At 67.8% G+C, this 55514-nt stretch carries 59 protein-coding genes and 3 pseudogenes (2 of these 62 cut by a window edge); 31 read left to right on the forward strand and 31 right to left on the reverse strand.

Annotation, left to right across the window (positions count from 1 at the left end):
• On the forward strand, positions 1-130 hold the final stretch of the coding sequence (locus QE410_RS02515; protein WP_307327428.1) for a hypothetical protein. The gene continues 515 nt to the left of window position 1, outside the view; the window shows 130 of its 645 coding nt (coding positions 516-645); its start codon lies off the left edge, out of view; it ends in the stop codon at positions 128-130.
• Between the two features lie 55 nt (positions 131-185).
• On the opposite strand, the gene QE410_RS02520 is transcribed toward QE410_RS02515, so the two are convergent.
• From QE410_RS02520 to QE410_RS02530, 3 genes are all read right to left on the reverse strand, one after another.
• The gene (locus QE410_RS02520) at positions 186-743 is read right to left on the reverse strand and encodes an AAA family ATPase (RefSeq protein ID WP_307327431.1); all 558 of its coding nucleotides are present in this window, start codon (positions 741-743) and stop codon (positions 186-188) included.
• Between the two features lie 17 nt (positions 744-760).
• Positions 761-2302, reverse strand: a complete 1542-nt coding sequence (locus QE410_RS02525; RefSeq protein WP_307327433.1) for a deoxyguanosinetriphosphate triphosphohydrolase family protein — start codon at positions 2300-2302, stop codon at positions 761-763.
• A 189-nt stretch (positions 2303-2491) separates the two neighbouring features.
• Positions 2492-2896: a helix-turn-helix domain-containing protein gene (locus QE410_RS02530; protein ID WP_307327435.1), complete on the reverse strand. Its 405-nt coding sequence runs from the start codon at positions 2894-2896 to the stop codon at positions 2492-2494.
• Positions 2897-3029: 133 nt separating this feature from the next.
• On the opposite strand from QE410_RS02530, the gene QE410_RS02535 reads away from it, so the two are divergent.
• Positions 3030-4055 (forward strand): zinc-binding alcohol dehydrogenase family protein, encoded by a 1026-nt coding sequence (locus tag QE410_RS02535; RefSeq protein WP_307327436.1) that lies wholly within the window; start codon positions 3030-3032, stop codon positions 4053-4055.
• A 366-nt stretch (positions 4056-4421) separates the two neighbouring features.
• Positions 4422-4982 carry a dihydrofolate reductase family protein gene (locus QE410_RS02540; RefSeq protein ID WP_307327438.1) on the forward strand — a complete coding sequence of 187 codons (561 nt, stop codon included), beginning with the start codon at positions 4422-4424 and terminating at the stop codon, positions 4980-4982.
• 34 nt (positions 4983-5016) lie between these two features.
• Here QE410_RS02540 and QE410_RS02545 read toward each other — a convergent pair whose 3' ends face one another.
• Positions 5017-6168, reverse strand: coding sequence for an MFS transporter (locus QE410_RS02545; RefSeq protein ID WP_307327440.1), 1152 nt, complete (start codon positions 6166-6168; stop codon positions 5017-5019).
• Here QE410_RS02545 and QE410_RS02550 point away from each other — a divergent pair.
• Entirely contained in the window at positions 6132-6572 is a 441-nt protein-coding gene (locus QE410_RS02550; protein ID WP_307327442.1) for a MerR family DNA-binding transcriptional regulator, read from the forward strand. The two genes, QE410_RS02545 and QE410_RS02550, sit on opposite strands and share 37 nt — an antisense overlap.
• A gap of 212 nt (positions 6573-6784) precedes the next feature.
• Here the strand turns inward: QE410_RS02550 and QE410_RS02555 are convergent, their stop codons facing one another.
• From QE410_RS02555 to QE410_RS02565, 3 genes are all read right to left on the reverse strand, one after another.
• The gene (locus tag QE410_RS02555; protein ID WP_307327444.1) at positions 6785-7099 is read right to left on the reverse strand and encodes an NIPSNAP family protein; all 315 of its coding nucleotides are present in this window, start codon (positions 7097-7099) and stop codon (positions 6785-6787) included.
• Between the two features lie 422 nt (positions 7100-7521).
• Complete coding sequence (locus tag QE410_RS02560; RefSeq protein WP_307327446.1) at positions 7522-7944, reverse strand: helix-turn-helix domain-containing protein; 423 nt, start codon at positions 7942-7944, stop codon at positions 7522-7524.
• Positions 7945-7955: 11 nt separating this feature from the next.
• Positions 7956-8850 (reverse strand): IS5 family transposase gene (locus QE410_RS02565; protein WP_307327282.1). Its coding sequence is split into 2 segments (ribosomal slippage): positions 7956-8498 and positions 8500-8850, totalling 894 coding nucleotides; the frame shifts between segments, so codons are not numbered across the junction.
• A 204-nt stretch (positions 8851-9054) separates the two neighbouring features.
• On the opposite strand from QE410_RS02565, the pseudogene QE410_RS02570 reads away from it, so the two are divergent.
• From QE410_RS02570 to QE410_RS02580, 3 genes and pseudogenes are all read left to right on the forward strand, one after another.
• Positions 9055-9237: pseudogene (locus QE410_RS02570) on the forward strand (hypothetical protein); the annotation flags it as partial.
• A gap of 6 nt (positions 9238-9243) precedes the next feature.
• On the forward strand, positions 9244-9942 hold the full coding sequence (locus QE410_RS02575; protein ID WP_307334314.1) for a nuclear transport factor 2 family protein: 699 nt from the start codon (positions 9244-9246) through the stop codon (positions 9940-9942).
• 320 nt (positions 9943-10262) lie between these two features.
• Positions 10263-10436 (forward strand): hypothetical protein, encoded by a 174-nt coding sequence (locus QE410_RS02580; protein WP_307327448.1) that lies wholly within the window; start codon positions 10263-10265, stop codon positions 10434-10436.
• Positions 10437-10656: 220 nt separating this feature from the next.
• On the opposite strand, the gene QE410_RS02585 is transcribed toward QE410_RS02580, so the two are convergent.
• Positions 10657-11538 (reverse strand): LysR family transcriptional regulator, encoded by an 882-nt coding sequence (locus tag QE410_RS02585; protein WP_307327450.1) that lies wholly within the window; start codon positions 11536-11538, stop codon positions 10657-10659.
• A 113-nt stretch (positions 11539-11651) separates the two neighbouring features.
• Between QE410_RS02585 and QE410_RS02590 the strand changes: the two genes are divergently transcribed.
• A complete protein-coding gene (locus QE410_RS02590; RefSeq protein WP_307327452.1) occupies positions 11652-12821 on the forward strand; it encodes an MFS transporter in 1170 nt (389 codons plus the stop codon).
• A 400-nt stretch (positions 12822-13221) separates the two neighbouring features.
• Here the strand turns inward: QE410_RS02590 and QE410_RS02595 are convergent, their stop codons facing one another.
• Complete coding sequence (locus QE410_RS02595) at positions 13222-14340, reverse strand: MFS transporter (protein WP_307327454.1); 1119 nt, start codon at positions 14338-14340, stop codon at positions 13222-13224.
• A gap of 323 nt (positions 14341-14663) precedes the next feature.
• Here QE410_RS02595 and QE410_RS02600 point away from each other — a divergent pair, with 323 nt between their 5' ends.
• A complete protein-coding gene (locus tag QE410_RS02600) occupies positions 14664-14855 on the forward strand; it encodes an HAD hydrolase-like protein (RefSeq protein ID WP_307334316.1) in 192 nt (63 codons plus the stop codon).
• 57 nt (positions 14856-14912) lie between these two features.
• Positions 14913-15167 carry a type II toxin-antitoxin system Phd/YefM family antitoxin gene (locus tag QE410_RS02605; RefSeq protein ID WP_307327455.1) on the forward strand — a complete coding sequence of 85 codons (255 nt, stop codon included), beginning with the start codon at positions 14913-14915 and terminating at the stop codon, positions 15165-15167.
• A gap of 259 nt (positions 15168-15426) precedes the next feature.
• Here the strand turns inward: QE410_RS02605 and QE410_RS02610 are convergent, their stop codons facing one another.
• Together QE410_RS02610 and QE410_RS02615 are read right to left on the reverse strand one after the other, a co-directional pair.
• The gene (locus tag QE410_RS02610) at positions 15427-15867 is read right to left on the reverse strand and encodes a nucleoside deaminase (RefSeq protein WP_307327456.1); all 441 of its coding nucleotides are present in this window, start codon (positions 15865-15867) and stop codon (positions 15427-15429) included.
• On the reverse strand, positions 15864-16769 hold the full coding sequence (locus QE410_RS02615; RefSeq protein ID WP_307327457.1) for a PhzF family phenazine biosynthesis protein: 906 nt from the start codon (positions 16767-16769) through the stop codon (positions 15864-15866). Before QE410_RS02615 ends, QE410_RS02610 begins: the two co-directional genes overlap by 4 nt.
• Positions 16770-16861: 92 nt before the next feature.
• Here QE410_RS02615 and QE410_RS02620 point away from each other — a divergent pair, with 92 nt between their 5' ends.
• Complete coding sequence (locus QE410_RS02620) at positions 16862-17323, forward strand: Lrp/AsnC family transcriptional regulator (protein ID WP_307327459.1); 462 nt, start codon at positions 16862-16864, stop codon at positions 17321-17323.
• Positions 17324-17423: 100 nt separating this feature from the next.
• Positions 17424-17783 (forward strand): chorismate mutase, encoded by a 360-nt coding sequence (locus QE410_RS02625; RefSeq protein ID WP_307327460.1) that lies wholly within the window; start codon positions 17424-17426, stop codon positions 17781-17783.
• 356 nt (positions 17784-18139) lie between these two features.
• Here QE410_RS02625 and QE410_RS02630 read toward each other — a convergent pair whose 3' ends face one another.
• Both QE410_RS02630 and QE410_RS02635 read right to left on the reverse strand, forming a co-directional pair.
• Positions 18140-19531: an amino acid permease gene (locus tag QE410_RS02630; RefSeq protein WP_307327462.1), complete on the reverse strand. Its 1392-nt coding sequence runs from the start codon at positions 19529-19531 to the stop codon at positions 18140-18142.
• Positions 19532-19563: 32 nt separating this feature from the next.
• Complete coding sequence (locus tag QE410_RS02635; protein ID WP_307327464.1) at positions 19564-19980, reverse strand: nuclear transport factor 2 family protein; 417 nt, start codon at positions 19978-19980, stop codon at positions 19564-19566.
• Positions 19981-20385: 405 nt separating this feature from the next.
• On the opposite strand from QE410_RS02635, the gene QE410_RS02640 reads away from it, so the two are divergent.
• The 7 genes and pseudogenes from QE410_RS02640 to QE410_RS02670 all read left to right on the forward strand — a co-directional run bounded on the left by QE410_RS02640 (position 20386) and on the right by QE410_RS02670 (position 26503).
• Positions 20386-21291: a transporter substrate-binding domain-containing protein gene (locus QE410_RS02640; RefSeq protein ID WP_307327466.1), complete on the forward strand. Its 906-nt coding sequence runs from the start codon at positions 20386-20388 to the stop codon at positions 21289-21291.
• A gap of 150 nt (positions 21292-21441) precedes the next feature.
• Entirely contained in the window at positions 21442-22236 is a 795-nt protein-coding gene (locus QE410_RS02645) for an amino acid ABC transporter permease (protein WP_307327468.1), read from the forward strand.
• A pseudogene (locus tag QE410_RS02650) lies at positions 22233-23013 on the forward strand (amino acid ABC transporter ATP-binding protein). The gene QE410_RS02645 and the pseudogene QE410_RS02650 overlap by 4 nt, the downstream one beginning before the upstream one ends.
• A 2-nt stretch (positions 23014-23015) precedes the next feature.
• Entirely contained in the window at positions 23016-24353 is a 1338-nt protein-coding gene (locus QE410_RS02655; protein WP_307327470.1) for an aspartate aminotransferase family protein, read from the forward strand.
• The gene (locus tag QE410_RS02660; protein ID WP_373459314.1) at positions 24350-25333 is read left to right on the forward strand and encodes a phosphotriesterase; all 984 of its coding nucleotides are present in this window, start codon (positions 24350-24352) and stop codon (positions 25331-25333) included. Before QE410_RS02655 ends, QE410_RS02660 begins: the two co-directional genes overlap by 4 nt.
• 25 nt (positions 25334-25358) lie before the next feature.
• Entirely contained in the window at positions 25359-26048 is a 690-nt protein-coding gene (locus tag QE410_RS02665) for a TetR/AcrR family transcriptional regulator C-terminal domain-containing protein (RefSeq protein ID WP_307327474.1), read from the forward strand.
• A gap of 56 nt (positions 26049-26104) precedes the next feature.
• Positions 26105-26503 (forward strand): VOC family protein, encoded by a 399-nt coding sequence (locus QE410_RS02670; protein WP_307327476.1) that lies wholly within the window; start codon positions 26105-26107, stop codon positions 26501-26503.
• On the opposite strand, the gene QE410_RS02675 is transcribed toward QE410_RS02670, so the two are convergent.
• Positions 26479-27162 (reverse strand): helix-turn-helix domain-containing protein, encoded by a 684-nt coding sequence (locus QE410_RS02675; RefSeq protein WP_307327478.1) that lies wholly within the window; start codon positions 27160-27162, stop codon positions 26479-26481. The genes QE410_RS02670 and QE410_RS02675 overlap by 25 nt on opposite strands.
• Before the next feature lie 111 nt (positions 27163-27273).
• Here QE410_RS02675 and QE410_RS02680 point away from each other — a divergent pair, with 111 nt between their 5' ends.
• The gene (locus QE410_RS02680; RefSeq protein WP_307327480.1) at positions 27274-28167 is read left to right on the forward strand and encodes an IS5 family transposase; all 894 of its coding nucleotides are present in this window, start codon (positions 27274-27276) and stop codon (positions 28165-28167) included.
• Positions 28168-28274: 107 nt separating this feature from the next.
• Here the strand turns inward: QE410_RS02680 and QE410_RS02685 are convergent, their stop codons facing one another.
• From QE410_RS02685 to QE410_RS02705, 5 genes are all read right to left on the reverse strand, one after another.
• Complete coding sequence (locus QE410_RS02685; protein WP_307327482.1) at positions 28275-28982, reverse strand: TetR/AcrR family transcriptional regulator; 708 nt, start codon at positions 28980-28982, stop codon at positions 28275-28277.
• Between the two features lie 263 nt (positions 28983-29245).
• Positions 29246-31651, reverse strand: a complete 2406-nt coding sequence (locus tag QE410_RS02690) for a glycoside hydrolase family 3 N-terminal domain-containing protein (protein ID WP_307327484.1) — start codon at positions 31649-31651, stop codon at positions 29246-29248.
• Positions 31652-31657: 6 nt separating this feature from the next.
• Positions 31658-32542: a carbohydrate ABC transporter permease gene (locus QE410_RS02695; protein WP_307327486.1), complete on the reverse strand. Its 885-nt coding sequence runs from the start codon at positions 32540-32542 to the stop codon at positions 31658-31660.
• On the reverse strand, positions 32539-33552 hold the full coding sequence (locus tag QE410_RS02700) for a carbohydrate ABC transporter permease (protein WP_307327488.1): 1014 nt from the start codon (positions 33550-33552) through the stop codon (positions 32539-32541). Before QE410_RS02700 ends, QE410_RS02695 begins: the two co-directional genes overlap by 4 nt.
• 11 nt (positions 33553-33563) lie before the next feature.
• Positions 33564-34853, reverse strand: coding sequence for an extracellular solute-binding protein (locus QE410_RS02705; protein ID WP_307327490.1), 1290 nt, complete (start codon positions 34851-34853; stop codon positions 33564-33566).
• Positions 34854-35023: 170 nt separating this feature from the next.
• On the opposite strand from QE410_RS02705, the gene QE410_RS02710 reads away from it, so the two are divergent.
• The 3 genes from QE410_RS02710 to mmuM all read left to right on the forward strand — a co-directional run bounded on the left by QE410_RS02710 (position 35024) and on the right by mmuM (position 37569).
• The gene (locus tag QE410_RS02710) at positions 35024-36025 is read left to right on the forward strand and encodes a LacI family DNA-binding transcriptional regulator (RefSeq protein ID WP_307327492.1); all 1002 of its coding nucleotides are present in this window, start codon (positions 35024-35026) and stop codon (positions 36023-36025) included.
• A gap of 186 nt (positions 36026-36211) precedes the next feature.
• Positions 36212-36718: a MarR family winged helix-turn-helix transcriptional regulator gene (locus tag QE410_RS02715; RefSeq protein WP_307327494.1), complete on the forward strand. Its 507-nt coding sequence runs from the start codon at positions 36212-36214 to the stop codon at positions 36716-36718.
• Complete coding sequence (gene mmuM, locus QE410_RS02720; RefSeq protein WP_307327496.1) at positions 36715-37569, forward strand: homocysteine S-methyltransferase; 855 nt, start codon at positions 36715-36717, stop codon at positions 37567-37569. Before QE410_RS02715 ends, mmuM begins: the two co-directional genes overlap by 4 nt.
• Before the next feature lie 52 nt (positions 37570-37621).
• Here the strand turns inward: mmuM and QE410_RS02725 are convergent, their stop codons facing one another.
• Positions 37622-38197 carry a hypothetical protein gene (locus QE410_RS02725; protein WP_307327499.1) on the reverse strand — a complete coding sequence of 192 codons (576 nt, stop codon included), beginning with the start codon at positions 38195-38197 and terminating at the stop codon, positions 37622-37624.
• Positions 38194-38856, reverse strand: coding sequence for an RNA polymerase sigma factor (locus QE410_RS02730; RefSeq protein WP_307327501.1), 663 nt, complete (start codon positions 38854-38856; stop codon positions 38194-38196). The genes QE410_RS02725 and QE410_RS02730 overlap by 4 nt, the downstream gene beginning before the upstream one ends.
• A gap of 41 nt (positions 38857-38897) precedes the next feature.
• Here QE410_RS02730 and QE410_RS02735 point away from each other — a divergent pair, with 41 nt between their 5' ends.
• The 4 genes from QE410_RS02735 to QE410_RS02750 all read left to right on the forward strand — a co-directional run bounded on the left by QE410_RS02735 (position 38898) and on the right by QE410_RS02750 (position 43444).
• Positions 38898-39374 (forward strand): hypothetical protein, encoded by a 477-nt coding sequence (locus QE410_RS02735; protein ID WP_307327502.1) that lies wholly within the window; start codon positions 38898-38900, stop codon positions 39372-39374.
• A 2-nt stretch (positions 39375-39376) separates the two neighbouring features.
• Positions 39377-41914 carry a bifunctional lysylphosphatidylglycerol flippase/synthetase MprF gene (locus QE410_RS02740; protein ID WP_307327504.1) on the forward strand — a complete coding sequence of 846 codons (2538 nt, stop codon included), beginning with the start codon at positions 39377-39379 and terminating at the stop codon, positions 41912-41914.
• An 80-nt stretch (positions 41915-41994) separates the two neighbouring features.
• On the forward strand, positions 41995-42486 hold the full coding sequence (locus QE410_RS02745) for a hypothetical protein (protein WP_307327506.1): 492 nt from the start codon (positions 41995-41997) through the stop codon (positions 42484-42486).
• A 436-nt stretch (positions 42487-42922) separates the two neighbouring features.
• Positions 42923-43444, forward strand: coding sequence for a hypothetical protein (locus tag QE410_RS02750; protein ID WP_307327508.1), 522 nt, complete (start codon positions 42923-42925; stop codon positions 43442-43444).
• A gap of 52 nt (positions 43445-43496) precedes the next feature.
• Here the strand turns inward: QE410_RS02750 and QE410_RS02755 are convergent, their stop codons facing one another.
• Complete coding sequence (locus QE410_RS02755) at positions 43497-43970, reverse strand: Lrp/AsnC family transcriptional regulator (RefSeq protein ID WP_307327509.1); 474 nt, start codon at positions 43968-43970, stop codon at positions 43497-43499.
• Between the two features lie 155 nt (positions 43971-44125).
• Here QE410_RS02755 and ald point away from each other — a divergent pair, with 155 nt between their 5' ends.
• Positions 44126-45211, forward strand: a complete 1086-nt coding sequence (gene ald / locus QE410_RS02760; RefSeq protein WP_307327511.1) for an alanine dehydrogenase — start codon at positions 44126-44128, stop codon at positions 45209-45211.
• Positions 45212-45450: 239 nt separating this feature from the next.
• On the opposite strand, the pseudogene QE410_RS02765 reads toward ald, so the two are convergent.
• From QE410_RS02765 to QE410_RS02775, 3 genes and pseudogenes are all read right to left on the reverse strand, one after another.
• A pseudogene (locus QE410_RS02765) lies at positions 45451-45705 on the reverse strand (GIY-YIG nuclease family protein); the annotation flags it as partial.
• A gap of 344 nt (positions 45706-46049) precedes the next feature.
• Positions 46050-46733, reverse strand: coding sequence for a response regulator (locus QE410_RS02770; RefSeq protein ID WP_307327512.1), 684 nt, complete (start codon positions 46731-46733; stop codon positions 46050-46052).
• Complete coding sequence (locus QE410_RS02775; RefSeq protein ID WP_307327513.1) at positions 46730-48346, reverse strand: ATP-binding protein; 1617 nt, start codon at positions 48344-48346, stop codon at positions 46730-46732. Before QE410_RS02775 ends, QE410_RS02770 begins: the two co-directional genes overlap by 4 nt.
• Before the next feature lie 229 nt (positions 48347-48575).
• Here QE410_RS02775 and QE410_RS02780 point away from each other — a divergent pair, with 229 nt between their 5' ends.
• On the forward strand, positions 48576-50027 hold the full coding sequence (locus QE410_RS02780; RefSeq protein WP_307327515.1) for a cation:dicarboxylate symporter family transporter: 1452 nt from the start codon (positions 48576-48578) through the stop codon (positions 50025-50027).
• The gene (locus QE410_RS02785) at positions 50024-50854 is read left to right on the forward strand and encodes an aldolase/citrate lyase family protein (protein WP_307327517.1); all 831 of its coding nucleotides are present in this window, start codon (positions 50024-50026) and stop codon (positions 50852-50854) included. The genes QE410_RS02780 and QE410_RS02785 overlap by 4 nt, the downstream gene beginning before the upstream one ends.
• Positions 50855-50924: 70 nt before the next feature.
• On the opposite strand, the gene QE410_RS02790 is transcribed toward QE410_RS02785, so the two are convergent.
• The gene (locus QE410_RS02790) at positions 50925-51137 is read right to left on the reverse strand and encodes a hypothetical protein (protein WP_307327518.1); all 213 of its coding nucleotides are present in this window, start codon (positions 51135-51137) and stop codon (positions 50925-50927) included.
• 311 nt (positions 51138-51448) lie between these two features.
• On the opposite strand from QE410_RS02790, the gene QE410_RS02795 reads away from it, so the two are divergent.
• Positions 51449-51712: a hypothetical protein gene (locus QE410_RS02795; RefSeq protein WP_307327519.1), complete on the forward strand. Its 264-nt coding sequence runs from the start codon at positions 51449-51451 to the stop codon at positions 51710-51712.
• On the opposite strand, the gene QE410_RS02800 is transcribed toward QE410_RS02795, so the two are convergent.
• The 5 genes from QE410_RS02800 to QE410_RS02820 all read right to left on the reverse strand — a co-directional run.
• Positions 51700-52014, reverse strand: a complete 315-nt coding sequence (locus tag QE410_RS02800) for a helix-turn-helix domain-containing protein (RefSeq protein ID WP_307327522.1) — start codon at positions 52012-52014, stop codon at positions 51700-51702. The genes QE410_RS02795 and QE410_RS02800 overlap by 13 nt on opposite strands.
• Before the next feature lie 891 nt (positions 52015-52905).
• Positions 52906-53391: a hypothetical protein gene (locus QE410_RS02805; RefSeq protein WP_307327525.1), complete on the reverse strand. Its 486-nt coding sequence runs from the start codon at positions 53389-53391 to the stop codon at positions 52906-52908.
• 128 nt (positions 53392-53519) lie between these two features.
• Positions 53520-54173, reverse strand: a complete 654-nt coding sequence (locus tag QE410_RS02810; RefSeq protein WP_307327527.1) for a DUF1992 domain-containing protein — start codon at positions 54171-54173, stop codon at positions 53520-53522.
• Positions 54170-55093: an oxygenase MpaB family protein gene (locus tag QE410_RS02815; RefSeq protein ID WP_307327530.1), complete on the reverse strand. Its 924-nt coding sequence runs from the start codon at positions 55091-55093 to the stop codon at positions 54170-54172. The genes QE410_RS02810 and QE410_RS02815 overlap by 4 nt, the downstream gene beginning before the upstream one ends.
• Before the next feature lie 71 nt (positions 55094-55164).
• Positions 55165-55514, reverse strand: the 3' portion of a protein-coding gene (locus QE410_RS02820; protein WP_307327533.1) for a hypothetical protein. The gene runs 181 nt beyond the window's last position; only the last 350 of its 531 coding nucleotides appear in the window; its start codon lies beyond the right edge, outside the window; it ends in the stop codon at positions 55165-55167.

Genomic DNA, 55514 nt, shown 5'->3' on the forward strand with positions numbered 1-55514 from the left:
CCTCGTCGACGCCGGCGGTACGTCGTGGACCGCGAACGCGTCGCTGTTCCTCAAGACGGGCGTCGACGTGGCTCCCGGGTCGTACTCGTCGACGCTCACCCTCTCGCTCTTCGAGGATGCCATCGGCTGACCGCGTCGCTCGTCGACAAGGGCGGGTCCCTTCGGGGACCCGCCCTCCCGCGCCGTCAGCGCACGGCATCCCGCAGAGGCCCGGTGACCCACCGCTCGACTTCTCGCGGGCGGTCGAGGCGCACCACCGGCAGGTCAGGGCGCAGAGCCGCGATCCGGTCGCGGTAGATGTTGCGCGTCGAGAACGACCACCGCACGATGTGCTCGGGGTCGGTGAAGAACGTGTGGAACGGCGGCTCGACGTTGCCGTTCCATAGCCGCTGTCGTGTCACGCGTCGACGCACCGTCCGCGCGAGAACGCGGGGGAGCGTGACGGTCATGAACGGCAGATCGAGCCAGACCAGCAGGTCGGCGCGCGCGGTCAGCAGCGGGCGCGCGTCGCCGTACTGCCACTCCGTGACCCACGCGTCGCGCGCGACGAAGGCGCGCACGTCGCCGAGGAACTCCGGCCGCGGGGTCCAGTCGGGGCCGTGGAAGAGCGCGTCGATCTCGATGTGCGGGATGCCGACCACCTCGGCGATGCGCGCCGACAGAGTCGTCTTGCCGACGCCCGAAACCCCGGCGACGGCGATGCGCCGCGGGCGCGCCGGCAGCGGGTCGGTGGCGCGGAGCATCCGTTCACGCTACCGACCTAGAGCCGCTGCCCCAACGCCCACAGGCGGTCGGCGCGCCCCGAGATCGCTTCCGACAGCGCGAACGCCTGCGAGTCGGTGAGGGATGCCACGTAGTCCACGATTCCGCGAGATCGCGCGAGGCGCTCGGCCTCGGCATCCGAAGGGCGACGCTCGGCGGGGAGGGTCGCGTACTGCTCGCGGGCGAGGGCGATGAGCTCGCGCAGGCGCCGCGGGGTGCGGGCGCGGTCGAGGTCGTCGTCGAGCCATTCGCCCAGCGCGCGCACCGAGCGGGCGAGGATGCGGCTCATGCCGCGCTGCTGGATCGCCAGATCGGGGCGACTGAGCACGAACCGCTTGTGCACGAACTTCAGCACCTCGACGTGGTGCCAGGCCCACGGCGACAGCACGACCGGTCCCGCCCGCGGGGTATCGAGCGGACGCAGTCGCGCCGACTCCTGGAACCGGCGGATCCACCGATCGGTGAACGACGCGAGGCGGCGCTCGGCCGTCAGCGACCCGTCGAACGGTCGGGCGAGCAGGTCGGTGACCATCTCGGCATCCACGTCGCTGACGGCGGCGAGGAACGCCTCGTCGTCGGCGATCCACGGGTCGTCGCGGCGCATCTTGCGGCGCAGGCGTTCGAGCCCGGCGCCCGGCGCGAGCTCAGCGCGTACCTCGGCGTCGTCGCGCTCGCGCCACTCGAGCACGTCGTCGAGCCAGCCGCGGAACTCCGCCGCGATCGGCGCATGATCCAGGATGCCGGCGCGGTAGAAGTCGTCGACGTCGTGCACCGAGTACGCGATGTCGTCGGCGAGGTCCATCACGGCGCCCTCGATGCTCTGGCGGAGGGGCTCGGCATCCACCCCTTCCCGTGCTGCGGCGAGGTCGTCGAGATCGAGGTCGTACGCCGAGTACTTGTGCACGCGGTACGCGCCGTCGGGGGAGCGGCGGATGCCACGGGGCGGGCCGATGCGCTCGACATCGGCCGCCTCGACCGACGGGGCCCACGGGTACTTCGCCGAGGCCGCGCGCACGGCGGCGGTGAGGTTGAGCCCGCGCGGGGCGGTCTCGACCACGTCGAGTGCCGTGAGGATGCGATACGTCTGTGCGTTGCCCTCGAAGCCGTCGGCGAGGCCCAGCTCGTCGCGGGCCAGACGGTCGAGGGTCGACTCGCCGAGGTGTCCGAACGGGGGGTGGCCGAGGTCGTGCGCGTAGGCCGCGGCTTCGACGACCGTGGCGTTGCACACATCGCCCTCGCCGGCTTCGCGCGAACGGGTGTTGAGCTGCAGCGCGACGACCCGGGCGATCGCGCTGACCTTGAGCGTGTGGGTCAGGCGGTTGTGCACGGGCGCGGCGCCGATCGAGGGCGACACCACCTGCGTCACGGCCGAGAGTCGGGAGAAATACGGCGAGAACTGGACGCGCTCCAGGTCGATCGACCAGGGATCGGCGCGGGCGTCGTCGTGGTCGGGGTGGATACGGGATGCCGGGTTGCCGATGACTCCGTCGACTGCCGGCCTCGCGTCCCCGGCGGGGGGAGTGGTCTCGTGGTGGAGCAAAGCGGTCCTCTCGCGGCATCGACGACGTTGGTCCACGCTAACGCGCCGGCTCGCGTGCGTCGTTCCCATTGACGCGCAGCGTGAGCCGCCGCGTCGCCGCCGCCTCCGGGAACGCGTGGGCGTATTGTCGGCGACAATCGTGCGGCCCACGTGGTTTCACGCCACCGAGGTGGATGACGGCGAAACTCGCTAGACGCCGGGCGTTGATTCGTCGTCGTGAGGACGGCGCACGTTCTCATTGACCCAGGTGCGTAACTGAGCCAGCGGCACGGCCGCGCCGTGACCGAGCGGCGTGAGGGCGTACTCGACCCGTGGCGGCACCTCCGCGAAGACGGCGCGACTGACCAGCCCCGCGTCCTCCATGCGCTTCAATGTTGCGGACAACACCTTCGGGCTCACGCCCTGGAGTTGACGTCGGAGTTCCCCGAAACGGTGGGGGCCGTTCTCTAGGATGCCGATCGCCAGAGCGGTCCACTTGTTCGCGAGCAGATCCAGCATCGACCGGCAGGGGCACGCCGCGGCGTACACGTCGTTCCGGTCGCACGCGTCACGGACGTGCAGGGCTTCAGCGGAGGAAGGCTTCGGCGTGGTCATGGCGTCTCCCAGTATGACGCAGCCCGGTCGCTCGGTTTCCGAGGGGTACCGTCTCTCACCGGGCATTTTCGGTTACCTCGGGGTAACTATGTGCCCTTGCGGGTGACGGGGGCCGGTCCTTGATGATGGCGATATGGACAACGAAATCCGCGCAGTCGGTCAGATCGCCGCTCTTCCGATCAGCAGTGCCCGCAGCCTTATCGACACAACTATTCCGCGACCCGTTCCCGGTGCTCTTGACCTGCTCGTCGAGGTGCGCGCCGTGTCGGTCAATCCGGTCGACGTCAAACTCCGCGCCGGTGTGCAGCCGGACGGGGGACTCCGCATCCTGGGCTTCGACGCGTCGGGGATCGTGGTGGGAGTGGGCGCGGAGGTGACGCGCTTCGCGGTGGGTGACGAGGTGTACTACGCCGGTGCGATCGATCGTGCGGGAAGCAACGCCCAGCTTCAGGTCGTCGACGAGCGCATCGTCGGACGGAAACCGGCGACGCTGTCGCACGCCGAAGCCGCAGCGTTGCCATTGACGGCTATCACCGCCTGGGAGGCGTTGTTCGACAAGCTCCGCATTCCTGCTGACGCGGACGGCACGTTGCTCATGGTGGGCGGCGCCGGGGGAGTGGGCTCGATCGCGATCCAGCTCATCAGGACGCTGCTGCCGAATGTACGGATCATTGCGACCGCGTCGAGGCCCGAGAGTGAGGCCTGGGTGCGCGGTCTCGGCGCGCACGACGTCGTCAACCACCACGGCGACCTCGCCGCACAGGTCGCGGCGATCGAACCTGGCGGCCTCGACTGGATCTTCACCACCGTCTCCGCGGGTCAGCTCCCGACGTACGTCCAAATGCTCCGCCCGTTCGGGCAGATCGTCGCCATCGACGATCCGAAGACCGTCGACGTCACCAGCCTCAAATCGAAATCGCTCACCTGGCACTGGGAGTTCATGTTCGCCCGGTCGCTTCACAGGGCCGCGGATATCGTCCGCCAGCACGAGGTGCTCGATGAGGTCGCCGATCTCGTCGACACCCGACGTGTTCGCACCACTGCAACGACGGTGCTGCGACCCATCACTGCCGAGACGATGCGGGAAGCGCACCGCCTCGTCGAAGCAGGCGTCACCGGCAAGATCGTGGTGACCGACGAGGAACCGCTCCACGCCTGAGCTCGCAGTGGGCCGACCGGCTGGTCACGATCGTGGGGCGGACGACGACCGGACCGACACTGACAGGTGAGGTCGAGACTGCGCGAGAAGCTTTCGCGCCACTGTTCGTCGCGGAACGGCCACCCGTGCGGGGTCTGCGGGAACCCGTCAGCGTTTCGGTCGGCGTCAGTGGACTCCCGAGAGGAGTGGTGGGGCGCGTCGCCTGAGGTTGTCCCTCCCCGTGCGTGAGGGCTGCGCCGAGCTGACGTACGGCTATGCGGACATCTGCCGGAGAATGCGGAGGTCACCGATGTCGAGGGTGTGCACGACAACGCGTTCCGCCAACTCGATCGGTCGATGTCTGACCTCCCGAGCATGATGTCCGTCATGACCGCTCATCGCACCTGGCGCGGATGCGTCTTCATCGGAACGAGCTTGGACGGCTACATCGCGAAGCCTGACGGTGATCTGTCTTGGCTGACGACGCCCGAGCCTCGCCCACATTCGACCGATAAGGGAGCGAACCCCGCCCTCGTGTGGGAGTCGTTCTTCCCGACGATCGACACCCTGGTCATGGGGCGCACCACCTACGAGACCGTCCTCGGATTCGATGTGTGGCCCTTCGAGGGCAAACGGGTCATCGTCCTCAGTTCGATGCTCGACACCTCCGACAGGGCAGATATCGCCCGGTCCGTGGACGAGGCCGTGGCTCTCCTCACGGAGAGCGCTGCGGAGCGTGTCTATGTCGATGGGGGGCAAACGATCCGGGCCTTCCTCTCTCGGGGCCTCATCGATGAACTCACCGTCTCGATCGCCCCGGTTCTTCTCGGCCGGGGGACCCGACTCTTCGGCGAACTGGACCGTGACGTCCTCCTGACCCTCCGCGGGCACCACTCGACCGAAGGCGACGGGCTCGTGCGCATCACCTACGACGTCGCGACACGCTGACGCGCAACCGTCGAGACCTGGTCCTTGCGGACAGCTAGCGTGCTCGGTTCTTAACTTGCTTGTTCAATACCGCCACCAGGACTATGCCCATGGTGGCAAGGCATGCTGTCCCGAGTGAGACGAGGGGCGTGATCTCGGGTATGACGAGGATGAGCGCGAGAGGGCCGAGGGTGAGCCCGACGTTGTAGCCGACGAGTTGTGTGGCGTTGGCGGTGTCTGGCGTACTCGCGACGCCGGTGGCGATGGCTTGGACAGCGGCCGGGAGGGGCCCCCACCCGAGACCCCACAGGGTGCAGCCGAGAATGACGGCGGATGCGGCATGACTCTGTGTACTGAGAATGGCGTATCCGGCGACCATGAGCGCGGACATGGTGATGGTCAACGCGAGTAGGTGCCGGTGGAGGAGGACGATGGCGCCGATGCCGCCGGCGAGAGACGCGAGGCCGAGGCTCGTGAACGCGACGGGTGCGTTGGCGGGCATCGTGAGAGTCAATGCTGAAGCCGTGGCGTTGTGCGCGGCCCCGCCAAGCAGCATCACGATCGCGAGGAGAACGATGACGGGCCACGTGGTTGCGGATTTCTTCTCTGCCGCCGGACGTTTCGCTGGCTCGAGATGAGTGTGTGGGGCGAAGAGCAGCACAGCGATGACCAGCGCGGCAGCGAGTGCCGCTGACGTGGCGACTGTGGCGTGCCACGAGCGAAGGGTCGCGGCGAGGGGAATCGCGATCGCGATCGAGAGGGTCCCGCCGAAGAGGGCGGCGGTCAGGTAGGCGGCGTGGCGACCGGCAGGGGCGAAAGAGTAGGCATAGCCGCCGATGACAGACCACATGACGCCGGCCGCAAGGCCCGCGGCCCCGCGCATGACCAGGTGCGCCATCAAATCAGTCGTGGAGAGGAGGAAGACGCTGCTGATCAGAAGAACGATGGCGGAGGTCACGACGAGGTCACGTCGGACGAGGCGCCGGGTGGCGTGTACGACAGGGATTGCGGTGATGGCTGCCGTTCCCGCAAACACCGCACGAGACCACACAGCGGTTGACTCGCTCACACCCAACGATGAGGCCAGTGAGGGCAGGACGGCGGTAGGCGCGTTCTCGATAAACGCGGCAGTGAACGCGGCGTAGGACAGCGTGACACAGAGATGACGGGATGAACCTGCACGCCGTCGATGCTGATGGGTTGCCACTAGCGTTAAGGTCAAGGTCGCGCCCAGAAACGGGGGGAAACGTGCGGATAGGCGAACTCGCCGCCCTGACGGGGACGACGCCTCGGATGCTGCGGCATTACGAACAGCACGGCGTGATCGTCTCTTCTCGCACCCAGAACGGCTACCGAGACTTCGACGCCGGCCAGGTAGCAACGGTCACCGCCGCGAAAGAACTCATCGACGCCGGCATCCCCGTCCGAGTGGTCACTTCGCTCCTCGCCATCGCCTCCACTCGGGCGCCAGTCGACCCACACCACCTCGACGATGACGCTCTCGCCCAAGTGCGCGAACATTGGGAGAGACTTTGCCGTTGCATCGAGTGCATCACCCAACGCCGCGACGCTCTCTCTCGATTCCTCGACCAACCTCCCACCGGGACATAGCCACGGTTGCTGGACCGATACGCGCCACCCGCGCCGGCCTGTCCACACCCGCGCCCGAGAAGCCGTCCGGTTCATCTATGGGTCACGAATCGACTCCATGATGGCGTCATCGGCGCCACGAGATGCGTCTCGAGAACTCAGAGCTTGACGAGGCGCCCGCTGAGGGTGCGGCCGTCGCCCGCTGCGCCAAAAACGATCGTTATCGGCGCGCTTCAGTACGTGTCAGTGAGCACCTTGTCGGCGACTTTCGAAGTGACGGGTTCGCCGGTCGTCTCTCGGGAGCGCTGTTTCACCGCCTCCCATTCGGGATCGGCCATGAATGCCTCCCATTGCGTCCGCATCTGCTCAGCGTCTTGCCAGACCAAGATATAGATGAACTGGACGCTGCCGTCCTCTCGCGCGTACCACATCGACTCGATCTGGAAGCCGTGCCGCTCCATGATGCGCTTCGTGTGGGTCTTGAAGCGTTCGTCGAACTGTTCCACGAGCGTCGGGTCTACTTCGTAGATACGCAACTGATGGATCACGCGGCCGATTGTAGTCATCACTATGGCCTGCTCGACTCGCGCTCCCGAGGTGCCTCTCCGTGGTGCGAGAACAATCGGTTTCTCACCACACAGCAGGGCCTATCGGAGTGATCGAGATCGAGCCGGTCCAGCTCAGACGCGCATGGCCCGGCCGCGAGGGGAACCGATGAGCGCAGGAGCTGCTGGAAACGAGCAGCGGTCGATCCGGCAGGATTGGCCGAGCGTGCACCAGCGACCGCGGATACCGCCTCGCAGGGCTTCGTCCTCAACGAGGACGGATTCCATCGCCAACGGGGCTGCTGACGGGTGGGTCAGACCAGGGAGTCGGCGAACAGCGCGGTGACCGGCGGTGACAGCTCTGGACGCTGTCCTGCTCTCGTCAGCGAATCCTCCAGCACTCGGTCGTGCGTGGGCCGCGCATCTCAGTGCTCGGTGACGGACTGGTCCCACCGTCGGCGTGCATCGTCGATGTCGGCGCGGTTGGTCGCGGCCCAGTCGACGAGTTCTTTGAGGATGTTCGTGAGGGAGTTGCCGACCGCGGTGAGCGAGTACTCGACCTGTGGCGGTGACGTGTCGAGCACGGTGCGCGTGATGAGGCCGTCGCGTTGCAGGCGGCGCAGAGTGACGGTGAGCATGCGTTGAGAGATGCCGTCGACCGATCGCAGGAGTTGGCCGAAGCGGCGCGGGCCGTTCAGTTTCAGCTGGATGGTGACGAGTACCGACCAGGTGTCACCGATGCGGTCGAGGATGTCCCGGATGCCGCAGACGGGTCGGACCGGTTCGCAGCCGGGGGTTGTTTCCACGATGGCCTCGTCGGGTGTTACTTCGGTGTGCGTATCGGTCATGGAAGTGCCTTCTAGGGCGTGTCTCCTAAATGGCGGGTCCAGGCGATGACGGCGTTGAGGACGGCTGCTGAGCGGTAGACGGTGGCGAGTTTGTCGTAGCGGGTGGCGAGGCCTCGCCATTGTTTGAGGGTGGCGAAGCGGCGTTCGATGACGTTGCGGTTTCGGTAGTCGTCGCGGTCGTAGGTGATGGGTCGTCCGCCGTGTGAGCCGCGTCGGACGCGGTGGCCGATCTGATCCGATGGCTGCGGGATGACGGCCTGGATGCTGCGGTCACGCAGGTGCTGTCGGATTGCCCGGGACGAGTACGCCTTGTCGCCTCGGAGCCGGTCGGGTCGGGTGCGGGGGCGACCGATCGGGCGGGCGACGCGCAGCTGCTGCAGCAACGGGATCAGCATGGGCGAGTCCCCGGACTGGCCCGGCGTGACCGCGATCACCAGTGGCAGGCCGCGACCGTCGACCAGGTGGTGGAGCTTGGTGGAGAGTCCGCCTCGGGAGCGGCCGAACCCGTGATCAGGCGGCTCGATCAGCGGATTGTTGTAGTTCGACGAAGCCCCCCGTGACCCGGGTGATGTTCGTCGCGTGCTGATGGGCGCGAGCGATCGTGGAGTCCACCGACACGGACCAATCGAGCTTGCCGGTCGCGTCGGCGCGAGCCAGCAGCGCCGCGTGGACACGATCCCAGGTTCCATCGCCGGCCATCCGACGGTGCCACTTCCACACCGTCTGCCACGGGCCGAACACCTCCGGCAGATCCCGCCACGCGATCCCTGTCCGATAGCGATACGCGATCGCCTCGACCATCGTTCGCGCGTCCGAGAAGGGGCGGCCCTTACGGCCGGTCGGACCGGGCAAGAACCCGCTGATCAGATCCCACTGAGTATCCGAAAGCAACTGGAACCGCGACACGTCTCTAGCATCACCGACTCACCCCACCCATTTGGGAGACACGCCCTAGCCGAGTTCGGACATCGAAATTACCGTGAGTGCCAATAGTTACGAATGATAACCGCGACGAGATGGGCGCGCATGGTTGCTGGTGGGTCAGTGGGGATCGTCGGGTCTGGTCCGATTGGTCAGGGGCTCGCGACGTTGTAGGCGCAGGCTGGATATGAGGTCACGCTCGGTACCCGCTCTGCTGTCTCTGCGTCGCTCGTGCGCGTACCCGACTCGGTGAGGAAAGGGACATTCGAGGATGCGGCACGGCACGACGTGGTCGTGCTCGCGGTGCGCCACGACGGCGCAGCAGATGTCACGACACGACTGGCACCCCTTCTGGAGGGCAGTGTGGTCATCGACACGATGAACGCCGTCACGGTCCGGGAAGGCCGGGCGGCTTCGGCGCTCGAAGACGGACTTACCGAGGGGCAGTGGCTGGCACGTCTTCTGCCCGGCGCGGTGGTGGTCCGCGCTTTCTCCCATATCCAGGACGAACTGCTGGTGTCCCGTGCCCGCAAGACGCCTGGCGTGTGGGCTGTCGCCTATGCCACTGACGCCACGGCGGAGCGTTCGCGAATCGAGCAGGTGATCGCAGACACCGGCTACGCCCCGGTGTTCGCGGGGTCGCTCGCACAGTCCTCGATTCTCGATCCTGGTGGGGCGGCGTTCCCTCGTCTCCTGACGCGCGCGGAGCTTCGCGGCCTGGTCACGGTGAATCGTCTTCCCGAGATGTTGGAGCGGTTCAACACCGGGGCACTCGCGGACGTGCTCCACGAGCAGGTCCGGTGGGTCTTCCCCTACGGCCCCACGATCGGAGTCCCCGACGTCTTCGAGGGGCGACAGGCGGTGGCGGAGCACCTCGCCCGCGTTGCGCGCTCAGGGGTACGCATCTCGGCCATCCGCACCAAACTCGAGAGCCCGCAGGGCGCGGTCGTCAACGCCAGGGCGTCATTTCCGACGCCACGGGGCGTCGTCTCCAGTTCAATCGTCAGCATCGTCACTGTCCGAGATGGTCTCATCGGCGAGGTCCGTGAGTACTGGGATACTGCTGCCATCAGGTGACCGCCCCAGGCCCTCGGGCCGCGGTGACCTCGGCACCGACATTCTCGACAGCGGACTCAGGCGCGTGAGTTGCGGCGAGGTCCTGCGCAAAATTGTGAGTCGCGGCAGCGAACGGCGCGTTCTTCGCCGCGCTAACTGTCACCCAACTGCGCGTCGGAAACGCTGCTACTCGGGGCATGCCTCGTTTCGCGGGACCCTTGTGATGGCTGCCGACTGGCGAGCCGGGAGCGGAACTCTTCGCACCAGTCGCGGTCGGCGCGGAGGCCGCGCCACATGAGGCGGAATATTTCGGTCGCGTGCGAGGGGCCAGCGGTGTCGGATTGCGCAAACACTTCGTCCTCGATCGCGAGGGCATCGTCAATGGTGTGAATTCGCGCCGCGAGTCCAGCGTCGAGTTCTTCGGCGGTGAGGGTCGGGGTGAAGTAAAGCAGTGGGATCAGACTCAACGGCTGGAAGTCATCCTCGTGCAGCAGGTCGAGCAGCAGTTCACGTAGTGCAGCCCGCCCGGACGGGGTGCAACGGTACTCGGTGGCGCGTCCCGCCGAACCTGATGCCGGCTCTATGGCTCCGCCGACGGTCAGGGACCTCAGGGCGTGCGGTTGGAGTGGAATCAACACGTTCCTGCTCGACGAATCCGACCATATCCAGACGGTGTAGGCGGTGTTCGATTCCGACGCCTTGGCCGCTCAGCTGTGACGCTTCTCCCGGTGTTGATCACGCGACGGCGTCGAATGCGGCGACGAGCTCTCTAACGGCTCGGGACGGGCGGGGCTCGCTGATCCAGACGAGAAGCTTGCGCAGCCGGATCGGAGGATCAAGCGGGAGGACACGTGCGCCGCGAGCGGCTTCGTACGTTTCAGCGCTCCCGACTGTGAGCGCTGCGCCGAGGCCTGCTAGCGCAAGCGCCACGTGCAGAGATGCGTCGTTCGTCGTGTATGGGAAGTGCAGCTCTGCACCGGTGCGACGTGCGGCATCGGCTATGAGCGCGCCGATGCCGCTCTCCGACGGGTACGAGACGGTGAGCTCGGCGCTGACGTCCGTAAGGCGGAGTGGACCTGTGCTCTGCTCGCACGAAGATGCGGGCCGGACGACGACCAGATCTTCTTCAAGAAGCAGGCGAGTGCCGAGGTAGTGAGGAAGCGCTCGAGGTGGCTCGGCGATCACGACCGCGTCGAGGCTTCGATCCATGAGCTTCTTCAGGAGGACGCCGCTGGTTCCATCCCTCAGGCGCAACTCGAGAAGGGGATGCCGCTGGCGAACCACGCCCATCGCGGCGGGAAAAGCGGTGACCTCCAAGCCATCGACGACGCCGAGGTTCAAGCCGCCAGTGAGCCGGCCCGCTCGCTCATCGGCGGCATTGCGTAAGTCTTCGACTGCATTCAGTGCGCGCCGTGCGGACGGCAGGAGTGAGCGCCCGCTCGGAGTCAGACTGACACCCCGGCTACTCCGCTCGAACAGGGAAGTGAGGAGTTCGCGCTCGAGCTTGCCCACCTGCTGACTGACCGATGGTTGTGCGATACCCAGACGGTCTGCCGCGCGGCTGAACGACCCTTCGTCGGCGACCGCCGCGAAGCACTCCAGGGCGCGAAGATCCATTCTTCGCAGTATAGGCGATGCCTATACAAAGAAGAGAAATTGTCAGTCTTCTCTTATTCGGACGCGGGTCGCATATTGGCCTCAACAGAACGAGACGCAGAGAGGTGAGGATCTTGACCGACCAGACGAATGACCACGGTGCAGGTGTGACCGGCGTGGGGCGTCTTCGAATGATCGGGCTGCTGTCGTTCTTCGACCGCTTCGCGACAGCACCGCTTCTTGTGCTCGTCGTGCGAGATCTGGGCGTGCCGCTGTCTGCTGCCGTCCAACTCGTCACTGTGTATGCGCTCACCTATGCCTTCGGCCAGCCCCTCTGGGGACTTGTCAGTGACCGAACCGGACGCAAGCCGGTGCTTCTGCTCGCGTTGGCTGGCATGGCCGTCGGGAGCGTTGCCAGTACCTTGGCACCTGATCTGAGCTCTCTTCTCATCGTCCGTGCCGTGACAGGTCTGTTCGTCGGCGCCCTCTTCCCGACGGTCTTGACGCTGCTGGGGGACCGGTACTCCGGCCCGGAGCGTTCCCGGCAGATCTCAAGCCTGCAGAGCTTCACAGCTATCGGCACGACCGCAGCCACTCTGACGGCAGGCGTCATCGGCGTCGTGGCCGGGTGGCGCACCCTGTTTCTGATCGCGGGGATGGGGGCGGTGGCGCTCTTCCCCTTTGCCGGGCGTATCACTGAGCCTTCTCGCGGTGTCGCACCCCGGGCTATCCGGGCGTCCTTCGGCCGCTGGCCTGTCGCTCTCTATCTCGTCGGTATCGTCGAGGGTGGGGTTCTGCTCGGCATCTTCTCCTACATCGTGCCCGCCCTGGAACAGGCCGGAGTGGGCGTCGCCCTGGCCGGGGTTCTCGCATCCACGTACGGAGTCGGCATCATCGTCGGTGCGATGACGTCGCGGCGAGTGAGCGCCCGTGTCAGCCGCACCTGGAGCATCACCATCGGCAGCGGCCTACTCGTCGCCGCCTACCTCCTCGCAGCCGCATCGCCCACGTCAATCGGCCTCACCCTCGCGGCGGCGCTCCTCGGCTTGTGCAACTCGCTCTTGCACGCATCGCTGCAGGGAATCGCGACGGAGCTCACTCCAACATCTCGAGCGACGACGGTATCGCTCTTCGTCTGCTCAGTGTTCATCGGCAGTGCGCTCGCTGTCGCTGTCACGGCTCAGCAAGCATCCGGGAGTTATCCGACGGTCTTTGTCGAGTCCGTCGGCGCCGGCGTGGTCATGGCGATCGCGGCGGTGGCGATCTCGCGAGGATGGACGTCGCGTCATCAGAGCGAGGCCTGATGACCGGGCCGCAGGACGCTCAGGACCGAACTCAAAGCGCGACACTCTCGCCGCCTTTGACAACCTGATGAAGCGCCGTCAGGATTCAACGTTCGGCGCCATGAACGACGACATGCTTCGACCCCGATCCAACATCCGTCACCCGACCCCAGAGAGAGAGTCATGACCACTTCGTCTCCTCCTCCTCGGTCACCGGTAGCCGTCGTCACCCTCGGTGGCCCCAGTCTGATCGTTGCGCTCGGCAGCGTGCGTCTCCTCGTAGACCCGACCTCTACGAAGGCTTGGCGTTCACGCATGTGGGCGATCGCGAAGTGATCCTTGACCTCTGGGTCAGCGATTACCGCTGGGAGCGTCCCTAAGCGAGCAAAAACCGGGTTCGCCCCATGCCGCGCTCAGCAGATCATCGCCTTCTGCGGGCGAGGGCTGTAGTGCCGATGCAAAGTAGCGCGATGACGGGGACGGCGACGGCGATGGCTGTAGCGAGGCTGGTGGTGGTGGCGAGAGCTCCGACGAGTACGGCGATGCTGCCTTGGGCGAGGTAGGCGGTCAGGTACATCGTGGAGAAGGTGCTGGCCCGGTGCGTGGTGTCGGTGGTGCTGGTGACCATTCCGAGCCCGCCGTAGAGGAGGAAGCCGTATCCGACGCCGGCGAGAAGAGCTGCGCCGAGGAAGAGGGCGAGGGAGTCCGCGGTGCCGACGAGCAGGAGCAGGACGAACCCGACGGCTGCAATCATGCCGCCGAGCTGCACAGCGGATGCCGGTCGCAGCCGCGTAGCGAGGAGCGTGACGGGAACGATGACCACGGGCCAGGTCGCCAAGGTCGCCGCGGCCAGGAAGGCGTTTGTGGTTCCCACGAGGTCGCGGATGATCTGCGCGCCCAAAGCGAGAAAGACCGCCCCGGTGATGAACGCGACCGTTACTGCAACAGTGCCGAGGACGAAGACGTGCCGGTTGTCTCGAGGGATCGTGAGCAGCGGTCTGCGCGACCGGGCGGACGCGGACCGTGCTGTCGCGGGAAGCATGAGCACAGCGACGACGAGCGCGCCGACGAAGCCGAGCAGGACCCAGAAAGCGAGGTGCGTGGGGTCGGCGGTGTACTCGACCAACCAGCCACCGACGAGGATCGCAGCGGCGGCGCCCAGCGCGGTCGCCGCGGTGTTGACGGCGCTCGCACGGGTGGAGGTGCCTCGGTTGGCCTCGACCATCGCCGCGCTTGCTGCGCTCATCGCCAACCCGACACCCGCTCCTTGAAAGATGCGGCCCCCGAACGCCACCGCGGGAAGCTGGGCGATCGCGAAGAGAAGACTGGCCAGGGCGACAATGATGGTGCCAGCGAGCATGAGTCGACGTCGCCCGAATCGGTCCGACAGCGACCCTCCCAGCACCATCACCAGGACCAGCGCGACGGGGTACACCGCAAACAACGCCGTTGTGACCACGGGTCCCGTATCCCAGCGGGCCGCGAACTCCGGGTAGAGCATCGCTGGCGCGCCGCTGGCCCAGAGGGAGAGCACCAGCACGCTCGCAGCGACCCAAAATGTCGCAGCGGGGGGGAAGAACGAACCGTCGCATGGCTGTCGCACCTTTCAACCGCCCGCGCGAGAACCGCGAGAGCGTTCCGTCAGGCTACGGCGTTCAGGAACCGACGCCGCTATTTGGTGCGAAACCGATCGGTTTCGCGCTGGCTCAGCGCCGCGGCGCGTCTCGCCAGATTCGGTCCTGTAACTCTCGGATTGTTTCGCCCAGCACGCCGCGCGCGAGTAGTCCATCAGCGTCGAGTGGTCCCGCAGCATCCTTGCCCACAGGCGGCAAGAGGGAAAGGGCTCGGCGGACCTCCTCTGTCATGTGCTCTACCTGCCAGGCCACCTCAGACTCGCGCTCCGCTGGCTGTGTGGGTGACCGTCTTGACAACGACGTGATCTCGGCGCGTCACGCGGGAATGCGCACCGCTTTCATTCGGCGCGGCCCATGGGGAATCATCCACAGCCGTCGGCCCGAAGCCAGCCTCGCCGACCACCGTCCTCCGCCCGATTAACCACGTATCTCACCTCGCATCATTTTGTACAAATCGTACGTAATGTAGCATTGTGGCATGGCGGATGAAGTTCCAGTTTCCGAGGCCCGCGGGCAGCTCTCAGAACTCGTCAACCGCGTCCGATTCGGGGGCGAGTCCATCGTCCTCACCCGGCACGGCAAGGGCGTAGCTGCTCTCGTCCCGATCGAGCACCTATCTACCGAGCTGACACAGGCGATGGACGGCGAATCGCCGAACGTAGTGATCGATCTGAGCAGCCGTTCGATGCCGATCAGGCAGAGTGCTGCTCACTCGGACCCGGACTACCGATAGCTGCCTCGCTTCCTGGGTTGACGCCCTGACGATCGAGCAGAAACGACACTGAGAGGCGCGGTGCGAAACCAATCGGTTGTGCACTACCCACCGTCATCTCTCTCGACTGCACAACCGCGGACGCGCGTCCCGCTAACGATCGGTTTCGCACCGTAGGCCGCTATTCAGGAGGGGCCGCGCGGTAGCCACCCCTGATTCCTGCGACCGAAACATCCCGTTCCGCTAACCAACTCGATGTACAGGAGCCGGGTTGTGGGTGTCAGCGGTAGTACCCGGCGAGTGGCTGCGCGCTCTCGCTGTGGAGGTGGGGACCGTCGCTAACGAAGGGCCTCGAGGGCGGTGGCATGAGTGGTGGCTTCAGGACTGCCAGTTGTGCGTTGGAGAGCGCGAACACCACGCGGCCGATGCCCGCCCGGCCGATCGCGTTCGCGCACATCGGGCACGGTTCGCAGCTGGTGTACATGGTGACATCGGCGAGCTGCCGGTCGATCAGGGTGCGCGCCGCCCACCGGGCGAGCTTGAGTTCAGGGTGGGCGGTGATGTCATTGTCGGTGATCGTTGTGTTCGTGTCTTCCGCGAGGACGGCGCCGGTGCCGTCGATCAGTAGCGAGCCGAATGGCGGGTTGCCTGTGGCGCGGGCCGAAACCGCGAGTGTGAGGGCCCGGCGCAGCAGGCCGGTTTGGAGCGTGTTCAGGCTCACAGCTGCAGCGTCCCTTCTGCGACGACCACGCCTGACCCGGACAGTTCGACTCGATCTTCGTCCACGAACGCGCGCAGGACGCTCGGTCGGCCCAGCTTGCTGCCCTGAACGATTCGCACTACTTGGCCCCTTTCAGCGTGACTCTCTCGGGCGAGGAGGGCGGCGAGCGGACCGGCCGCTGTCCCCGTTGCGGGGTCTTCCGCAATCCCCACGGTCGGGTTGAAGAACCGCGCGTAGGCGTCGGCACCATCATCACCGGGTTCGGTGGAGTAGATGTAGCAGCCTTCCGCGCCGTTGCGCACCAGCACGCTCTTCAGCGCAACCGAATTCGGAACGGCTCGGTCGACTGCGGCCCGAGAGGTGACAGCCACCAGGAGATGCTCCGCGCCGGTGGATCCGACCTCGGGGGGCAAACTCGTCGCGAGCTCCTCGATCGGCAATGCCAGAGCGTCGGACAACGCCGCCAGCTCGGGGACTTGCCTCAGGAAGCGTGGCGCTGACTGTCGCATCGTCACCCGGACGGCGGCGCCTGATTCTCGGTCGATCCGCACGGGCAGGAGGTCATCTCCGATCTGCTGTGTGTACGCGGCGCGGTCGGCGGGGAGCTTGCCGTGGCTAGCGAGCCAGATCCACGCGCCCATCGCGTTGTGCCCCGCCCCCAGCACCTCAGACCCGTCCGGGGTGAACGACCGCAACCGGTAATCGGCTTCGGGCGCAGTCGGGGCGACCAGAAACGTCGTCTCGGACTGGTTGAACTCCCGTGCGATCGCGATCATCTGCGAGACGCTCAGCGCGTCAGCATCCGGCACCAGCGCGAGCGGATTACCCGTCAACGGAGTCTGCGCGAAGACATCTACCCAGAAGAATTTAGCGCTAGTCATCCGTCCTGTGATTCCTGTCATAGCCATCACGCTAGGGGTGCGCTCTTCCCGCAGGAAGCGCGTTTCTGCGGCGAATCGTCCACAGATCCGCGGAATTTGCGGAAGATTGTCGAATGGACAACACCAGGATCATGGATGCCGTAGATGCTGCACTCGTCACCGCTCTGCAAAGCGACGCCCGATTGCCCTTGACCGAGCTCGCTCGGATCGTGCACCTCGGAACGTCCGCGACGCGCAGCAGGCTGATGAGGTTGGAAGAGCACGCCATCATCACGGGGTACACCGCTACGGTGCTCCCGCCCGTGGCAGGCTTCTCCCTGCACGCGATCGTTCGGATGAAGGTGCACGGCTCGCTGTTCGACCAGGTGAACGACGTCATCCAACAGGAACCCCAAGTCGTCCGATGCCTGCGCATCACAGGCGAGTCCTGCTACAGCATCGAGGTTCTCGCACGCGATATGGCCGACCTCGAACGCATCACCTCTCGATTCGCCAAGATCGGATCGATCACCACCGACCTCGTCTACGAAGTCGTCACCAACCGCCCAACACCGGTCCTCGTCAGCGAGCCGTGAAGGGTGCGCTCATCCTGGCACGCTGTCAGTGCGTGATTCAGAAACGATCGGTTTCGCACCACCCGAGGCGCCGTCGTTCAGTCTTGCTAAGGTCTCGCAGATGACGGAAGTGAGCCTCGAGCGCGTGCGCCTGCAGATCGATGCGCTGGACCGGCAGATCGTGGCCTTGATCGCCACCAGGCAAAAGTGGGTCGAGAAAGCTGGAAGGCTTAAGAAGGACGATGCCGCGGTGAGAGCCCCAGGGCGCGTCGAACAGGTGGTCGCGAAGGTGTGCACCCTCGCACAGGAGGTGGATGCATCTCCGTATGTCGTCGAGGAAACCTACAGAGCCATGATCGGTGCATTCATCGACCTGGAGTTGAGCGTGCATCAGGCCCGCTGCACCACTGAATTCCCGTCCGAAAAGTTGACGGACACACGCTCACGCGGGAACTCGTCGACGGGCCCGGGTGCGGCTTGAAACCAATCCGGCTTTGCGCCACATCGCGCCGTCGCGGGTCAGCGTTAGAACGGCGAGCTGGGGGAACTCGGCGCGTAGCGCCGGGTCTTGGGAGAAGCGCATTGGCGGTTACCGGATTTCAAGGGCGAGTTTGCCGGCGAGAAGGACGTAGGTGGCGGCGAAGGGTAGTGCAAAACCGATCGGTTTCGCACCACGCTTCTCTAGCCCGGAGGGGGACGCTCATGGTCCTCTCGAGCCAGTTATGAGGGGTGTCCACGTGTTGTTTAACCCACCGACACGCGGAAGGAGGGGCCAGCGTTGGCGCTGGCCCCTCCTCACGTCGTGTTAGCCGAAACGACGACTCTGCTCCTACCGTTTCAGACGGTCGCCTTGGGGAGAGAAGCGTCCAGCTCGGGGTCGGGGTTGCCCGTCTGCGTGGGTGCAGCCTGGTTCTTGATTCGCCGCTGGATGACGGCCCCGAAGAGCGCGCAGGCTGCGGCGGCGACGATCGTCAGGATCAGCGGCAGGCGGCTGGCGGGGTCCACGGCAAGGGCCAGCGCGACCGCGGCGAGGATCGCGAGGACAACCCAAGCCATCCACTTTCCGGTCTGCGAGTGTGTGCGGGAGCGGAGGTAGGTGAGAGAGATGACCGAGTAGGTCAGGACTCCGCCCGCACCGGTGACGGAGATGAGGAGGGAGATGACGTCCGCGGCGGGCAGGAGGAAGTTCAGCAGAAGGCACAGTCCGGCGGCGATGGCGATGGCACCGGCCGCCCAGCGGGGCGCTCCGGATCGAGAGACCACCGCGAGGCGAGCTGGCATCTCCCGGCGCACCGCTGCGGCGTACAACAGCCGTGATGTCGTGTACAGGCTGCTGTTTGCCAGGGACAGGATGGACGTCGCGACGACGATCTGAATCGCGCCGGCGAGTACCGGCATTTGCAGTGCGTTGAAGACTGCGGGGTATGCACCACCGGTGAGCGATTCGCTCGAGGACGGGATGATTGTGATGACGATGATGGTCGATCCCACGTAGAAGATGACGATGCGGGTCACCACGGAGCGGATAGCGCGGGCGATGGCCTTGTGCGGGTCGGTGGCCTCGGCCGCGACGGTTGCCACGTTCTCGGTGCCCATGTAGGAGAAGAGCACCGTCACGCCCGTGAGGAGCACGGGCAGCCAGCCTGCAGGGGCGAAGTCCGCCCAGTTCGTCAGACCCGGGGACTGGTACTGGGGAAGCCAGCCGAAGATGGCTGCGGCTCCGACGAGGAGGAAGACGACCACCGCGATGACCTTAATGATGGCCATCCAGTACTCAATCTCGGCGAACGCCCGGACGGGCAGGAGGTTGAGGCCACCGAGGGTGATCAAAGCCAGGAAGCTCCATGCCCACACCGGAAGTGCGGGGGCAAAATCATTCATGATCATGCCGATCGCGGAGCACTCCAGCGCGATGAGGATGACACCTGAATAGACGGCGACGTAGCTCGTCATGACGCCGGCCCACGGGCCGAAGCGTCGCGCTGCGTAGGTCGTATAGGAGCCGGGGTCGGGCTGCTCTGCGGCGAGGCGCCCCAGCATCCGCATGATGAGGACGAGGACGAGCCCGATCCCGAGGTAGCTGAGGATGACTGCGGGGCCGGCTTGTTGGACGACCATGCCACTGCCGAGGAATAGTCCGGTACCGATGGTGCCGCCGATGGCGATCATCGCGATGTGGCGGTTGCCGAGGGTGTTGTGGAGCCGGTGCGGCTCGGTTATTAGCTGCATGAGCGGTCCTGTCTTTCAGGTTCGGGTTCGGGTCAGGCGGAGGTACTGCTGAGCTGCTGCTGGGCTTCCCACGCCGCGCGGATCGGGTGGGTGTCGTAGACGATGTGCAGATGGGTGATGCGGCCGGTGTCATTGAGCTCGGCGACGTCGACTGCGGTGAAAGGGGCGGGTGTCCCATCGGCGAGGGTCCAGGCGAAGTCGAACCAGAAGGCGACGGTCGCGTCTGCCCCGTCGATGTCATGGAGCGTCTTGCGCAGAGTGAGGACGGACTGAGCGGTATCCGCGAACAGCAGCGGGTAGAACTCGTTCGCGGGCAGGTCTCCGTACAGCGGGGAGCTGACAACGCCGTCGTCTGCGAACAGGTCAAGTACTGCTTCGATGTCGGCGGCAGCGAGAGCGGCGAGGTAGCTGTCGACGAGATGGCTGACGACAGCGCGGGCAAGAGACATCGATGTGTTCCTTAGGAGCGTTGACAGGGTGCGGCAAGGGGGTCATTAGCCGACCCGTAAAAGTACGTCGTTCATTTTGTAATGAACCGCGTTCAATTAGGTTTCTCTAGCGTTACGGCCTCGTAACACAGTGCGCACCCCTGGCCGGCCGCTCGATGAGCGGCGTCCAAGCGGGTGGGGCAACACCGATGCCTCGTCGTGAACCGAGCCTCAAGAGCTGGTCGGGCTGGCGTCCGGTATGTTTCTGGGGGCGTGAATTTAACAGTGGACAACTGTTACATGAGAGGCGCTAGGCGGAAACCGTCCGGAAACAAGGGCGCAGGACAGTCGGTGCACGCAGCTTCTTTTACACAGTTCAACTACACCTGGAGATATCGCATGTCTACTCTCACTCGCGTGCGGCGGTTGGCTCCGGCCCTGGCCGCGGGCGCACTGGCTCTGTCACTTCTCGCGGGCTGTTCGTCCAACGCTTCTGACGCAGGTGTCGCGACCGAGACGTCCGAACCGATTCCGACCGCCTCCGTCGATGAAGCTCTGTATGCCTTGCTTCCTGAAGGCGTCCAGTCGTCCGGCATCCTCAAGGTCGGGGCGCCCTACGCGCTCAAGCCGTCGATCTTCACGGATGACGCAGGTAAGCCCGTGGGGATCAGCGTCGATCTCAGCGTCGCGCTGGGCCAGGTGCTCGGTGTGCAGTTCGAGTGGGAGGAGACGGCCGACCCCGTGACCGCGGTCCAGTCGGGCAACATTGATCTGTCGATGGGCTTCCTGTCGGACAGCCCTGCTCGTGAGCAGGTGCTGACGATGGTGCCGCAGTTCCAGAACACCTCCACGCTTCTGGTGCCGGCCGGGTCGACGATCACCGACATCAAGAGCATGTGCGGCAAGGTCCTCGCCGTGGTGTCCGGCAGTCAGCAAGAGAAGCGCGCGAACACGGTCAGCTCCGAGTCGTGCGGGTCCGATCCCGTCCAGATGACCGCATTCCCCTCCCCGAAGGACGCGCTCACGCAGGTGCAGTCCGGCCGTGCGGACGCGTATGTCGCTCCCCGGATGATCTTGCAGGGGATCGTGGACTCCTCCGGCGGAGCGTTTGCTGTGACCGACGCGAACTATCCCGACTTCCCGTTCGCCATGGGCGTGACCAAGGACAACGCCGATCTCGCGAAGGCTCTCGCGGGTGCGCTGAACAACTTGTACGACGCCGGCACGTACACCCAAATCCTTGAGAAGTGGGATGTCGCCGACATTGCGCTTGAGGCCGATCAGATCGGCGTGAACACCGGGTCGACCGCCGTGTTCCCCGTCAACCAGTAATCGACAGATCCGGCCCGGGCGTCACCAGCTGCTCGGGCCGGATCGCAACCGGAGAACTCCATGACCACTCCCCCCGTGCGTTCGCCTCGCGCTCCGGTAACGGACCCCGGCACCCCCACACCTCCCCGTGTCATCCGGCGCCGCGCAATCGTGCCTTGGATCGTCGCCGCGGCGCTGTCCGCGCTGATGATCGCCGTGGTGACGGCCCTCGCCACCAACCCTCGTCTGGACTGGGGGGTTACCGGGCAGTGGCTCTTCAACCCTCGCATCCTCAAGGGCGTGTGGGTCACCATCCAACTGTCGGTGCTCTCGATGGTGTTCGGAATCCTGCTCGGCACGGTCATCGGCATTGCCCGCCTGTCTCACAACAGAGTCTTGCGCCTCATCGCGTCGACATACGTGATCATCTTCCGCTCCGTCCCGGCGTTGCTACAGCTCCTGCTGTGGGGCAACATCGGCCTCATCATCCAGCAGGTGTCGATCGGTATCCCCTTCACCGACGTGCGGGTCTTCGCGGTCGACACCAACGACCTCATCGCACCGTTCACCGCGGCTGTGATCGCACTCGCCCTTCACGAGGCCGCGTACGTCGCTGAGATTGTCCGCGGAGGAATTCTCGGCGTTGATGTCGGACAGCGCGAGGCCGGGGCTGCCCTCGGGATGCCGCCCGGCTACATCATGCGCCGTGTGCTTCTTCCCCAAGCTTTCCGTCTGATCATCCCGCCGATGGGCAACCAGTTCGTCACCCTTATAAAGGCCACCAGCCTCGTCGCCATCATTGCGGGTGGGGACGTACTCACCGAAGCGCAGAACATCGCCGCGTCCAACTATCGCGTCGTCGAGATGCTCGCCGTCGCTACGTTCTGGTACTTCCTCCTCGTCATTGCTGCGTCCATCGGCCAGTCGTTCCTCGAGCGGGCCGCCACGAAGGGAGTCCGCCGATGACAACGACTACTTCTGCACGTCCACTCGTCTCAGCACTCGGAGTGCACAAGTCATACGGCCACAATCACGTCCTCCGTGCGCGTCGACCTCGAGGTGTCGTCCGGAGAGGTGGTCTGCCTGATCGGCCCCAGCGGGTCGGGCAAGACCACCCTGTTGCGGACGCTCAATCACCTCGAGACCGTCGACGCCGGCAGCATCGAGGTTGACGGCGAATTGGTCGGTTACCGGGCAGCCGGTGGCCGACTGTACGAGCTGAAAGAAGCCGAGATCGCAACACAGCGCCGTCGCACCGGCATGGTGTTCCAGCACTTCAATCTCTTCCCGCACATGACCGTGCTGCAGAACATTGTCGAAGCGCCGATCGGCATCAAACGAATCCCGAAAGGGAAAGCCGTCACCCAGGCACATGAGTTGCTGACGCGCGTGGGGCTCGCCGACAAAGCGAGCGCCTACCCGTCCGCACTTTCCGGCGGACAGAAGCAAAGGGTCGCCATCGCTCGCGCCCTCGCCATGGACCCCGAGGTCATGCTGTTCGACGAGCCGACCAGCGCGCTAGACCCGGAACTCGTTGGGGATGTTCTCGCTGTGATGCGCGACCTCGCCGCCTCCGGCATGACCATGATCGTCGTCACCCACGAGATCGGCTTCGCCCGCCAAGTCGCCGACCGCATCGTCTTCATGGCGGACGGAGTCGTCGTCGAAGACGGCACCCCCGCCGAGATCATCGATTCTCCCCAACAAGCCCGCACCCGAGAGTTCCTGAAAGCCGTGCTGTGACTATGAGCTCCACCCTGATCCACAACGCCCTCAACGCCCAGCTGCCCACCATCGATCGCGGTGATGGTGTCTGGCTGTGGGACACCGACGGCACCCGATACCTGGACGGCTGCTCAGGCGCGGTCGTCACTGCCGTCGGCCACGCCCACCCCGCCGTTCTCTCCGCGATCGCTGAGCAGTCGGGCCGTGTCACGTTCACGCATCGCGGGGCCTTCACGAGCGCCCCGCTCGTCGAGCTCGCTGACCACCTCGCCGAGCTCACGGGGTACGCGGGAGTATGGTTCGTCAACTCCGGCTCGGAGGCCGTCGAGGCCGCCATGCAGTTCGCATTGCAGTACTTCCAAGAGATCAACGCCCCCGAGCGCACCGTCTTTCTCTCCGCCCAGCGCGGTTACCACGGCAACACCCTCGGCGCGCTCTCCGCTTCCGGGCACGCCCGCCGCCAGGCCATCGCGGGCATCGCCCTCGACATCCCAGCCCTACCCACCCCCTACGCATTCGCAGACCAGGGCGATCTGAGCGAGGACGAATACTGCGCGCAGCTTCTTACCGATGCCCGTGCTGTGTTCGAGCGCTACGCCAGCCGGCTCGCCGGGATCCTCATTGAACCTGTTGGTGGCGCCACCCTCGCGGTCACCACTTCCCCGCGCGGGTACCTGCAGGGGTTGCGTGCGCTGTGCGACGAGTTCGGCGCACTCTTCATCGCTGATGAAGTCATGTCGGGCCTCGGTCGGACGGGCGAGATCCTGGCCTCCTTCCAGGACGGCGTCCGCGCTGACCTTGTGGCGGTGGGCAAGGCGCTCGGTGCGGGGTACACCCCCATCGCGGCAACACTCGTGGACGCGCGCATTCTCCACACCATCGAGACCGGCAGCGGCCGTGTGCTGGGAGGTCACACTTACGGCGGCAATCCTCTCTCGGCGGCTGTGGCCGGCGCCGTGCTCGACGTCTTCCGTTCCGAGCAGCTCGTCACCCGTGCGCAATCTATGGGGGCCACCCTCGCCGAGGGGCTGCGCGATCTCGCCGACAAGCACCCCCTAATCGCTGACACGCGGGGACGCGGGATGCTCCGTGGAGTCGAGTTCGATGACACAGCGGCCGCGACCGAGCGGCCTCAAGGGGAACTCGCGGGGCGCATCTTCAAAGCCGCCGTAGCGGAGGGTCTTCTCCTGTACCCGACCACCGGCGGGTACATCGAGGCCGTCCTTGTCGCCCCGCCGCTGACCATCACCCCGGAGGAAGTGGACGAGCTGATCAGCAGGTTCGACCGCGCCCTCACGCGGGTCGAAGCTGACCTGGCCTTCGAAGCGGGCCACGTTCTCGCCGAGTCGGCACGATGAGTACAGTCCCTACCGCAACCGGTGAGGAGATCAACGTCGCTGACCTCGGCGTCACTCTGCCGCACGAGCACCTGTTCATCAACTTGATGCGCGAGCGCCGCGGCGACGGTCTCGTCACCGACGAGACGTTGCTTGTCGAGGAACTGTCGGTCTTTGCGAACCAGGGCGGCGGAACCATCTGGGATCTGACGACCGCAGAACTCACACCCGGCTCGACTCTCGCCGCGGACCCGCTGTTCACAGCGACGTTTCCTGGCCAGACCCGCGCGGCTGACAACGTCCTCGCTGTGGCTCGCGTCTCCCGCGCGACCGGGGTCAAGGTAGTGCTCGGAACGGGTCACTACCGAGACCCCTTCATCGACCGGGCACTTTTCGACCGGCTCACCATCGACGATGTCGCCGATTACATCGTCCGCGACCTCACCGAGGGAATCCCGGGAACAGATGCGCGTGCCGGCATCATCGGCGAGATCGGCGCCGATCAATGGTTCGTTTCCGCTACCGAAGAACGCTCTTTCCGTGCGGCGGCGCGAGCAAGCCGCCGCACGAACGCGCTGCTGTACACCCACGCCGCACGGTGGCCCGTCGGGCACGCTCAGCTCGACATCCTGTCCCATGAAGGAGTAGACCCCACTCGCATCGTCGTTGGCCACGTCGACACCGTGGCCGACCCGGATTACGCCCTCAGCCTCATTGAGAGAGGCGTCACGGTCGGCTTCGACACGATCAACACCGCGGCGCCTTCGGCGGTGGACTTCCGCGTGACGCAGATCGTGAAGCTCATTCGCGCCGGCCATCTCGAGCGCATCCTCCTGAGTCACGACGTGTGCTTGACTTCGCACCTCCGAGCCTCAGGTGGGAACGGCTTTGGCTTCGTCCTCGACGGCTTCCGCGCAGCGCTCAGCACAGCTGGAGTCACGGGCGAAGAATTCGACACAATGACGGTTACCAACCCCGCCCGCCTGCTCACGGGGTCGTGATGACTGGCGTCGTTATCATCAAGGCATGAGTCGGGAGAGCACCGGGAAGGCGTCAACGTCGCGAGCTCTGACCACCCCTGATGAGATCGTGACGGCGGCGCTTGACATCATCGACCGGTCAGGAATCGATGCTCTCACCATGCGTCGTCTCGGATCCGAGCTGGGGGTATTCCCGGCATCGCTCTACTGGCACGTCGGCAACCGATCTCAGCTCCTTGGTCTGGTCTGCGAGAAGGTGCTTTCGCGTATTGAGCTGCCGCCTGCAGACCTCCCGTGGCGAGATTGGCTCTTCACCTTCGGCCTACGGACTCGGCAGGTGATCGGAAGCCACCCGCGATTCGCCGCATACTTCGTCAGCAACATCCAGACCAGCCAGTCCTCCCTGGACATCGCTGAACACACGATCGCGGCGCTGCGGCGTGCAGGCTTCGCCGGGCACGACCTCGTGCGCGCATACAACGCAGTCACCGGAGCCGTCTTCGGATGGATCACCGGTGAGTTCGCTGCGAACCCTAAAGACACCGGCGGAAGCGCCCGCTCCGCCATCGAAGGGCTCACAGCCGACACTGACCGCTATCCCAACATCCGGGATCTCTGGCCGCTGGCGGCAAACCGGGCGTACATGTTGCGGTGGGAATCGGGTTCCGGATCGCCCCTCGAGTCCAGCTTCGAGACGATGCTCAACGCTCTTCTCAACGGTCTAGGGCGTGTCTGACAATGGTGGCCGTTCTGTTCAAGACCTGCCGACGCCCCGGCTCGTACGTTGGGTGCATGGCACTCAAACTCGGCTTCATTGGCATCGTCACCCGTGACATGCGTTCTTCCCTTGAGTTTTACCGGTCTCTCGGCGTGCAGATCGAGGATGGGCAAGACTCGGCACCGCACGTGGATGCCAAGCTCGATGACGGGGTGACCCTCGCTTGCGACACTGTCGAGACCATCCGAGGCTTCGATCCCACCTACACTCCCGGCTCGGGCGGGCACCGCATCGCTCTCGCGTTCGACAAGGGCTCTCCGGCAGCGGTCGATGCAGCGTTCGCGGCGCTGGTTGAGGCGGGCCACACCGGACATGTCGAGCCGTGGGACGCCCATTGGGGCCAGCGATACGCGACCCTCCTGGACCCAGATGGAAACTCCGTCGACCTCTACGCCGAACTCTTGGAGAACTGAGCGGGGGTAAGGCCGACCAGTCGACGAAACTCCCGGGTGAGATGCGCCTGGTCGGCAAAGCCCGCAGCAGCAGCAGCCTCCGAGGATGTCGTGCCTTGTTCAAGGAATTGTCGAGCCTGAGCGGCTCGTCGGATTCGTACGAGGGTGGCGTATCCGTAGCCGAAATCCGAGAGCATGCGTCGGCGCAGCGTTCGCTCGGACTCTCCCAGCTCAGCGGCGACTGCGCCCACCGACGCCGCTCTCCCCGCTGCATGCCGAATGAAGTTCAGGCGTGGACGCGACGGGGCCATGCGATCGAGAACATGGGCGGAGATCGCGTCGACCTGGCCGGGGCTTCTGGCGACTGACAGCATGGCCGAGCGCAGACCGGCAGCGGCATCGTGCGGCAAGGCATCCTCAATTGCTGCTGCGCGGTCGACGAGTTCGACCGCGCTCGTTCCCAGTACGGCGCCAGCGAAACCCGGGGGGAGCCTCAGCCCCACTGAGCCGCTGTCGCCATCGCTATTCGTGGCGATCCATCGGGTTGACGGCCCCGCGACGAAAAGGTGGTCATTGCGCAGGATGAGGTCGGTGCATCCGTCCGCCGGAATCGTGGAGTCGACGTCGTTCCGAGATTGCCACAGGGTCAAGCCCAGTGGTAGCCGGGTCTCCACGTACACCACTTGATTCTCCCACGACGGGCTTCGACCCTCGGTAAGAGCATCAGGCGGCAGCCCTCTCGTGCCGTGGTCACCCGTGTGTACAGATAGCGGCATAGAAAGGCGCCAGGTATGTCCCGCCTTCGCACGCTGACGGACGCTCAGTGGTCGTTGATCGTGGGAATGCTGCCGGGCCCGACAGGGCGACCAGGCCGGAAGTTCTCTGATCCGAGAACGATGATCGAGGGGATCGTCTACCGCTACCGCACGGGGATAGCGTGGCGCGATCTGCCAGAGGCATTTGGCCCATGGCAGACGGTCTGGACCTGGCACCGCCGCATGGCAGCTGAGGGAACCTGGGACGCAGTACTCGCCAAGCTCACTTCCGCTGCCGACGCCGCCGGGGTCCTGGATTGGTCATTGTCAGTGGACTCCATGATCGCCCGCGCCCATCAACACGGGACGAACACGACGCGCTCAGCTGAGCTCGAACGGAGTTACGGGGACTCTACTCAGGAGCCATCGGACCACGCCGTCGGCCGATCACGGGGTGGCTTGTCGACGAAGATCCATCAGCTGGTCGACGGGAACGGTCTCCCGTTGGTCACACTGGTGAGCGCCGGGCAAGCGGGTGATTCACCAATGTTCATGCCCTTAATGGCGCATCTTCACGTTGCCCGCGCGGTCGGTCGTCCGCGCACCCGGCCCGACGCGGTCCGAGGCGACAAGGCCTACTCGTCCAGGGCAATTCGCGGGTATCTGCGCTCCCGAGGGATAAAGGCGGTCATACCCGAACCCTCCGATCAGCAGAAGCACCGTAAGCGGCGCGGGTCACGCGGAGGTAGGCCGGTCGCCCTCGACAAGACCGACTACCGGCAGCGCAACGTCATCGAACGCCGATACGCACGCGTCAAGCAGTGGCGCGGCCTTGCCACTCGCTACGACAACCTCGCGGTTGTCTTCCGCGCCGCCGTTGTCCTCAACACGGTCATCGCGTGGACGAGGCAATTGTCAGACACGTCCTAGCCCGCTCACGTGAGATCGAGGATATCGCCGCTCGGGCAGAAGCGCCTGCAACCAACGCCGCCGCGGCAACAGCACCGAGCTGACCCGAGGGAGAGCAATGCGTCGCCTCAGCTCAACCGTGCACGTAGCCCCGCAAGTACTATTTCAAGCACCACTGCGAACGAGGAATCGAGTGGGTTAGCCCGCCCCGAGGTCCATCGCAACATGAACGCCTGGTCCGCGGCGACCGGCATTACTCGTGCGAGCGTGGGGAAAAGGGTGCTGTCCACAGCTCTCAGGTCAGCCGCGAGGGTTGCCTGCCAATCGTCATCCCCCTCGGGAGGGGCTGAGAGTTCCATCGTCACCCAGCCGAGGACGACGCCGAAGAAGACGTTGTAGACCTCAACCAGCTCGGTCGAGGAAAAACCAGCGCGATCAAGGACTCGGAAGATGCGTTCCGCCAAAGGTAGGCCGCGGTCAGTGATGAGCATCTGACCTGTCACGATCCCGGCCAAGTGTGGATGCTCATGCATCGCACTGCGCATCTCCCGTGCCAGATCGGCGAGCCAGAGATCCCATGCTGTTCCCTGGTCGTCTGCCAGCTCTAGGTCGTCGAAAACCAACGCCGACACTTCGCCGACGAGCTGTTCCTTCGTCCGAAAATGCCAGTACAACGCGCTCGGCCGCACCCCCACGGCGGTAGCAAGAGAGCGCATCGTCATCCCCGACAAACCATCCCGATCAACGAGCCCCAGCGCGACCCTGAGCACCTCCTGGCGGTTCAACTCAGTCCCGCCCACCGGGCGTCCGCGCCGCGGTCGAGGGTCGTCCTTCATCGCACCAGTCTTCCTCACGAGCTCCCCGGCTCCGAAATCGCCATATGCGACGCGGCAGAACCAATCACTTTCGGGCGACTGCGGCAGCGCGATACACCCAGACAAGTGGTGCGAAAACGATCGTTTTCGCACCACCCGCGGCAACGCCTCCCGCCGGCGCTGTGATGCCCGTAATCCCGCGGGGGAGCGCGATGCGAAACCCCGATGCAAAAGTCGAACGCGGTGCGAAACGGCCGTCGACCGTTTCGCACCGCGTCCGCGGCTCAACCCCGCCGCACCTCCACGTCGACCACGCGCGCATCGTCCGCGCTCAGCTCGTATACCGGCCCGCTGACCCGCAGCGCCACGGCCTCATCGACGACAGCGCACGAGGGCCCGAGCCGCAGCTCCACCTCGCCGGGTTCCACGACCCGGCGCAGCGACCGGTCACTGTAGGCCAGCCGCGATGCGGGCACCGTGAAGCGCACCTCGGCGCTCTCGCCGGGCTCGAGTTCGACGCGGGCGTATGCGACGAGCTGCGCGACCGGTCGCGTCACGCTGGCCACGGCGCGATGCGCGTAGACCTGCACGACGTCGGCGCCGTGCCGGGCTCCGGTATTGGTCACACGGGCCGACACCGTGAAGGCGTCGCCCGCGCGCACTTCGGCGACGGTTCCGGAGTCCGGCACCTCGTCCGCCGCGAAGCCGCTGGCGCCCGCGCGGACGTCGGCGGGCGTTCCGGATGCCGGGACCCCGACCTCGCGCGCCGCCACCCCGTCCACCCGTAACTGCCCACGCTCGAACGTCGTGTACGACAGCCCGAAGCCGAACGGCCGCACCGGGGTCGGGTCGGTGCTGGTCACGCCCGACGGGCCGCCGAGGATCGGGTGCAGGTACGAGTACGGCTGCGCCCCGGCCGAGCGGGGGAGCGAGACGGGCAGGCGCCCCGAGGGGGTGGCATCCCCCGCGATGAGCGATGCCAGCGCGGGCGCGCCCTCCTCGCCGGGGAAGAAGGCCTGCAGCACTGCGGCGGGGCCGGAAGCGCCGTCCAGTGCCCAGCCCAGAGCGTACGGCCGCCCGGTCAACAGCACGAGCACGACGGGGGTCCCCGTCGCGACCACGGCCTCGACGAGCTGGCGCTGCACGCCCGGAAGCTCGAGCGAGTCGGCGTCGTTGCCCTCGCCGACGGTGCCGCGGCCGAAGAGCCCGGCGCGGTCGCCGACGACGACGATCGCGACGTCCGCATCCTGCGCTGTGGCGACGGCCTCCGCGAAACCGGAGGTGTCGGAACCCTCGACGGCACAGCCCGCGGCGTACGAGACCGCCCCAAATCGCGAAGCCAGGGCCTCCCGCACCGTCGGCAGCTTGAACCCGAGGGGGACGCCGGGGTGGTGGGCGAGCACGTGGTTCGCGAACGAATAGCAGCCCATCAGCGCCTCGCCGCTGTCGGCGTTCGGACCGATCACCGCGATGCGTCCCGGCGCGCGGAGCGGCAGGACGCCGTCGTTGCGCAGCAGCACCACGCTCTCGAGAGCGAGACGGTGAGCGAGCGCCCGGTGTTCGGCGTCGTCGAGGTCGATCTCGGCGGGGGCGTCGGCGAAGTCGGCATCCAGGAGTCCGAGGTCTTCCTTCTCGGCCAGCACGCGCGCGACAGCGCGGTCGACGGTCGCCTCGGGGAGGGCTCCGGATGCCACCCGCTCGGCCAGGTGCGGATAGGCGTCGGGGCCGGGCAGCTCGACGTCGATCCCCGCCTCGAGCGCGAGCTGGGCGGCCTCGCCGAGGGAGCCGGCCACGCCGTGCATCGAGCGGAGGAACTCGACCGCGAAATAGTCGGAGACCACCGTGCCGTCGAAGCCCCAGCGGCGTCGCAGCAGGTCGGTCAGCAGCTCGGGCGAGGATCCGACGGGGACGCCGTCGATCTCGGCGTACGAGTTCATGACGCTGCGCACCCCGCCGTCGCGCACGGCCATCTCGAACGGCGGCAGGAAGACGTCCTGCAGCTCGCGCTGTCCGGCGTGCACGGGGGCGTGATTGCGGCCGGCCCGCGAGCCGGAGTACCCGACGAAGTGCTTGAGCGTCGCGTGGACGCCGGCGCCCTGCAGGCCTCGCACGTACGCGGTGCCGATGGTGCCGACGACGTACGGGTCTTCGGCGATGCACTCATCGACGCGTCCCCACCGCGCGTCGCGCACCACGTCGAGCACGGGCGCGAGGCCCTGGTGCACCCCGAGGTCGCGCATGGAGCGGCCGATGGTGGATGCCATGAGCTCCACGGCATCCGGATCGAACGAGGCGCCCCACGCGAGCGGCGTCGGGAACGTTGCCGCCTGCCACGCTGCGAAGCCGGTGAGGCACTCCTCGTGCACGAGGGCCGGGATGCCGAGGCGCGTCTCGGTCTGCAGACGCCGCTGCTCGCCCCACAGCCACTGGGCGCGCTCGATCGGATCGACCGGCCGGGTGCCATAGACGCGGGTGAGGTGACCGAGGCCGTGCACCGTGGCATCCGTGTAGGCGGCGGTCGTGACCTTCTCGCCCGAGAGCGGGGCGACGACCTCGTCGCCCTGGTCGACCCAGTAGCCGACGAGCTGCGCGAGCTTCTCGTCGAGGGTCATCTCGGCGACGAGAGCGTGCACGCGGGGGGAGACGCCGGGGGCGAGGGCAGCACCGACGTCGGTGTTGTGGATGGTCATGGAGGATCAGCCCTTCACGGCGCCGGTCAGGCCGCCGACGATCCGCCGCTCGAAGACGCTGAAGAACAGCAGGGCGGGGATCATCGACAGGGAGGTGAATGCGAGTACGCGCGCCGTGTCGACGGAGTACTGCGAGGCGAACGCCTGCGTCCCGAGCGGCAGCGTGTACGCGGCTTCGTTGTTGAGGATGAACAGCGGGAGCATGTACGAGTTCCAGCTGTTGACGAAGGCCAGGATGCCGACCGTCACCACCGCGGGAACGGCGAGCGGCAGCACCATGCGCCAAAAGAACCCGAGTCGGCCGAGGCCGTCGATCGCGGACGCCTCCTGCAGCTCGTTCGGGATCGCGGCGAGGAACGGCGACAGGATGATGATCGTCAGCGGCAGCGCGAACGCGATCTGCGGCACGATGACGCCCGCGAGCGAGTTCGTGAGCCCCAGGTTGCGCACGAGGATGTACAGCGGCGTGATGGCCACGGTCATCGGGAACATCAGTCCGGCGGTGAACAGCGCGTAGACGGCGCCGCGTCCGCGGAACCGGTACCGCGAGAGGGCGTAGGCGGCCATGAGCCCCAGCGCCACGACGAAGACGGTGGTCGCGATGGCGGCGATCGCGGAGTTGCCGACCTGGCCCCAGAAGACACCGCTGCTGAGCACGTCGGTGTAGTTCTGCCAGTTCCACGTGGTCGGGAAGCCGGCGGGATCGACCGTGATCTCGGCGTTCGAGCGGAACCCGCCGAGGATGATGTACACCACGGGCGCGAGCATCATGCCGATGAGCAGCAGCGCGACGAAACCGACGATCACCGAGCTGCCGCGGTTCGCCCCGGCGGGACGCCGGCGCGGGGCCTTTCCGCCGCGAGGCGTCACGAGGGTGGCGGTGGCGGTCATTTCGAGCCTCCGGTCAGGGCGCCGTCGTTGTCGCGACGCAGCACGAAGCGCTGATAGACGAGGGCGACGGCGAGCGAGATGAGGAACATCACCACGGCCACCGCGCTGCCGTAGCCGAAGCTGCCGGCGTTGCGGCCGTTGGCGACCATATAGGTGGCCATGGTGGAGGTGCCGGCGGTCGAGGCGACGTACTGACCCCAGATGATCCACACGAGGTCGAACAGCTGCAGTGAGCCGATGATCGACAGGAACGCCCAGATGCGGATGGTGGGGCCCATGAGCGGCAGCACGATGTGCCGCTGGATCTGCCAGTAGGAGGCGCCGTCGATCGCGGCGGCTTCGCTGAGCTCCTCTGGGATCCCCTGGAGACCCGCAAGGAAGAGGATCACGGCGAAGCCGATGTACTTCCACGTGATGATGACGAGCAGCGTCCAGATCGCGAGCGCCGGGTCGGAGATCCAGTCGGCCCGGAGCGAGCCGAGCCCCATCTTCTCGAGAGCCCCGTTGAGCGCTCCACCCGACTGCAGCATGAGGCCCCAGCCGAGGCCCACGACGACCTCGGAGATGACGTAGGGCACGAAGATCAGCACGCGGATCAGCGATTGCGCCCGCATCTTGCGGTTCAGTAGGAGCGCGAGGCCCAGCGCGAGCGGACCCTGCAGCACGAGTGACCCGACGACGATGAACGCATTGTGCCCGAGCGCTTCGTGGAAGGCGGGGTCGGTGAGGATCGTGACGTAGTTGCGGATGCCGACAAAGTCGACGGGGGCGCCGAAACCCGACCAGCTGTAGAAGCCGTAATAGGCGGCGAGGGCGACCGGCAGGATGACGAACGACACGAACACCACGAGGGCCGGGCCCAGGAGGATCGCGAGTTCGCCGCGGATACGCCAGTTCTCGAGCCGGCGCCGGGCGGGCGGCCGCCCGGCCGAGGCGGCGCGGGTGGCGCCCTCCCCGACCGGGCGGCGAGGCCCGGCATCCGTCGCCGAAGCGGCGAGCTGGGTGGTCATGGTCGGTGTCCTCAGGAGCGCGAGGCCGCGGCGTTGACGGCGTCGACGATGCCCTGGGGGCTGCCCTTGCCGGCGAACAGGTCGACCACGGCGACGTTGAGGGCGTTGCCGACGTTCTGGCCGTAGAGCGTGTCGAGCCACACCGAGACGTAGGGCGCGTCGGTGTACGCCTGCAGGGCGGACTGCAGGGCGGGGGTGGTCACGGCATCCGTCGCCTCGCTGGAGGCGGGGATCGTCTGGAAGGCCTCGGCGTAACGCTCCTGGTTCTCCTTGCTCACCACGAAGTTCAGGAAGTCCGTGCACTGCGCGGGGGCGTTGACCCAGCACGCATAGCCGTCGACACCGCCCATGATCGCGCCGGGCTCGCCGTCACCGCCGGGCACCTCGGGGAAGGGGAACCAGCCGAGATCGGCGAGCGGCTGCTCGTCGGGCGTCAGCGAGGCGATCACGCCCGGGTTCCACGCGCCCATGAGCTCCATGGCGGCCTGGTGGTTTGCCAGCAGACCCGCCGAGGATCCGGCGCCCTGCTGGGCGGCGGTGGTGAGGAAGCCCTCGTTGAACGGCTGCGTCTCGAGGAACGACTGCAGGTTCTCGCCCGCCTCGAGCCAGCACGGGTCATCGAAGGCGCGGGTCTCGGCGGCGGTGTCGAGCACGTCCTTGGAGCAGGCGCGCAGGGCGAAGTTGTAGTACCAGTGGGCCGCGGGCCAGGCATCTTTCGCGCCGACGGCGATCGGGGCGACGCCGGTCGCGCGGATCTTGGCGTTCGCCGCTTCGAGCTCGTCGATCGTGGCCGGCGCGGTCGTGACGCCCGCGGCGGTCAGTAGGTCCTGCGAGGTGAAGATGCCCGAGGGGAGCACGGCGACCGGCATGCCGTAGTTCTTGCCGTCGACCGCGAAGGCGTCGAGAGAGGTGCCGAGGGCGGTCTTGGCATCCGGAGAGATCTTGTCGGTGAGGTCCATGGCCTGGCCCGCCTCGACGATGTCGGCGAGCTTGCCGCCGCCGCGCGCCATGAACAGGTCGGGGGCGTCGCCGGAGTTCAGGGCGGTCTGCAGCTTGCCGTCCATCTCCTCGTTCTGGAGCGACTGGATCTCGATGGTGACGCCCGGGTTCGCCTCTTCGAAGGCCGCCGCGGTGTCCTCCCAGTACTGCTTGCCGTCGCCGGTCGTGGAGTTGTGCCACAGCGTGAGGGTGACCGAGCCGTCGGCGTTCTGCCCGCTGCTGCCGCCGCCGGCGCAACCGGCAAGGGCGAGGGTGCCGACGACGGCGAGGGCCGTCCCGGAGAGGATCGTGCGTGTGTTCATGTGATTCCCGTTTCTCTTCGTCGAGGTGCGCCCGCGGGGGAGCGCCGGTGGTCAGCGGCGGCGATGCCGTGCCGGGGCGGTGCGGCGGCCCCGGGTTCGAGCAGTGTGACCCGGCCCGATGACGTCGTCAAACGTTTTCGAAAATGTTTTCCACGCTAGGGTCGGATGCCATGACGAGACGCGCGACCATCCACGACGTCGCCGCGGCGGCCGGTGTCTCGGTGGCCACGGTGTCGAAAGCCGTGAACGGCCGCTGCGGGGTCTCGCCGGCGACGGTCGAGAAGGTCCTGGATGCCGTGCAGTCGCTCGGCTACGAATCCAGCCTCGTCGCCAGCAGCATGCGCGCGCGCCGCACCGGGGTGATCGGAGTGCTCGTCGCCGACATCGAGCCGTTCTCGGCCGAGATCCTCAAGGGCGTCGGGGGAGCGCTCTCCGACACCGGATACGACCTGCTCGCCTACACCGGCGCGCGCCGCGACGGCGAGGGGTGGGAGCGTCGCTCGCTCAGCCGCCTCAGCGGCACCCTGATCGACGCGGCCATCATCGTGACACCCACCGTCGTCAACGTCGCGGGCGAGGTGCCGATCGTCGCGATCGATCCGCACACCGGCCGCGGCGAGCTGCCGACGGTCGAATCCGACAGCTACACCGGCGCGCAGCAGGCGGTGCATTACCTCGTGCAGCTCGGACACCGCCGCATCGGCTTCATCGCGGGCCGCCCCGATCTGCGCTCGGCCGTGGCCCGCGCCTCGGGCTATCGCGCCGCGCTGTCGGCCGCCGGCATCCCCTTCGATCCGGCCCTGGTGGGTGTGGGGCGGTACGAGCAGGACGTCGCCCGCGAAGCGGCGGAGGCGATGCTCGCGCTCGCCGATCCGCCCACGGCGGTGTTCGCCGCGAACGACCTCTCGGCGCTGTCGATCGTCGAGGTCGCTCGCGAGCGCGGGCTGCGTGTGCCCGACGACCTCTCGGTGGTGGGATTCGATGACGTGCCCGAAGCGGCTCGCGCTCAACCCGGGCTGACGACGGTACGACAGCCCATGAAGCGCCTCGGCGCCGAGGCCGTGCGGATGGTGCTCGCGCTGCTCTCGGGCGACGACCTGCCCGAGACGCACATCGAGCTGCCGACGCGCCTCGTCGCCCGCGGCACGACGGCGCCGCCACGGGGGCGCTGAGCCGGGCGCGCGTTGACCGACCCGTCGAGCGTCCGGAAGACGCCGCAGCGTCGCTCTCGATGCGGTGCGCAGGGACGGGCGCCGACGCGGAACGCGGCGAACCGGCACAGCACCTCGCGCCCGCCGCGCCCCTCGTGCGCCCGCGTCGTGCCCCCTCACCCCTCGCGGCTCCGGTACCGTCGAAGCATGCCTTACGCGAGCAGCAAAGACGACGAGGTCGACCTCCTCATCGACGCGTGGTCGCAGCTGCTGCCCGACGTCGATCTCACGCCGCTCGACGTGATGTCGCGCCTGCGCCGCGCGGCGTTCCACCTGTCGAAGCTGCGCGCCAAGGCGTTCGCGAGCGCGGGCATCGCCGTGTGGGAGTTCGACGTGCTCGCCGTGCTCCGTCGGGCCGGCACCGAGCTCAGCGCGACCCGCCTGATCACGGCCACCATGATCGGCAGCGCCGCGATGACGAACCGCCTCGACAAGCTCGCCGAGCGCGGTCTCGTGCACCGTCGCCCCAACCCCTCCGACGGGCGGGCGATCCTGGTGGCCATCACCGCCGAGGGCATCGACCGCGTGGATGCCGCGATGACCGAGCTCGTCCGCCTCGAGGCCGAGGCTCTGCGTGACGTCAGCCGTCAGGACCAGGCCCTGCTCGCGAGTGCCCTGCGCGTGCTCGCGGCCGGCGAGACGCACGAGGCGTGATCGACCTCGCCGCCACCCTCGCGCACCGTCCGGTCGTGCTCGACGGGGGACTCGGCACGCTGCTCGAGGCCCGCGGAAACGACGTCACGAGCGACCTCTGGTCGGCGCGCGTGCTGCGCGACGACCCCGATGAGGTGCGCGCAGCCCACGCCGCCTTCGCCGGCGCCGGGGCGGAGGTCGTGATCACCGCGTCGTACCAGCTGGGTTTCGGGGGACGGATCCCGGATGCCGAGCTCGAGGCGCTCCTGCACCGCTCGGTGTCGCTCGCGCGCGAAGCCGCCGATGTCGTCGTCGCGGCATCCGTGGGCCCGATCGGCGCGCTGCGCGCCGACGGCAGCGAGTACACCGGCGACTACGGTCTCGGCGTCTATGACCTGCGTCGCCTGCACCGTCGCCGGCTGCACGTCCTCGCCGAGGCCGGCGCCGACCTGCTCGCGGTCGAGACGATCCCCTCGCCGCTCGAGGTCGAAGCGCTCGCGCTCGAGCTCGCCGACCTCGGCGTTCCCGCGTTCCTGAGCGTGTCGGCCGACAGCACGGGCTTCGCCGCCGCCGGCTCCCGGGCCGACGCCCTGCGCGCGGCGGCATCCGTTCCGACCGTGCTCGCCGTCGGAGTCAACTGCTGCGCACCCGAAACGGTGGTCCCCGCGCTCGGGGAGGCCCCCGGCATTCCGCTCGTCGCCTACCCGAACACGGGGGAGCGGTGGGATGCCGCGACCCGCACGTGGCAGGGTGCCGCGGCCCCGCTGGCCGACGCTGCACCGAGCTGGGTCGCCGCCGGCGCGCGGCTCGTGGGCGGCTGTTGCCGAAGCACACCGGCCGACATCGCCGCGATCGCCTCCGTGCTGCGCTGACGGGCGTCGGCGACGACGTGCGGCGCCCCGGGAGGAGCACCGCACGTCGGGGTCATCCGCCCGTCGATGCCGTGAACGCGCGCGTGTACAACTGGCGCAGCCCGTCGGTGGCGGGACCGCTCTCGCACGGCGAGATGAAGCCGTCCGTCGAGGCGACCAGATAGGTCTGCCCCGTCGCGAAGAGCACGCCGGTGCCGTCCGGTACCTGCTCGACGGTCAGCGTCGCACCGGGCGAGCCGGCGAACACCGTCGTCACCGTGAGGGTCACATCGTCACCGGTGATCGCCGTGGCGGTTGCTTCGTAGGCGGTGTCGAACTCGCCGAGGCTCTCGACGCTCGGCGTCTCGCACACGGCGGGGGTCTCATCCGGCCCCGGCCCCGGAGCCTGGATGGCGGGAGTGGCGACCAGACCGGCGATGAGCGCGCCGGCCGCGGCGGTCGCGGCCGCCCCGATCGAGACGCCGGCGAACAGGCGCTTCTTCGTGCGAGTGGCCGCGGGGGCCGGACCCGTCGTTCCGTCGCGTTCCGCGGCGGCGACGACCCACCGGATCCGGGCGTCGTCGAGGGGCGGGTGTCCCGCACTCGGGTCCGCCTTGCGCATGAGTGCCCTCAGCTCGTCGTCGTTCATCGCTCTCCCCCTTTCATGGTGGTGCCGGTTGGTCGGCGTGGTGTTTCCATCTCTTGTCTCAACTTCTTCTTCGCCCGGTGGAGCCGGATGGTGGCCGCATTGGTGGTGATGTCGAGGACCGTTGCGATCTCGGGTGGCGCGAGCTCCTCCCACGCCCACAGGCGCAGAACCTCGGCGTCGGTGGCCGACAACCGCGCCAGGGCGGCGCGCAGGCAGTCCGCGCGTGGGTCCTCCTCCGGCCCGGCATCCACCGCATCGGTCGGCGGATCGACGGTCGTGATCCGCTCCACCACGCGCCACTGCCGCCTCGCCGACCGTTCGGCGTTGCGCAGGCAGTTGCGGGCGGTGACGTACAGCCACGGCAGTGGCTCATCGGGCACGTCGTCGAAACGACGCCAGACGACCAGCATTGTCTCGGAGAAGACGTCGTCTGCGGTCTGGGGATCGATTCGTCGGCGCAGGAAGCGGAGGACGGCATCGCCATGCGTTCGCACGAGCGATTCGTACGCCCGGGAACGATCCATCGAAAGTGTGTGCACGACATCATCATGTCCTGCGGCGGCGGATCCTTTCGGCCACGGATCATCGACTCGTTTCCGCGAATGTGAAAGGTGCGACGCGGTGGCGGCCATGCAAGAGGTGCGCACCGCGATGATCACGTTCAGCAGAACGAGGCGCGGTGCCGATGGAGATGCAGCACATGCGAATCAGAACCTCGACCGCCCTGATGGTCGTCGGCGCCGTGGTCGGCATCGGCGGCCTGGGCCTCATCGGATATGCGGCCGTCGTCGTGGCGCAGGACGCCACCGCCCCGCACCACAGCGCGTTCGTCGACGGCCCGTCCGACACCTTCGTCTCGGGTGTGCCCGCCCCCGGCGACGGCTCCGTCATCGACGCGCCGGCGGCCCCGATCATCGTCACCCCGGGTCAGCTGGCCGCCGGTGAGACGGTGGCGATGCAGCCGGGTCAGGCACTGCTCGTCGTGGGCGACGAGCACGGAGGGGGCGTCTTCGTCGGCGAGGGCGGCGCCGGTGACGACGACGTGCTGCGCTTCGAAGCGGCGAGCGGCCTCGACGATGCGTCGTTCTTCGCACTCCATCCCGGAACGACGACGGCCTGGGTGGCCGGAGTCGACGGACGGACCGTGACCTTCCGCGTCACGGTCGTGAGCTCCTGACCGTGCCGGACGCGTCCGGCGTGATGCTCCCGGGCCGGCGGCAGCCGCTTCCCCTCGCCGCGTGCACCCTCGCCGCCATCGTCGTGGGGGTCAGTTTGGTCTCGATGGATGCCGACGCCTTCGGCAGCGCCGGCTCGTTCGACCTGCGGGCGATCCTCCTGACCCTCGTGCGCGTCGATGATCCCCTGTCGCTGCCCATCGTCGGGGTCGCCGTCCTGCTCGTGTGCGGGTGGGCGGAACGACTCATGGGCGGCCCGCGGACGCTGTTGGCATACGCCGTCGGGGGCGTGGCCACGTCGGTGGTGGGTCTGGTCGTCGGAGCGGGGGAGCCGCACCTGTTTCCGGCCGTCCCTCTCGGCGAGACGCCCGTGACGGGCGCGTCGCCGTTGCCCGCCCTGCTGGTCGTGGCGATGGCGGCGAGTTGCTTCGCGGGCGCCCTGTGGCGTCGGCGGGTGCGGGGCGTCTGCCTGCTCCTGGCGGTGACGATGTTCCTCTACTCGGCGTCGGCGAGCGATCTGTTCGCGGTGCTGGCGCTGCCGGTCGGGCTCGGTGTGGGGGTGCTCGCCGGAGGGCGGCGGTCGACGATGCGCGTGCAGCGCAGCTCGCGCCACGAGATCCGCGTGCTGCTGTGCGCGCTGACGGTGATCACCGCGGTGGGGCCGATCGTGGCGACGCTGTGGGGCAGTGGCGCGGGGTTGCTGTCGGTCTATGGATGGCTGTCGTACGACCCGATCGTCGTCGCCGACGGGGTGGTGTGCGTGGCCGGTTCGGCGCTCGTTCCCTGCCCCGATGCCGCGAGCTTCTCCGAGGTGCAGCCGCACGCCGGGTGGATCGCCGTCCTTCCGCTCCTCGTCCTCCTCGTGTCCGCATGGGGGATCCTCCGGGGCCGGCTCGCGGCTCTCGGCGTCGCCATGGCGGTCAACATGGTCATGTACGCGGGCATGAGCGCCCTGTTCATCGTGTGGGAGCCCGATACGCTCGCCCTCCTTGCGCGGGTGCGCGGCACCGACGCCGACGAGGTGTGGCAGACGTTGGTCGGTTTCGCCGTGGGCGCCGTCGTTCCTCTCGGTGTCGCGGTGACGCTCTTCCTGTCGCGAAGAGCGGTCTCGGTACCGTCGACGTCGAAGGCGGTGCGCTCCTTCCTCACGACGGTCGCGCTCGCCGCCGCGGCGACCGTCATGGTGTCGTTCGCCGGGGGTCTGGCCGCGGCCGACCACTTCTCGCCGCGGCTGACGCCGGCGACGATGTGGCGCGATGCGCTGCTGCGGCTGCTTCCCCCGTCTCTCGTGCCGGGCGAGTGGGTGCACGCCGCACCCGCCACCTCGCTCGCCCAGGCTCTCTGGTACCTGCCACCCCTCGTCTTCTGGTTGGTGTGCGTGGGGGCCACGATGCGGCTGGTGATGCGCCCGCAATCCGTCCGTGCGGCCGAGGACCGCGCGCGGGCACGCGACATGGTGCAGCGGGGGTGCGGGTCGCTCGGCTTCATGGCCACCTGGCCCGGTAACGCCTACTGGTTCGCTCCCGGGGCGGATGCCGGTTTCGCGTACCGTCCGCACGGGGGCGTCGCCGTGACCCTGGGCGGTGCTTTCGGTGGTGATCGCGGTCGTCCGGAGATCGGTGCGGCGTTCGTGGAGTTCTGCGGGGACAACGGATGGACCCCGGTCTTCTACAGCGTCGACGACGTGGCGGCCGACGCGCTCGGGGGGTTGGGGTGGCAGCGGACGCGGGTGGCCGATGAAGCGATCCTCGACCCGCAGACCTGGACCCCGGCGGGTAAGAAGCGGCAGGACATCCGCACGGCCACCAACCGCGCCCAGCGGGAGGGTGTTCGTGCGCAGTGGGTGTCGTGGGGTGCGCTCGCGCTGGGTGACCGGGCGCAGATACGGGAGATCTCGGAGGGCTGGGTCGCCGACAAGTCGGTGCCGGAGATGGGGTTCACCCTCGGCACCGTCGACGAAGCCGCTGACCCGGCGGCGCGGCTCATGCTGGCGCGCGATGCGTCGGGGCGGATCATCGCGGTCACGACCTGGATCCCCGCCTTCGGCGCGCACGGGGTGTGCGGGTACACGCTCGACGTCATGCGACGTCGGCACGACGCCATGAACGGGGTCGTGGAGTTCCTGGTCGGCGCCGCCGTCGAGCAGCTGCGTGCCGACGGATGCACCATGTTGAGCCTGTCGGGTTCGCCCCTGGCCCCGCACCGTGTCGACGACGGCGAGGCGCCCTCGGCCGTCGATCGCCTGCTCGAGACGTTGAGCGGGCTGCTCGAACCCGCCTACGGCTTCCGTTCCTTGGCCGCCTTCAAGAAGAAATTCCAACCGGAGTTGCGCCCCCTGTGGATGGTGTATCCGGATGCCACCCACCTCCCGGCGGTCGCGCTCACGCTTCTGCGGTGTTACGTTCCGGGGCTCAGCTTCGCGCGTGCCGCCCGGCTCGCGGCGCGCATGCGGCGGTCGCGCCGGTCGTCGATCGACCGCGTACGACCGAGCGGAACCCTCCGGAAAGTTTTTTCGCGGGATGTGAAAGAGGGGCGGTGGTGACGGCCATGTATGGGGTACAGGCCGCGATGATCGCTCGTTCACCCGGAACGGGCTGCGGCGTCGACTGAAAGGTGCAGCTCATGCGCATTCGTACCCTCTCCGCTGTGACCGCCTCGATCCTCGCCGTCGGTCTGATGACCGGCGGAGCCGCCGCGTTCGCCGCTGCTCAGGAAGCCTCCACCCCCGACGAGAGCACCTACGTCGACGGTGTGCCCGCTCCGACCGAGGACACGGACGCGACCTCCGACAACGAAGAGGGCATCTTCATCGACGGGGAGCCGGCGCCGCTGTTCGTCACTCCGGCCGACCTCGCCAAGGGACCTGTCACGCTGGTGACGGGGCAGTCGCTGATCGTCGTGCTCGACACCGAGAACGGCGGCATCTTCACCGGAACCGGTGGGACCGACGACGACGCAGTGGTGCACTTCGACGCCGCGTCGGTGGGCGCCGACGACGACGAGGCCTCGTTCAACGCGGGCTTCTCGGCGGAGAAGGCCGGTGCCACGAAGGGGTGGATCGCGGGTGCCGACGGTCAGCGCATCACCTTCGACATCACCGTGACCGACTCCTGAGCAGTCTCGAACGAACCGGGGCCGGCGGAATCCTCCGCCGGCCCCGGTTTCGTGCGTCGGGGGACGGCTTTCGCCGGCAACGTCCCGTGCGGAGCGCGCCGACGCCGCGTCGGGAGCCGGTCGTGACCGATGAGCCGGCCGCGTCCCGCGACCCCGCCGTCGCGGCGGGGTGGGCTGTGCCGTGCAGTCCCGCGACCCCGCCGTCGCGGCGGGGCGTGCGGTGCCGTGTCGCGGGTGAAGCTCCCCTGCCGATGTCTCGCGCGGGCTCCTCTGATCCCTCCGCGCGTGCGAGCGCCACGGTCGTCGGAACTCTCTGAGAAGTTTTTTCGGAGGATGTGAAAGAGGGGCGGCGGTGACGGCCATGTATGGGGTACAGGCCGCGATGATCGCTCGTTCACCCGGAACGGGCTGCGGCGTCGACTGAAAGGTGCAGCTCATGCGCATTCGTACCCTCTCCGCTGTGACCGCCTCGATCCTCGCCGTCGGTCTGATGACCGGCGGAGCCGCCGCATTCGCCGCTCCCCAGGAGTCGCCCGCCCCCCAGGCCGACACGTTCGTCGATGGAGTGCCCGCCCCGCAGGACGACACGTTCATCGACGGCGTGCCGGCTCCCAGCGGCGACGACGAGGCCCCCGACGCGGACGGCGTGGTCCTCGGCGGCATGCCGTGCCCGCTGGTCGTCACCCCGGCCGACCTGGCCAAGGGGCCGGTGACGTTGCAGCTCGGCCAGGCGCTGATCGTCGTGCTCGACGCCGACAACGGCGGCGCCTTCACCGGAACCGGTGGGGCCGACGACGACGCCGTGGTGCACTTCGACGCGGCCGTCCTCAGCTCCGACGACGACGAGGTGTCGCTGAACGCGGCGTTCTCGGCCGACAAGGTGGGCAGCACGAAGGGGTGGATCGCGGGTGCCGACGGCCAGCGCACCACCTTCGACATCACCGTGACCGCAGCCTGAGCGGCGCGTCACACCGGGGCCGGCGGACTGTTCCGCCGGCCCCGGTCCGGTTTCAGTCGAAGTCCGCCGCGACGGCGTTGCGGTGGTATTCGAAGATGATGCTCGTGCGCGTGGATGCCACGCTGTGCCGCGCCGAGAGGTGGTCGACGACGAAGCGCCGCACGGCGGAGGAGTCCTGGACGGCGATGTGCACGAGGAAGTCGTCGGCACCGCCGAGGAAGAACAGCTGGATGACGTCCGGATGCCGGCGCACGTCGTGCGCGAACGCGCGGATGCTCTCCTGCCGCTGGCCCGGGCGCAGGGTCACGCCGACGATCGCCTGCAGGCCGCGCCCGAGTCGGCTCTGGTCGACGGCGGCGTGGAAGCCCGTGATCAGGCCGCGGTCGACGAGCGCGCGCACGCGCGCATGGGCGGTGGATGCCGCGACGCCCAGCGTCTCGGCCAGGGCGGCGTTGGTCATCCGGGCGTCGGCGGACAGCAGTTCGATGATGCGCGCGTCGAGCGGGTGCAGGTCGTCGTCGGTCATCGCAGATCCTTCGTCTTTCGCGGGCGTTGGAGCCCTTGGCATCTGAAGATAGCCGCAGCTCGGGCGGGGATGGCGAAGGATGTTCGGAGAAACACCACGGAAACGTCTCTTTCTGCGATTCTCGCGGCATCGCTCGTCCGTTCGAGGAGGACCCCATGCGCGTCAGTGTGCCGACCGAGATCAAGAACAACGAGAACCGCGTCGCGATGACGCCCGCGGGGGTCGATGCCCTCGTGCACCGCGGACATGAGGTACTCGTGCAGGCCGGGGCGGGCGTCGGCAGCGGCTTCGCCGATGAGCAGTACCGCACCGCCGGCGCCGAGATCGTGCAGACCGCCGAGGAGGCCTGGGCGCGCGCCGAGCTGCTGGTCAAGGTCAAGGAACCGATCGCGCCCGAGTACGGCTTGCTCCGGCGCGACCTCACGCTCTTCACCTACCTGCACCTGGCCGCCGACCGCCCGCTGACCGACGCCCTCATGACCGCCGGCACCACCGCCGTCGCGTACGAGACGGTCCAGACCGCCGACCGCGCACTCCCGCTGCTGGCGCCGATGAGCGAGGTGGCCGGGCGTCTGTCGATCATCGAGGGCGCGCACCACCTGCTGCGCGCGTCGGGCGGACGGGGGCTGCTGCCCGGCGGTGTTCCCGGCACCCCGCGCGCCAAGGTCGTCGTCATCGGCGGCGGTGTCGCAGGTGAGCACGCGGCGGCGAACGCGCTGGGCCTCGGTGCCCGCGTGACGGTCGTCGACATCTCGCTCCCCAAGCTCCGTCAGCTCGAGGAGCGCTTCGGCGGCGCGGTCGAGACGCGCGCCTCGACCCGGCTCGAGATCGCGGAGCAGCTCGCCGACGCCGATCTCGTGATCGGCTCGGTGCTGATCCCGGGCGCTGCCGCCCCCAAGCTCGTCACCGACGACATGGTCGCCGCGATGAAGCCCGGCTCCGTGCTCGTCGACATCGCGATCGACCAGGGCGGCTGCTTCGAGGGCTCGCGCCCGACCACGCACGACGCGCCTACGTTCCGGGTGCACGACTCGCTGTATTACTGCGTCGCGAACATGCCCGGTGCGGTGCCGCACACCTCGACGCGGGCGCTGTCGAACGCGACCCTCCCGTACATCACGCGCATCGCCGAGCACGGCTGGGAGGCCGCGGCATCCGCCGACCCCGCCCTCGCCAAGGGCCTGAACGTGCGCGCGGGCGTGGTGGTCAACGAGGGCGTCCGCGCCGCCTTCGACCTCTGAGCCTCGACGTCCGGTGGCGGTGGCTGAGCTCGTCGTAGCTTCCGGTCGGGAGGTGGCTGAGCTCGTCGTAGCTTCCGGTCGGGAGGTGGCTGAGCTCGTCGTAGCCTCCGGTCGGGAGGTGGCTGAGCTCGTCGAAGCCTCCGGTGGGGATTAGGCTGGGGTTCCGGGGCCTGCGGGGCGGGAGGTGGCTGAGCGTGTCGAAGCCACTGGTCGCTCCGCCCCCCACAGGAAGCCACGCGTCATGGCAATCCGGGCGGCTCCTTCGAGGAAGCTTCCGAGGCTCTTGACGCCCCGCTGGGCCGGGAAAGGTCGGCGAGCTTCTCGCTCTGACCGGCGATGAGGGCGATCTTCTTCTCCCGCCGCCACCCCTGGATTTGCTTCTCTCTGGCGAACGCCAGGTCTACGGTGTCGAACCACTCTGCATAGACCAGTCGCACGGGTTTTCGCTTGCGGGTGAACGATGCCCCCAGGCGGTCGTCATGGTTGTGCTCCCAGAGACGACTCTCGAGCTCTCGTCCCGCGCTCCCGACGTAGAACGACCCCCCCTCGGCATTCGAGTATGTAGGCCCACGGCATCCGCAGAGTTTGGCACCACGTGGCTCATCGCCTCAACGCTTGTGGATAACCGTGCTCGATGCGGGTCCCTTCGACAGGCTCAGGGACCTACGGTGTGAACTTCTGGGGTCGTGGATGCCTGCAGGCGGGGCGGGCGCGGTCCATTGGACAAGCTCAGCGACCCACGGTGTGAACTTCTGGGGTCGTGGATGCCTGCAGGCGGGGCGGGTGCGGTCCTTCGACAGGCTCAGGGACCCTCATGCATGTTCACGGACCGTGGGGGTCAGGCGCGCACCCAGGCGTACGTGATCTCGGGGCGCCCCTGGCCGCCGTAGCGCGGCTCCCGGCGCACGCGGCCCACGTCGGCGAGGTGCTCGAGGTAGCGTCGGGCGGTCACGCGCGACATGCCCTCGCTCTCGCCCACCTCGGTCGACGAGACGGCGCCGGATGCCGTGCGCACGCGCTCCGCCACCGCCTGCAGGGTCTCATCGCTCAGGCCCTTGGGCATGGCGGGCGGCGCGACGGTGCGCAGCGATCCGAGCAGCGCGTCGACCTCGGACTGGGTGGCGTCTCCGGCGGCACGGTCGAGGCCCTCGACGTACGCGCGGTAGGCCTCGAGCCGCTCGCGGAACGCCGCGAAGGCGAACGGCTTGATCAGGTATTGCACGACCCCGATCGAGACCGCGGCGCGCACGGTCGCGGCATCGCGCACCGCGGTGACGGCGATGATGTCGACCCGCGAACCCATCGCGCGCACGCGTCGGGCGACATCGAGGCCGGCGCCGTCGGCCATCGTCATATCCAGCAGCACGAGCTCGAACTGCCGGGCGGGGTCGGTCAGCGCGGTCAGCGCCGCCCGGGCGCCCGCGGCCTGACCCGCCACCTTGAAGCCCGGCACCCGCTCGACGTAGGCGGAATGCAGCTCGAGCGCGAGCGCGTCGTCATCGACGACCAGCACCCGGATCACGCCGACACCACCACGGGCAGGAACACCCGCACCGTCGTCGGCTCGGCCGCGAGTTGCAGCGTGCCCCCGCGTGCGGCGACGATGTCGCGCACGAGGGCGAGTCCGACTCCGCGTCCGCCCGCGGCGTGCGCGGGTTTCGTCGACGCGCCGTAGGCGAACGGGTCCGCGAGCGACGAATCGAACCCTTCGCCGCTGTCGGCGACCTCGAACACGGCGTCGCCCTCTTTCTCGGTGAGCGTCACGCGCACCCAGCGGGGCTCGCCGCCCGCGGACGCGGCATCCAGGGCGTTGTCGACCAGGTTGCCCACCACCGTGACGGCCTCGGGAGCTGCCAGGGGCACGCGCGGGGCGGGTTCGGCCACGTCGAGGTCGAGGCGCACACCGCGCTCCGCGGCCTCGTCGAGCTTTCCGAGCAGCAGGGCGACGATGACGGCGTCGTCGTCGTCGGACACGAGCCGATCGGCGAGCCCCTGCCGCTCCTGTGTGGATGCCACGATGAGGCGCCGGGCCTCGTCGACCCGCCCGAGTTCGAGCAGGGCCAGCAGAGCATGCAGGCGATTGCCGTGCTCGTGCGTCTGGGAGCGCAAGGTGTCGCTCAGCGTACGGACACCCTCGAGCTCTCCGAGCAGTGCCTGCAGCTCGGAGCGGTCGCGAAGGGTCATGACGTGTCCGCGCTCGGGCGCCCGGCGCCCGGTGAGATCGCGCGCCTCCTCCTGGTTCACCAGCAGCACCCGCTCGCCGTTGACCACCGTCTCCTCGACCATGCGGCGCCCGCTCGCGATGGCGTCGGCCAGGGTGGCATCCATGTCGGCGTCGTGAGGATCGAGCGACACCTGGCCGGTGATGGCGGGCGGAAGCCCCAACAGATCGGCGGCTTCGTCGTTGTACAGCACGATGCACCCGTCGCGGTCGGTGACGACGAGGCCCTCGCGCAGCGAGTGGAGTACCGTCTCGTAGCTCTCGACGAGGCGCGACAGCTCTCGGGGGGTGTACGAGCCGGTCACACGGCGCGCGCTGCGCCGCACGAGCATGGCACCGAGCACGCCGAAACCGACGATGGCGGCGGATGCCGCGACGATCAGGGGGACGCGGGCCGCGAGGTCCTGCTGCACGGCGCCGAGGGTGACGCCGACCGAGACGAGGCCCACGATGGGGCCGTCTTCGTCGCCGCCCTCGCGGATGGGGGCGATGGTGCGCACCGACGGGCCGAGCGTTCCGACGTAGACCTCGGTGAACGTCTGGCCGGCGAGGGCTTCGCCGCGCGATCCCTGGTACTGCTCGCCGATCTCCGAGCGGTTTCGGTGCGTGAGGCGGATGCCGTCGGGCGTCATGATCGTGACGAACGACAGGTCGGCGTCGGGCAGGATCTGCTCGACCATCGGCTGCAGGCGGTCGGAATCGCGCTCCTCGACGAGGGTGGCGATCTCCGCCTCGTGAGCGAAGGTCTCCGCCACCGAGCGGGTCACCTTCTCGGCTTCGCGCTGGCCCGAGTCGCTCAACTGCACCGACAGCAGGGCCGCGAGCACCCCGGCGACGAGCACGACGACGCCGAGCGACACCAGGGCCAGGCGCCCGCCCACGCTCAGTCGCATCCCGCGCTCTTTGCTGCCCATGCCGTGAACAATACGACCACAAATCGTCCTGGGGCTCGCCGTCGACCACAGTCATGACATCAACCGGCGGCCCGCCGGGGGAAGCACGACATTCATCACCGGCCTGGTGGCCGGATTCACGGGGACTCTCCACCCGCCCGGCCATCCCGCCGGGAATGACGAGACATCTCAGCCATCCGGCAGCTCCGCCGGAGATTAACAATGACGTTAGGAAGAGGGATAGGCGCTGATGGCACTTTCACTCCGCACCACTCGCGACGGTCGGCCGCGTAAGAAGATCGACCGCAACCACTGGCTCTACATCTCGGTGATCATCGCCGTCGTCGGCGGCATCGTCGTGGGCCTCGTCGCCCCCGCGTTCGCGACGACGCTCGAGCCGATCGGCAAGGGCTTCGTCAGCCTGATCAAGATGATGATCGCCCCGGTGATCTTCTGCACGATCGTCGTCGGCATCGGCTCCATCGCCAAGGCCTCCACGGTCGGCAAGATCGGCGGTCTGGCGATGGTCTACTTCCTGATCATGTCGTCGTTCGCCCTGATCATCGGCCTCATCGTCGGCAACATCATCCACCCCGGCGAGGGTCTGAACATCGCCGGCGCCACCTACGAGTCGTCGTCCGAGCCGACCACCACGCAGGACTTCATCCTCGGCATCATCCCGACCACGTTCTTCTCGGCCTTCACCGGCGGCAGCATCCTCCAGGTGCTCTTCATCGCCCTGCTCGTCGGCTTCGCCCTGCAGCGCATGGGCGAGCGCGGCGCGCAGATGGTCGACGCGATCCGCAACTTCCAGGTGCTCGTCTTCCGCATCCTCGGGATGATCCTGTGGCTCGCCCCGATCGGTGCGTTCGGTGCGATCGCCGCCGTCGTCGGTAAGACCGGCTTCGCCGCCGTCATCAGCCTCGGCATCCTGATGGGCGCGTTCTACCTCACGTGCTTCGTCTTCATCGTCGGCGTCCTCGGAACGCTGCTCTACGCCGTGACCCGCGTCAACATCTTCACGCTCATGAAGTACCTCGGCCGCGAGTACCTGCTCATCGTCGGCACCTCCTCGTCCGAGGCGGCCCTGCCCCGCCTCATCGCCAAGATGGAGCACCTGGGCGTGTCGAAGCCCGTCGTGGGCATCACCGTCCCCACCGGCTACTCGTTCAACCTCGACGGCACCGCGATCTACCTGACCATGGCGTCGCTGTTCATCGCCTCGGCCATGGGCTCGCCGATGTCGATCCCCGAGCAGATCGGTCTCATGATCTTCATGATCATTGCCTCCAAGGGTGCGGCAGGCGTGACCGGTGCAGGTCTTGCGACCCTCGCCGGTGGCCTCTCGGCCTACCGCCCCGACCTGGTCAACGGCGTCGGCGTCATCGTCGGCATCGACCGCTTCATGTCGGAGGCCCGCGCCGTCACCAACTTCACGGGCAACGCCGTGGCCACCATGCTCATCGGCGCCTGGACCAAGGAGTACGACGGCCAGCGCGTTCGCGAGGTGCTCGCCGGCAACATCCCGTTCGATGAGAACCTGCTCACCGGTGACGACCACGGCTCGGTCAACACGGCGGCGGATGCCAAGGAGCTCGCCTCGGCAGAGGTCGGCACCGGCCCGGCCACCGTCGACACCGACACGCTCGACGCCTTCCGTGCCAAGGCGGAGGCGGAGGCGGCGGCTCGGAGCCGTTCGTGACCATCGCGCACACCCCGGCGGGGGCGGCTTCGGCCGCCCCCGCCCCCGCGCGTGTGGACCTCGCCCGCACGTGGATGCTCCGCTCGCCACTGGCCGGCGGCCTCGACACCGCGGCCGACGTGCTCGTGCTCGACTTGGAGGACGGCCTCCCCGCCGGCCGTAAGGCGGAGGGGAGGGAGCGGGCCCGCCGCGCCGCCGCCGAGTCGCCGGTGTGGTTGCGCATCAGCGCCGCGGGAACCCGCGACGGCGAGCTCGACCTCGCCCTCGGCCGCGAGCTCGACGACCGTCTTGCAGGGGTCGTGCTGGCCATGTGCGCCGGCCCCGACGACGTCGCCCATGTGGCGGCATCCCTTGCTTCGGGCACCCCGATCGTGGCGATGGTCGAGTCGGCCGCGGCGCTGCTCGCCGCCCCCGCGATCGCCGCGCACCCGGCGACCCGCCGTCTCGCCTTCGGGACCGGCGACTTCCGTCGCGACACCGGCATGTCGGCCGAGCGCATCGCGCTGTCATGGCCGCGCGCGCAGCTCGTGGTGGCTTCGGCCGCCGCCGGCATCGCCGGTCCCGTCGACGGCCCCTGCGGTCCGGTCGATCAGGCGCGGGATGCCGCGATGCACGCGGTCTCGATGGGCTTCACTGGCACGCTCGCCCTGCAGGATGCCGCGATCGCCGGCGCTCACGCGGGCTATACCCCGTCGCCCGCCGAGGTGGACGCTGCGCGGTCGCTGCTGTCGGCGACGCCCGACGGTCCGGTCGACGGCTCCTACGCGCCGACCCTGGCCCGCGCGCGTGCACTGGTCGAACGCGCCGAGGCGCTCGCCGCCCTCTGAGGTGTGCTCCGACCGCGCAGCCCGCCCGCGCGCCCCATGGGTCATGCGAGAGCGGCCGCGAGCGTCGACGTCAATCTCCGTCTGCCGGCTCCGTCGTGGACGACGCGGTCACCGCTTCGAGCGTCTGACGCTCGCCGGAGAGGAGTTCGAGTACCAACTCCGCGATCCGGAGCGGGCAGCGGAACTCACGGAACGCATATGAGAAGCCGAGATGATCTCGGATGGTGACATCGACTGCTGCGTACCCGCTGGGCAAGGGAGATGAGTCGGGGGCCATGTTCACTCGATAAGCCTCGATAACCTGCGCATGATCGCGACGATACCATGTATGCATGGTTTTGCAATGCCGCCAGGTGACTCCTCGACGTCCGCGAAAGGCGTCTTGATCGGCGCATGCAAAACCATGTATGCATGGTACGTTAGTTTCGCCCGGGGGCGCGACGTAAAGACGCCGATCCGCGCGTACGGAAAGAGGGCGGCATGTTCAAGCAATCGGTTCGGGCCACGCTGACGGGGCGGCGCGTCACTCACGTCTACGCGGAATGGGGATGGACGCGATGCTCGGAGAAAGTCCATCTGACACGGGTCCACGAAGTGTCCGACGATCTCGACGTCGCGCACAGAAGCGAAGTGACCAGTGTGCCGGCGACTGAGAGGATCGTGGGCGGAAAGGGTGACGGCGAGGCGGCATTGACGGTTGACCTGGCGCTCGGGTTGGAGTGGAAGAGGGGGGAGACATGGGTGTGGATCTCTCCGGAGGATGACGTGACTCGCGGCCTCGTGCTCAGCGTGGAGAGCGCGAATCGACTCTGCCGAGCGCTCTCGACGCTTCTCGCATCGTCCGTTCAGTCCCCCTGACGTGAGTGGCCGTGGGTGCGGGAGGTGATCATCCCGACCAACGCGAAGGAGGGTGGCGGCAGGAGATGGGTGATGTCGACGCGGAGAACCACGGCCAAAGAGACGAGTGTTTGAAGGCGCGGATTCGCCGGCGTGCCGGGATTTGATTCGCCGTTCTCGAGCTTCTGATACGTGAATGTCGATATTCGCGCATCATGCGCGACTTGTTCCTGTGTCAGTCCGGCATCGATTCGCGCCGTTTGCAGATTTCTGCCCAGTTTCCGGGAGTAATCCGCCCACGGTGTCTGCGGATCAGTGCTCACTGAATCGCCCCCGTGATGTCGGTGTCGGTCGGTCGGTCCGGGGGCACCTGATTTTTCATGCGAAAGACTCTACTGGCGTTGTCTGACGAGAGCTCGCGCATAGTCATGGCATGTACGAGCGCAGCGCCCGGGCGGCTCGGGGCAACATGTAGGAGGCGTACTCGCTGCTCAACTCGGAAATCACGCACGGCTCGACATTCGTTATGTGCGCGGCTTGTTCGAGCGTCACCGATCCGGCCATGTACAACATTGTCTGCGTGAGGAGAGTCGTTATTGTCGTGGCTTGCGATGTCATGATCATTGTCCTCTTCGACCCGAACCTCTGTGCGCGACTCCGGCCGTGATTGCGGTGACAGTCCGTCTGTGATGAATGGACGCTTTTTCAAAATCCAACGATGCTCGATGTCTACCATGTAGACATGGTTTTAGAGCGGGTATTCCGCCTGGTCGTGGGGGTTATTCATGCGTGCGGCGCCCTTGGTTTGCACGCAGTGGAGAAGTGTGAGACGTCGTCACTCTCTCGGGCGATGAGATGCGAGTCGCAGGGGGCTGCGAACGCATCGATATTCCCACGGACATCTGCGGACGACGACGCGTATCGACGGTCGGAGACGGCATGGGGTGCTCGCGAGGCCGGCGCCTCGATCTCCCTGCTGAGCGAATGAGTGAGGCGGGGGCGAGTCAAGAGAGCAGTCGCGTCGAAACCATGTAAACATGGTTTTTCTGCTATCGTGGTGACGCGCCGGAGACTTCCCCGCTGCGTGCGTGCGTGCGTCGTTTCAGGCGTGCGCGGCCCCCTGCTCTGTCGTGCCTTCCGCTGGGCGTGGCAGGCCAGGGGGTCATCCGCGCGCGGAGTGCCGACGCTGCGCTGCGTCGATGTCACGCGCGCGCTCAGCTCGGCCACGGCAAGGCGCGAGTGTTCGCGTGCGTTGCGGGGTCGTCGTCGGTGCCGGTCGAGCGGGGCAGTGCCGTGGTGATCTCGATGTGCCATCCGTCTGCGTCGAGGAACCATGGTGACGTCTCGCCGTGGCGACTCAGGCCCATGGCGTCGGCCCAGGCGGCGACGCTCCGCCGCCGGTCCGCGCGAGACCCTGCCGCGAAACCTTCGATGGTCTCGCAGCCGTCCTGGTGCGCGACGCGCCACTGCAGGGGAGGCAGGCCCTGGGGGTGTCCCCACTCGTTCAGCGCCGCGCCGATCGCGCGCGCGATCACGGCATCGATCGCGATGGCTGCGGCCAGGGAGCGGGATCGCGATCCCACGACGGCGAAGCCGTTCTCAGCCGCGTCGATCGTGTTGCGCGGGTGCGATGTCGGAGCGGTGGCCGTCAGGGGGGCAGTGGGGAGGGGGGGATGCTCTCGCCGTCGGCTTTCGGTCATGTGCCATGTTTACATGGTTTTCACTTCGCGGGAAACAGCATTCGCGACAGTGAGCCGCGCTCGGTCACCTGGTGCGTTTCGCCCAGTCGCCTCGTGGGCACTTCCCCGGCAGGTCCCGTCTCAGGACGTCATCGGCTCCGCCCGAGAAGACGGCGTATCGCCGATTCCGACGGAACCGCCGCGGACTCCGCCCGCGCCCGCCCGAACCAGCGCCGCCGGCGCCTGACCGGCTCCTCCACCGACGCCGCCGCCTCGCGCGCCCGCCGTCGCTCCGTCCACGCTGCGACCTCGGCATCCACGTCGACCGTCGGCGTGACCACCGGGGGCCCGCCGAGCAGCTGCCGCCGTGCCTCGATGACCCGGCGGTTGAAATCCTCCACCGCCTCGCGCACCTCGGCCTCGCGCGGGATGGCATCCAATCGCTCCGCCAGTTCCGCGTGCTCGACGCGCAGCGTGAGCGCCGGCGGACCGAGCCCGGTGAGCTTCTCCGTCTCGATCTTGCGGCGGATCCACCAGTCGGGGTCGTGCGACGACCCGAGATCGGGGAGGGGTTTGCCGGCCCCGGGCAGGTCGTCGAACTCGCCGCGGCGGATGGCCTGCTGAATGGCGGTCTCGACGAACGCCGCACGCTCGGCGGCGGTGGACCCGCGCTCGGGGGCCGATCGCGCACCGCGTGCCGACCCCTGGACACCCGGTTCCTCGGATGCCGGGGCGAGCCCGGCCGCGCGCAGCTCGCGATCGAGCCGGTAGCGCTCCGCCGCCTGACGCGGATCCTCGCTCATGCCGCCTCCCGCTCCACCCTCCGCAGTCGCTCGCGCGCCATGTCCTGCGCGCGCGGTCCCGCCCCCAGCGCCCGTTCCGTGATGCGCAGGACGACCCGCGTCAGCGCGAGCACGGGGAGCGGCCACCGGCGCACGCCGAGCATCTTGCGGTATCGGCGGGGGATGGTCGCCACGGCCGCCGCGAACAGCACCCGATAGGCCAGGCCCATCGCGCCCGGGAACGGGGGCGTGCGCAGGAACCTCACCACGTCGTCGACGCGTTCGCCGCCGCGCAGCTCCCCGCGCGCGTAGAACCCGTCGATCTCGCCCCGCAGGTCGGCGCGGGTGAGCGGCGGGTCGACGACGCGCATCAGGCGCCCCGCCGTCGCCCAGTCGGCGACGTAGGCGTCGGGCCCGCCGGGGATGGGTTTGCCCGACGCCTCGTGCCCGGCGAGGAAGGCGTCGGTGAAGGCGAGGTGCACCCACCGCACCAGATCGGCGGCTTCCGCCGTGTACGTCCGCTCGGAGCCGTCACCGGCCCGGTACTCGCCCTTCACGCGTTGGTGGAAGCGCCCGACTCGCCGGATTTCGGCATCCGCCTGCGTCGTCGAACCGTAGGTCAGGGTGATGACCCAGCGCACCGTGCCGGTCAGGCGGCCGATGGGGTCTTCGCGATAGCGCGACCAGTCGTGCACGCCCGCGAGCGCTCCGGGGTGCAGCGCCTGCAGGAGGAGGGCCCGGATGCCGGCCACCAGCGTGCCCATTCCGGCGTGCACCGTCCATGCGGGACCGTTCTCGACGAAGTACCCGGTGTCGTCGCCCTCGGCGATGGCCCGGACGTACGGGGCCATGCCGGTCGGATCGCCCGCGAGGGCCACGAGGATCTTGCCGCGAAACGACCGGATCCAGTCCGGGACAGCGGAGGAGGGGGCGTCTGTCACTGTTCCAGCGTGCCACCGTCTGAGCGCCCGGGCGCCGGGAATACCTCGGTCATGGAGGTCTTTCGGTCGGATCAGTGACCGTCGTGCGTGATGACCGGCACGGTGCCGTCGTCTCGCAGCAGGACCGCGTTCTGTGTTGCGCCGAGAGCGGGCGTGACGACGACGGCGATGACGGCGGCGGCGACGAGAAGGCCGACGACGCTCATGGGCTGCGCGGACCGTGCAGGCGCTTCATCGCGTCGCATCCGGCGCACGTGCGCTGCCGCGACGGCGCCGACGACGACGAGGAGGAGGGATGCCGCGGCGGCGCCCATGATGCTCGTGTGCGCGGGGTCCGCGAAGACGAGGGCGCCGATCACGACGAGGGTCGCCAGCGACCCGCCGAGGACCGTGCGCGGCAGCACGAAGCGGCCGGTGGCCA

Source organism: Microbacterium sp. SORGH_AS_1204 (assembly GCF_030818935.1).
GTDB lineage: Bacteria > Actinomycetota > Actinomycetes > Actinomycetales > Microbacteriaceae > Microbacterium.

Excerpts from the sequence above, each read along its gene's own strand:
- QE410_RS02780 (WP_307327515.1), top strand. The coding sequence starts at position 48,576 with ATGGCACTTTCACTCCGCACCACTCGCGACGGTCGGCCGCGTAAGAAG.
- QE410_RS02685 (WP_307327482.1), bottom strand. The coding sequence starts at position 28,982 with ATGAAGGACGACCCTCGACCGCGGCGCGGACGCCCGGTGGGCGGGACT.
- ald (WP_307327511.1), top strand. The coding sequence starts at position 44,126 with ATGCGCGTCAGTGTGCCGACCGAGATCAAGAACAACGAGAACCGCGTC.
- QE410_RS02560 (WP_307327446.1), bottom strand. The coding sequence starts at position 7,944 with ATGACCGATACGCACACCGAAGTAACACCCGACGAGGCCATCGTGGAA.
- QE410_RS02680 (WP_307327480.1), top strand. The coding sequence starts at position 27,274 with ATGTCCCGCCTTCGCACGCTGACGGACGCTCAGTGGTCGTTGATCGTG.
- QE410_RS02690 (WP_307327484.1), bottom strand. The coding sequence starts at position 31,651 with ATGACCATCCACAACACCGACGTCGGTGCTGCCCTCGCCCCCGGCGTC.
- QE410_RS02710 (WP_307327492.1), top strand. The coding sequence starts at position 35,024 with ATGACGAGACGCGCGACCATCCACGACGTCGCCGCGGCGGCCGGTGTC.
- QE410_RS02575 (WP_307334314.1), top strand. The coding sequence starts at position 9,244 with ATGAACGCCGTCACGGTCCGGGAAGGCCGGGCGGCTTCGGCGCTCGAA.
- QE410_RS02695 (WP_307327486.1), bottom strand. The coding sequence starts at position 32,542 with ATGACCGCCACCGCCACCCTCGTGACGCCTCGCGGCGGAAAGGCCCCG.
- QE410_RS02585 (WP_307327450.1), bottom strand. The coding sequence starts at position 11,538 with ATGGATCTTCGCGCCCTGGAGTGCTTCGCGGCGGTCGCCGACGAAGGG.
- QE410_RS02605 (WP_307327455.1), top strand. The coding sequence starts at position 14,913 with ATGGCGGATGAAGTTCCAGTTTCCGAGGCCCGCGGGCAGCTCTCAGAA.
- QE410_RS02535 (WP_307327436.1), top strand. The coding sequence starts at position 3,030 with ATGGACAACGAAATCCGCGCAGTCGGTCAGATCGCCGCTCTTCCGATC.
- QE410_RS02655 (WP_307327470.1), top strand. The coding sequence starts at position 23,016 with ATGAGCTCCACCCTGATCCACAACGCCCTCAACGCCCAGCTGCCCACC.
- QE410_RS02615 (WP_307327457.1), bottom strand. The coding sequence starts at position 16,769 with ATGACAGGAATCACAGGACGGATGACTAGCGCTAAATTCTTCTGGGTA.
- QE410_RS02805 (WP_307327525.1), bottom strand. The coding sequence starts at position 53,391 with ATGACCGAAAGCCGACGGCGAGAGCATCCCCCCCTCCCCACTGCCCCC.
- QE410_RS02670 (WP_307327476.1), top strand. The coding sequence starts at position 26,105 with ATGGCACTCAAACTCGGCTTCATTGGCATCGTCACCCGTGACATGCGT.
- QE410_RS02705 (WP_307327490.1), bottom strand. The coding sequence starts at position 34,853 with ATGAACACACGCACGATCCTCTCCGGGACGGCCCTCGCCGTCGTCGGC.
- QE410_RS02745 (WP_307327506.1), top strand. The coding sequence starts at position 41,995 with ATGCGCATTCGTACCCTCTCCGCTGTGACCGCCTCGATCCTCGCCGTC.
- QE410_RS02540 (WP_307327438.1), top strand. The coding sequence starts at position 4,422 with ATGACCGCTCATCGCACCTGGCGCGGATGCGTCTTCATCGGAACGAGC.
- QE410_RS02735 (WP_307327502.1), top strand. The coding sequence starts at position 38,898 with ATGCGAATCAGAACCTCGACCGCCCTGATGGTCGTCGGCGCCGTGGTC.
- QE410_RS02665 (WP_307327474.1), top strand. The coding sequence starts at position 25,359 with ATGAGTCGGGAGAGCACCGGGAAGGCGTCAACGTCGCGAGCTCTGACC.
- QE410_RS02715 (WP_307327494.1), top strand. The coding sequence starts at position 36,212 with ATGCCTTACGCGAGCAGCAAAGACGACGAGGTCGACCTCCTCATCGAC.
- QE410_RS02700 (WP_307327488.1), bottom strand. The coding sequence starts at position 33,552 with ATGACCACCCAGCTCGCCGCTTCGGCGACGGATGCCGGGCCTCGCCGC.
- QE410_RS02520 (WP_307327431.1), bottom strand. The coding sequence starts at position 743 with ATGCTCCGCGCCACCGACCCGCTGCCGGCGCGCCCGCGGCGCATCGCC.
- QE410_RS02630 (WP_307327462.1), bottom strand. The coding sequence starts at position 19,531 with ATGCAGCTAATAACCGAGCCGCACCGGCTCCACAACACCCTCGGCAAC.
- QE410_RS02625 (WP_307327460.1), top strand. The coding sequence starts at position 17,424 with ATGACGGAAGTGAGCCTCGAGCGCGTGCGCCTGCAGATCGATGCGCTG.
- QE410_RS02635 (WP_307327464.1), bottom strand. The coding sequence starts at position 19,980 with ATGTCTCTTGCCCGCGCTGTCGTCAGCCATCTCGTCGACAGCTACCTC.
- QE410_RS02810 (WP_307327527.1), bottom strand. The coding sequence starts at position 54,173 with ATGAGCGAGGATCCGCGTCAGGCGGCGGAGCGCTACCGGCTCGATCGC.
- QE410_RS02600 (WP_307334316.1), top strand. The coding sequence starts at position 14,664 with ATGTGCTCTACCTGCCAGGCCACCTCAGACTCGCGCTCCGCTGGCTGT.
- QE410_RS02775 (WP_307327513.1), bottom strand. The coding sequence starts at position 48,346 with ATGGGCAGCAAAGAGCGCGGGATGCGACTGAGCGTGGGCGGGCGCCTG.
- QE410_RS02620 (WP_307327459.1), top strand. The coding sequence starts at position 16,862 with ATGGACAACACCAGGATCATGGATGCCGTAGATGCTGCACTCGTCACC.
- QE410_RS02550 (WP_307327442.1), top strand. The coding sequence starts at position 6,132 with ATGAACCTGCACGCCGTCGATGCTGATGGGTTGCCACTAGCGTTAAGG.
- QE410_RS02725 (WP_307327499.1), bottom strand. The coding sequence starts at position 38,197 with ATGAACGACGACGAGCTGAGGGCACTCATGCGCAAGGCGGACCCGAGT.
- QE410_RS02750 (WP_307327508.1), top strand. The coding sequence starts at position 42,923 with ATGCGCATTCGTACCCTCTCCGCTGTGACCGCCTCGATCCTCGCCGTC.
- QE410_RS02755 (WP_307327509.1), bottom strand. The coding sequence starts at position 43,970 with ATGACCGACGACGACCTGCACCCGCTCGACGCGCGCATCATCGAACTG.
- QE410_RS02530 (WP_307327435.1), bottom strand. The coding sequence starts at position 2,896 with ATGACCACGCCGAAGCCTTCCTCCGCTGAAGCCCTGCACGTCCGTGAC.
- QE410_RS02660 (WP_373459314.1), top strand. The coding sequence starts at position 24,350 with ATGAGTACAGTCCCTACCGCAACCGGTGAGGAGATCAACGTCGCTGAC.